The sequence below is a fragment of the Geobacillus sp. FSL K6-3411 genome (assembly GCF_037965715.1).
GTDB lineage: Bacteria > Bacillota > Bacilli > Bacillales > Anoxybacillaceae > Geobacillus > Geobacillus thermodenitrificans.
Genome location: NZ_CP150187.1, coordinates 3,372,336 through 3,430,006 on the forward strand (window position 1 = coordinate 3,372,336; position 57,671 = coordinate 3,430,006).

Consider the following 57,671-nt stretch of genomic DNA (forward strand, 5'->3'; position numbering starts at 1 on the left):
AACGAAAACTTCCCATCCGCACGGTCGATGGACGGAAACACCAAAAAGCAAAAGCACGACATCAAAGAAACCGCGTCGCTCCAAAACCGCCTATCAGTTAAAAATATCCTTAAACGGCATCCGTCCGCCGATTTGGCGGCGCGTCCTTGTTCCCGGACATGCAACATTTCACGATCTTCATCTCATCATCCAAGAAGCAATGGGTTGGGAACAAGCTCATTTATACGAGTTCGATCTCAGAAACGCGCTTGTAAGCATCCCGGACGATTGGGACTCGTTCCACTTTGGAAAAGAGCGGTTGGACGCCCGCCGCATTCAATTGCAGCAATGGCTGACGGAAGAAAAACAAAAGTTTCTGTACATTTACGATTTTGGCGACTACTGGCGCCATACCATCACCGTCGAAAAGATTGAAACACTCCCCAAACCGCTGGAACGCGCCACTTGCCTGAAAGGGAAACGGGCATGCCCTCCCGAGGATTGCGGCGGCGTCTATGGTTATTTGGAGCTGCTCGAATCAGCAGCAAACCAAGACTCCCTTACGGATCCGGAACTGCTTGAACGACTTGACTGGATGTATGACATGAAAGGCGAAGATTTTGATCCCGATGCGTTTAACATCGAGGAGGTGAACAAGCGGTTATCCTACATCCATCTGTAGCAAAGGGGGAGAAGGCGTCCAAAACAACGGCTGGGCACCTTCTCCCATGGATGCGCTGTATGTTCTTAACAAAACCCCCGCCCCGCAAATGTTTGCCAGACGAGCTCCTCGAGTTCTTCACGCAGTTCGGCTTCGTCGACTCCCTCAAGCAAACCGTCCTTTTTCCATGTTCGGATCGCTTTGTCGATCAAGCGATGGACTTGATCGGTGTCCCAACCTTCGTCGTCAAACAGTTCTTCGACTTCGTCAAGCCATTCGTCAATCGCGGCATCCAACTCATCGCCGTCTATCATGCCTTCTTCGAAATCCCACTCATCATCAAGCCATTCCTCATCGTCATCATCCCACTCGCCATCCTCATCGCGATCCAGCATCTCGACCGCGAACAAGATAAATTCCATGGAAGTTGATTCGACTTCCTCGGCCGCCACTCCGTAGCGTGCAGCCGCTTCCTCTGCATCCATGAACTCCTCTTCCGCCATCTGACCGGCAACATGGCGAAGCGCGGCTGCATACACGACCGGGTCATCGATGGCCGGTTCATCTTGTTCGCAATACATGCGCCAAAAGAACGCCGCATGGCTAAGCACCCGGGACGATGTCTTTTCTTCTCTCCGCTTCAGCTCGTGAAGAACCGCTTCTTCGTCAGGATCGTTCCACTCCAATTCAGCCGACAGCTGCCATAGCCATTCGTGAAGAGCCAGATCGAGCGCTTCTGGAAACGATGTTCGCCAAAACGCGTCTGCCGCTTTCCCCCTTCGTTTTCTCTCCGCCTCAATCGCATGGGCGAGCCGTGTTCTTCCGTTCTTTGGAAACGGCAGAGCGGCTATAAAGTACGTAAACTCTTCCCCATATGGAAGGAGGAAGCCAAGCAAAACGTCCCCTTCTTCAGCCGGCGGAACGGGCTCGGACGTTAAAAAACGGACGCGTTTTTCTTCCCCGCTCACAAGATCGCGCACCATGAGACGCCGCTCTTCGTCGAAACGGACGATCTCACCAAACGACGGAATTCCCTCCGTCCATCGCTCCAAATGCGCTTGCACCGCCGGCCGCCAACGGTTGCGGCGCCGGTCTTGCATGTACGCCGAAAAGATTGTTGTCCCCTTCTCATCCACCGGCCGGCAAAAAACAGCCCAATCCGTCAACAATAAATGAGCGCCCGCCTCTAACTCTTCCGGAAACCATTGAAACGAGCATTCCGCCATCGTTTCCACCAACACGTCCTCGTATCGCTCCGACGCAAACAAGACCACATCCTGCATGCATTCGACCAGCTCGCGCTCAATAATAGATGCAATCGATACCGCCTCTTGCTTTCCACAACAATGCTTGTACATTTTCCCACTGCCGCATGGACAAAGATTGTTTCGCGATGCCTTCGCCATATAGCTACCTACTTTCTTTGTATCATAGTCATTGAACGTTCTCCCCCTCTACGCTAACGCTCGGGCCAGCTAAACACCTTGGGGAGACATTCACGATCAACGTGTGATGGAACTGCTTTCAGCAACACATATCGCAAGCACTTTGGGACTTCCGCCGCTCATGTCGAGAACATCGATTCGCATTCCATTTTTTATGCCTAACCAAAATCCTGGTTCTTCACCAAAAGGTGCCCTTGGCTTTTTCAAAACATGCCATATTTCCTTCTCCAAGGAGAAAATCAGCCAATCCATGATTTTCATGCCGGTTGACACTCCGCACTCCTAAAGGTGTAGGATTCTTGGATCATTCGCGTCCTCATCCGTTTCTAGGTAAAACGAGAAAAACCCTGCTTCTCAAGCACACGTTATGGTGATGGACCAAAATCCTAAGAATATGAATGACTCTTACCATTGGTCTTGCCTGCATAATGGAGAATCATAGAGGCCGAGCCGAGAGAAACAAGCGCCCCGTCATTCATCGGGACGCCTACGGCCGGCGAAGCAAACGGGACAACGAGACAAGCAGGCGCTCTTGAAACGCAGCCCGTTCTTTCTCCACCTTGTCTGGCCACTCTTGCAACGCCTGAAGCCACGGCTCTACGTACGGAGAGAAAGACGGCGGATACACGCGGGCAAGATCGTCCAGCTTGCCGTTGCGATCGGTCGCGGCGACGATATACATGCCCGGCAACAGATGCGGCTCTGCCCGCTTCGGAATGTCCCATGTCACCGTTCGGTTATGGGCAAGCCAATCCAGCACCGCCTTCCCCTGTTCCACACGCTTGACGCGGAAAAACGAGAAACCGACGGAAAGGGGAATAGGCAAACCAAACAAACGAGCAAGCTGCCAAGCCATCAGTTCCTCATCCGCCTTTCCGTTCTCGCCCCTCCATTCATCCAGCAAAGCAAAGCAATGTTCCAATTCGCTTCTGACCTCTTCCAGCACGGCACAAACAACAGTTCGATGATTCGTTCCATAACGGCGGTCCAGCCAATCGGCCCACTCAAGCAACATATCGAGCGCTCGGCTCACCACTTCCCATGAAAACGAACTCCATCTTGACGGGATTTGCTCGACGATGCATTGTTTCCATTCTTCTTCTCCTACGTCCTCCCACGATGAAAACGTCCGCCCGGTCATATATTCACACACGAGCAAAACCACGGCCCAACACGCCTCTTTGGCCTCTTTTTCTCCGCTCACGATGACTTCGTTATAAAACGCCAATGCGTCATCGGTAAAATACATCCCTTCCCATTCCGCGCGGATCAACAATGTCTCGGTTCTTTCCGGCCCCATCCATTTCATTTTCCATAAGTCCGAAAGACGATGTGATGAGCTAAACGGAGATGGGGGCAATCCATAACGGGAGCGAATGGGATTCACTCCGATGAGCACCGGCAAATTGGCTCGTTCTTGCATGTTAAACAAATGGAATTCATACTCTTTCAGCCACTCATCCACTTCCTGCACACGCCCCTCGCGCGCCATTTCGTGAGGGGTTTTTCCATTCCATTTCTCAAGCGGGGTGTGAAGGGCTTTTTCCATTTGAACATCCAATCCGGCCATCGTTGCCACCCAAGGGGGAGAGTCTGGGTCTGAATCAATATGAAGCGAAACGTTTTCGATCCCTTTTCGGCGCAAAACGGCTTCTGTCCCCCGTTTTCGTTCTTTTGGGGAATACCCAAACGCCTGCAGCAGCGACACGAGCTGTTCGGCCGTCCCTTCCTCCTCGGTAGACAACACGAGACGCGACCGATGAGCGGATAATGACCCGCCTAATTCAAACACATGAATCGGCTTGGGGGAAATCACTCCGACATAATGGTACACATTGGTGCACCATGAACCTTCCACTTTCTCCCCATCGTCATGATCAATGTGAGCGCGTCCGATCGAAGCAAGCTTCCTCATCGCCTCAGCGGCTTCCTGGCATTCGTATTCATACGTCCATCGCGTGCGCTCCTCTTGCACATCGTCCGCCCTCGGAGGATAGCCTGCATCAACGATATCGAGAAAATGTTCAACGGCTACCTTTTCATACGGCCAATCGGTTTGCGTCAACAAGACGCGAATGTTCTCTTCCGCCCGTTCCACGCCCTTCGGATCCACAATCGATGATACACCGCAAACGTAATAGCCGCCGTCAAAGGGCTCCAAAAAGGCAAACATGCCGCCCCAAGGGCGCACAACCTCCAATGTCTCGCAATACGGCATGAGAAGTTTCTCGCCCGTCAACCGGTCGACCGCCACTCCTCCTTCATCATGCAAATCGACAAATTGCACAAGGCGCGGCACAAGTCGAACCCAGCGGTCCAACATTTCCTTGAGCTCCGGAGACAGACGACGCCCTTTTTCCTGTTGAAACCATTCAACGCCGCGCAATCCATTCGGATAACGATGGAGGAAAAAACGCCAAAGCGTCTCAAACACCTTCAACTCTTCACGATGATCCTTTTGTTCGATCATTCGGCGAAATGTACGGTTGACCGCTTCGCGTTCATCATAAGACAGCGATTCATCCAAAAACCGCTGCACCATTTGCGACAGCTCATATTTTTGGTCAAAAAAGCGGCGCTGCCGCACCCGCTTGATTTCACGCTCCTGCTGTTTGTTCATGCAGCACTTCTTATACTTTTTCCCGCTTCCGCACGGGCACGGGTCATTTCGGCCGATTGCCATGCAAAATCCTCCCTTCTAATCATTCCTTTCCAAAACGGCGACCAAGATATTAAAAACTGTCGGAATCGCGCACAAAGCCATTTTTCCCAATCCATTATGGATTCGGTCAAAACCGATCGTTCCCCGCCGCTTTTTTTGGAGTTTCACGAATGGAACGCATTCCATTCCCTGTTTCTACTTATAGAGGGCTTGGGTTGAGCCCAATGATGTTTGAATGAGAGAGCCCTTGTGGAACCGGCTTTCCTTTCTGACGAAATGCCGCTGACTTGCGCGCAGCGCCCGTTTTTCTGCCAGCTTCTAGATGAATCCCCGATCGGTGAAGATCTCCCACGCTACATCGCGGAGTTCTTTACGCAATTCTTTTTCATTCACTTCCTCAAGCAGGCCCTCATCCCTCCACGAACGGATGGCGCGGTCAATATGACGGTTGACTCGCTTCTCGTCCCATCCTTCACGCATCAACATCAGATCGATGTCATCGATCCATTCATTGATGCGCGCATCAAGCTCATCCCCTTCCTCTTCGAACCAGTCTTCCTCCCAGTCATCGAGCCATTGCTCGTCGTCTTCATCATCAACAGCCATCAGGAAAAAATCCAACGCCGCCGATCGCACATCTTCTGGCATCACGTCATACCGATCGGCGATGTCTTCCACCTCCGATCCTTCCGCCTTCATCAAATGCCCAGCCACATAGCGGAGCGCCGCCGCGTAGACGGGAACCGAATAAGGGAGGCGGGATGTTTTTCCGCAATAGATCGCCCATATGGCGAACGCTTGATTGAGCAGCGCCGCTGGCGCCTCCGGCTCGTTTTCATCGAGCTCGCGAATGACGGCCGCTTGTTTCGGATCATCCCATTTGAACTGTTTGGCGAACTGCCAAAGCCACTCCAAGAGCACATCGGAAAGCACAGCGACGAACCGATCGCGCATCCATAAAGCCGATGGCTGACCGCTCCACTCCCCTTCTTGTTGAATCGCCCGAAGCAATCGATCTTTCCCTGACGCCGGGAGCGGAAACACCGCTGTGAAACACGTGAACACGTCTTGGTACGGCACAAGGAAGCCGAACACCACATCTCCTGTTTCGATCACGCTCGGCCATTGATCGGAAGTCAATAAATGAACGATCTTTTCCTCTCCCGTCAACAAATCCCGGACAACGGGGCGATTGTCGTCATCATAGCCGATGAACTCGCCAAGCGACGGAACGGCTCCTTCCCACCTCTCGATGTGCGCCTGAACGGACGGGCGCCACCGCTCCCAATGACGGCTTTTCCGGTAAGCAGAAAAGATCGTTTGTCCTGTTTCATCAACCGGCCAACAAAACAACATCCAGTTCACCGCCATGATCTGCACGCCAAGCTCGAGTTCCTCCGGCATCTCATCAAGCGGGAACTGGTCTAAAAGCTCTTCCGCCTCCCTCTCATACCGCTGCAAAACAAACTGACGCATATCATTCATGCATTCGATCAACTCGCGGTCAATCAATGACGAAATCGAAACCGCCTCTTGCTTTCCACAACAATGCTTGTACTTTTTGCCGCTGCCGCACGGACAAAGGGCATTCCGCGACACCGTCATATCGTCACCCGCTTTCCTTCGATTCGGCCTTGCCGTTATGTTCATTGTATCATAACAGAGAGAAAATTAGGAATAAATCCCACGCCAAACAAACATAGCAACAGTACAATCCGCCATGCTATAATAAGTAGATATAAAGAATGAACGGAAAACGGGGGCTTTCTTCGGGAACCCATGATGCACAATGGACGGAAAGGACGGACTGATATGTTGCAGACCGCAATCTCCAAACCTCTGTTGCAAAAAGCCGCTGCCGACTTGCAGCGGGAATGGCCGTTTTCTCTCTTCCAACATGTCATCCAAAAAGGGCGGGAATTGTCACGGCAAGGGTTGGTGTATAACGTCATGGTCATAGACAGCGATTTTATCGAAGGAAAAGTCATCGACACCGCCATTCATGACGTGACGCTTGATTTGTCGGACATCTCCCTCCACAGCTGCCCATGCGGGGCGGAAGATCTTTGCCCGCACGTACTGGCGCTGTTCTTTTACGTGTACGGAAATGTATTTGACAACGGCGAGTTGTTGCGGCAATGGAAACAAGGAAAGAAAAAACCGAACCGGAAAGCGGCATCGGTCCAAACACCGTCTGAACCAAACACAGCGGAATCGGTCGCCCAATGGCGGAAGCAGTTCGCCGACCTATTGGACGAGTGGAGCGCCCGCCACCGCCGCCGCAATGATTGGCCGTACCGCTTGTCCCATCAACTGTTTCCGCAACTCGTCAAAAACAGCCCGAAACACAGCGCTGTCCGTTCGTTGCATCGCTTTCATGCGGCCTTGTTTTTGCTTGACCATTTGTTCGAATACGGACGCGAACGCGGTTGGGACCGTGGGCTGTTGTTCGGATCATACGAGCAGTTTTCGTGGCAACAAGACGTCGATTATATCGCCGACGAATGGTTCGAAACGTTGGAACGGTTTCCGTCCGAACTGCTGCCCCCGTCTGTTGAAACGCACATCGAACAGACGATCCCGTATGTACGGGAGTTGTTGCTGCGGTGGGGAAAGGCGTCCCCTTCACTCGTCTACAGCCTATACACAACCGCTTGGGAGCTGCTGTTCACGAAAGAAGCGCAGCGCCGGCAAGAGAAAGAAACGCTGATCCGCCTGGCAACGGAAAAACAGTCAACCACTCTGTTGCTAGCTGCCGCCCATCTCGCCTTTTTACTCGGCGAAGATGACGAAGCGCTCGCCATCTACCGCCAACATCCCAAGGAAGCGGCTCCGTTTTTTATCGATTGGATGGAGCGGTTCGCATCCTCGCATTCGCCGGAACGTTTCGCATCATTTTGGGCGAAAGGAAAGCAAGAGCTTGCCTTCTACATATCCGCTCTTCCAGAGATGGAGCGGTCGCCGTTTGTCAACGAAATCGGTCGGCTGTACGAATCATACGCTCGCCAACACAACAAATGGGACGACTATGAGAAGCTGTTGGCCGCATGCTTCCCATACAGCGCGAACCGCTACGTTCATTGGCTGCTCGGTCAAAGGCGCTACCATGATGTAGTCGACTTATACTTATGGGTGGACGCCACCGCCCATGACATTGATCCAACATTTCTCGCCATGCTGCAAAAACAAAACCCGGCGCTCGTCTTGCCATTGTATCACCGAGCGGTCATGCGTTTTGTCGAGGCGAAAAACCGCGCAAGCTATCGCGTCGCCGTGCAATATTTAAAAAAATTGCGTGCGTGCTACCGATCGTTGAAACGAATGAACGAATGGCAGATGTATCTTGAACAGCTGCTAGCCAAAACAGCGCGCATGCGCGCGTTTCATGAAGAAGTGGAGAAAGGAAAATTGCTTCTATGATGGAACAAGCGTTGCAGACGATCACCCTTTCATGTGAGTGGAGCGAAGAAGGACGATGCTTCTGGCTCAGCGGCCCGGACCGTGTTTCGAGCTGGGCGCCGCTTGTGTTCGCCTGGCATGAAGAAACCTTTTACGGCACCTTGCTTGATGTCGCGACCGTCCACGGACGCGACGCGGTGCGGCTGTCCCCGTGGCAGGCGCTCACGTTTTTCGCCTGGCGCCCGTCCAACCGTTTTCTTTCCATCAAATGGGGAGATGAGTTCACCGCCCAGCTTGAAACATGGGCGAAGCAAATCATCGACGATGTGCGCACACGCTGCTTCCGTCCCGATTTCTCGGCGTGGAAACAAGGGCAGCCGTCTGAATGGGCCGAAGCTGAGCGGACGCGTTGGCGCGGGCTCAAAGACGATCCGCACCCGCTTGTTGCGGCATGGCGGTCGCTGGCAATCGCCGACTGGCTGTCGCGCGACCCAGAGCTGCGCGGCATTTGGGGCGACATCGTTCGCGCTTATCCATTAATCGCCTCCCCCAGCGGCCAATGGATCGGAACGGAAGACGATTGGCTGGAACAAATCGGCTGGCTCGGCGACCGGCCGCCGTTTACGGTCGGGCTTCGCCTCGTCGAGCCGCCTGAGGACGGCGACGCATGGACGCTGGAAGCGGTGTTCATCGCCATCGACGACAGCGTCATCGCCTCTGCCCGTGATATTCCGCGCGCCTGGCGCCCATATGAATCATCGATCCAGCGCGCCATTCGCCGCATTTGCGCGATCGTGCCGTGGCTTGACGCCGGGGAGGGTCTGCGGACGGAACTGTCTAATGAAGAAGCGTGGCGTTTTTTGTCCGAAGACAGCTTAAAGCTCACCGAAGCGGGCGTACGCCTCTTGCTTCCCGACTGGTGGCACGACATCCGCCAGGCGCAGCTGTCGATCAAAGCGAAACTGTCGCCTTCCGTCAACGCCGAATCACTGTTCGGCCTTGAGCGGCTCGCTGATTTCGATTGGCGCGTCGCGACCAACGGGATTGAGCTGACGGAAGAGGAGTTTGCCGCTTTGGCGGAACAAAAGCGGCGCCTCATTCGCCTGCGCGGCCAATGGCTCATCCTTGACCCCGCCCTTGTCCGCCGCGCCCAGGCGCTCATGGAAAAGGCGAAAAAAGAAGGCGTGCCGATCCACGATATCGTGGCGCAAACGCTGCTTTCAGAAGCAGAGGAGCGCGAAGAGGCAACGGACGAATCGATCCCGATCCACATTGACGTCCATGATCAGTTCCGCGCGTTCATCCGCCAGCTCCAGCAGCTGGATGGATTGCCGAAAGCGAATGTGCCGCCGTCGTTTCGCGGCACGCTCCGCCCGTACCAGCAGCGCGGCGTCGACTGGCTCGTCTTTTTGCGCCGATTCGGCTTTGGCGCCTGCTTGGCCGATGACATGGGGCTAGGCAAAACGGTGCAGCTGCTTGCTTATTTGGCGCACGTCAAAGAAATCGAACGCCCGGACACGCCGGCGTTGCTCATCTGCCCGACAAGCGTGATCGGCAACTGGCAAAAGGAATGCGCCCGCTTCACCCCAGACTTGCGCGTCTACGTGCACCATGGACCGAACCGGGCGAAAAACGATGCGTTCGTGCAAACGGCAGGCGAGGCCGATCTCGTCATTACGTCTTACAACCTTGCCCATTTAGACCATGACGATTTAAAACAGATGCACTGGCACGTCATTTGCTTGGATGAAGCGCAAAACATTAAAAACGCGCAAACAAAACAAGCGCGCGCCATCCGCCGCTTGAGCGGAAAACATAAAATCGCCTTATCCGGCACGCCGGTTGAAAACCGTCTCGGCGAACTTTGGAGCATCTTCCACTTCCTCAACCCGGGCTACCTCGGCAGTGCGGCCGAGTTTGAACGCCGCTTTGCCGGACCGATCGAAAAAGAAGGCGATGCCCATAAAAAAGCGGCGCTGCAAACACTCATCCGTCCGTTTCTCTTGCGGCGGACGAAAACGGATGAAGCGGTTGCGCTCAACTTGCCGGATAAGCTCGAACAAAAAGAATACTGCCCGCTCACAGCTGAACAGGCGGCTTTGTACGAGCAGCTCGTCAACGACACACTCGAACGGGCAAAGGAAGCCAGTCCGTTTGCGCGGCGCGGCTTGATTTTGCAAATGCTAAACGGTGTGAAGCAAATTTGCGACCATCCGGCGCTGTATTTGAAAGAACGCCGCCCCCGCCAGCTCGTTGAACGGTCGCACAAGCTCGAAAAGCTCATCGAACTGATCGAGCAAATCCGCGCCAACGACGAATCGTGCCTCATCTTCACGCAATACGTGCGAATGGGCGAGATGATCCAACAGCTGCTTTCCGACTTGTTTGATGAGCCGGTGTTGTTTTTGCACGGAGGCGTCCCAAAACAAACGCGCGACCGGATGGTGGATGAGTTCCAAGCGAAAAAAGCGCCGATTTTCCTTTTGTCGCTCAAAGCAGGCGGCACCGGGCTCAACTTAACCGCCGCCAACCATGTCATCCATTTCGACCGTTGGTGGAACCCCGCCGTCGAAAACCAGGCGACTGACCGCGCCTACCGTATCGGGCAAACGAAATTCGTCCACGTCCATAAGCTGATCACGACCGGGACAATTGAAGAAAAAATTGACGAGATGCTCGAACAAAAGCAAGCGCTCGCTGATGTGATCACTGAAGGCGAAACGTGGATCACCGAGCTGTCTGACGATGAGCTGCGCGACTTGCTCGCCTTATCGGCCGCAGCGAAAGGAGGCGCTTGAGCATGGCGGAAGAAAAACGAAAGCGCAAGAAAAAAACGGCGGAAAACCCGTGGGAAAAGTTGCTGAAGCGGATGGAAGAAAAGTTGAAAGAGCGGGAAACACGACAGATGAGACGGTAAAAATCGATAACGCAGTATGACAAACGTGAGACGGGAAAACAAAACGTGGGCCACTTTGAAGTGCCCCTCCTGTCAAGTAGATACGAATAAAAAAGCACATGTAAGCAGCCTGAGTCCTCATTAACCCCCTAATGAATTTGGACACTCGATGAGGTGTTTTTATCATCGAAGTGACCAAATGAAGGGGGGCTTTTGATGTACATGAAACGAAGAAAACATTCGAAGGAAATTCAGCTACAAGTATTGAAAGAAGCAAGCGATGGGCTTACTACGTCCGCAGCGAGAGAAACGGATTGTATATCCGAAGAAACTCGATCGAAATCGCATGATTACCGGCTCGAATCAGTTATGGGAAATGGATGTGACAAGAGGAACGACAAGCGGGATCGGTGGATTTTCGAGCTTTCCCCTCCCCTTCATTGTTCATCAAATATATATCCACAGCTTTTCAACTTTACATCAAAGGTTTTTCGTGTTTTCCTCATAGAAAAATCCCCCTCCATAGTAGACAGATTCATGTGCTTTCTTTTTTCTGTCTACTATCAGGGGATCATATCACGTATTCCGACGCTGTTTTTTGCCTTCGAGCAGCGGAACGAACGATGTGAATTTTCGTCTAGACATCGAGCTGTGGGTGTCATCGTTCCTCATTAAGCGCATAGACGATCACGTCTTGTTTCATCGGATGGATGATCCACGACTCGTTGGCACCGCAAACGAATTGAATTTTATGTAAAGATCGTACGATTCGATGGTTTTGCAAATGGATACATCACGCCCGTTTAGGTCATTCCCATTCTACTATATTCCGATCATTGGACGAATTACAAATAGATGCCCATAAAAAAATGCCTATGTCATGAACTTCTCGCTACGGTTACCTTCGCCCAAACTTGTCTATCCTATGATTAGGTGATGGTCATGATCGAATATCTCGTTTTCTTCGGATTGATTGCAGCGGCTGTTGTCTTGTTTGTCCGGCACGAAATCTGGGAGAAACGCCATCCATCTCAGTCGCTGTCGTTTGATTGGGAATATGCTAAATGCGAAAGTCCCATCGAGCGAAAATTGTATGAGGCGCTAACGTGGAGCGGTTATAACGTGAAGGCGCAGTACGTCGTTCCACCGGCACGCTACCGGATTGATTTAGCGTTGCCGCAATACAAAATCGCCATCGAGTGCGACGGCAGGGCGTACCATTCGACACCGGAACAAAAGCGGCACGATCAGAAAAAAGACGCCTATTTACGACGCAAAGGCTGGAAAGTGCTCCGCTTTCCCGGCAGCGTAATTCACGCGAACGTCGGTGATGTGATTCAACAAATCGAAGAAGAAATCCGCCGGACAATATAGAAAAAGGATCGGCCGGAAACAGCCCCCATGAGGGTCTGTCCACCAATGCCGATCCTTTTTCTTCATCTTCCGTTTAGACAGAAGCATACATTCGATCAAGCTCTTGCGATTCATACTTCACAAACGGGTCGATCAGCGAAATTTTTTGCGCCTCGGCATCGCTCACACCAGCGTACAGCTCAGCCGTCCCGTCCCCTTTGCGGATGAGTCCGCCACTAAAGACAACGTTCGCTAAATCCGGCCGTTTCGCCGGCCCGTCTAAAAAGTGAGAGCGAAGCGCAAGCAATTCCAGTTCAGAGCGCTCCATCGTCTCTGGATTTAAGACGAACACCATCGGGTAGTAATGACGGTTGCCGTGCTCGTCAAAGCAGGCGATATGGCCGAGCGCACCGACAAGCCCGTTCGCCAACAAATGCGCCTCATTCACGCCGCCCCATTCCTCATCAGTGAATTGGGCGTCAAGAAGCGGAGCTGCTTCAATCACATCCGGCGTCAAGTCATCGAGCGAAAAAATGCGAGTAAAACCAATTTTCCCTCGGCCGCCCTTTTCTCCTTGCGGGCGAGTAAAGACGCCGATCGAGCCGTCTTTCAGTTCGACAAGGCGGATATCTTTCATCCCATCCGGCCCTTCCGCAAATTTTTTCAACCCACGGATGTTTGCGCCACGGTAAAAGACTGTCCGCCAGCTGAGCGCGCCATCAAACACCGGATGTGGAAACGTTTCCACCCCACCAAACACAAGTTGCCCGTGAATGCGCGCTACAAACGGATCTTGCAAAGCAAACACTGGCGCTCCTTCGCGCGGAACCCAGACGCCCTCGCGCTCAACGAAAAAGTACACTTCCGATTGCTCACTGTCGCGCGACTCAACGCGCCCAGCAATGACAAACTCACCGTCATCTTCAAACGGCGCGGAAATATTATAAACGTCCCGGTCCCCGACACCCGCAAAGCGCAATTTTTTCGGTTCAAACGGCTGCGGAGCCAGACGAAACTCGTCAACTAGCATTTCACATGTCTTTAAAGTTGGGAATTGAAATAACATGATTCATCCCTCCGGACGATGCCAAAAACGCCATAGACGGCATTTTTGGCCGTTTTTCCTGGTCGCGGTTCGAACAGGAAACACCAAACTTCCTTTTCACACCGGCTTCATCACTCAGACACCAACGACGATGCCACCTCCCGTTAGCCGGATCAGGAAGTGAAAGAAACTTTTTTGTGTTTTATATTATAATATGATATGGTGAATCACGAAACGTGTTATTCTTTGCCAAAAAAAAGAAGGGCCGAGCGTTGTCAAGGCCCTTTTTCTTCCTTATTTGTTTAACTAAACCTGCTGGATAAACGACTCATCGATATCGACCACGACAAACTCCACATCCATCACAGGCTCAAGCACCTCACGAAACAGCTTTGCCACTTTCCCTTTATCCAGCCCACCAACTCCTGTTCCTAAAGCTGGAAGCGCCACGTGCTTAATCCCGTGCTCCCGACAATATGTGATCAGCCGCTCAAGGCATTGGCGGACGATCGCATACGATGTCTGCCCTGCGGGCTGCTTCATCGTCACGAGATGAATGACACCACGAAACGGCAACGTCCCTGCTCCAGTCACATACAAATCCCCTGGTTGTGGATCTTGCGCTTGGCAGATGCGGATTGCTTCCTCTTCAATGGCGCGGCCGCCTGCCCGACGGATCGCCGCCGCCACTCCGCCGCCCATCGGTCCAATGCCGTTGGCGGCATTGCAAATGTACTCGACCCCTTCCACCTTCGTCAAATCACCGACGATCGCGCGAATCATCGCTTATCCCTCCTCGTCGTTCGCTCGTTCTCAGCCCATTCGGCGCAAAAACTCGCAAAGAACAACGGCATGATTATGTCGCTCATCTTTGGCCGCGTAAAGCAACGTCACCGTCCCGGAAAGCGAAAGCAGCTCGCCCACAAGCGCCCGCTTCGTTTCATCGGTGGACAACTCCCACTCGTACTTTCTGGCAAACTCGGCAAACCGCTCCGGCCGATGGCCGAACCATTGCCGCAACTCGGGACTCGGGGCGATCTCCTTCAGCCAACCGTCGAGGCGCGCCGCGCTTTTCGCCACCCCGCGCGGCCAAAGGCGGTCAACAAGAATGCGGGTGCCATCGGAATCGTCGTATTGTTCATAAATTCTTTTTACTTGGAAACGGCCATTCTGCTTTGATTCGTTCGCCATTGTTCATCCGTCCCCCTGCTGTTTCGCGTGCGCCACTTGCTGTGCCAACGTTCATCGACACAGAAAAAGCCAGTGAACACCGCGGTTTCTGCATACTAGTGACTTTAGAGAACGCTACACATCAATGGTTATCTATTAGAAAAACATTTTTTACGCTTTGTTGTTGATGGCATCATTCCTCTGATATTGAACACTTCTCCCTGCGCTCACGCTAGGAAGTAGCGGGCCTCTCGGCTTAGGATAAAGCTCAAGACCAAGAGATTTCGCGGTTTGAAACTCCCTCTAACCGCCCGACTCTTGATCGTTGCTAGCAGAGGCGTGCGGCGAATCGTTCACTCAGCCGATCCTTTCGCCTCTGTCACCATCCGCTCTAAAAACGAAAGCAAATCGTCGCGCAGCTCCTTGTTTTGCAAGGCAAACTCGATCGTCGTTTCGATAAAGCCGAGCTTCTCCCCGACATCGTACCGTTTCCCTTCGAACTCATAGGCGAAGACACGCTGAATTTCATTGAGCCGCCCGATCGCATCGGTCAGCTGAATCTCCCCACCCGCACCGACTTCTTGCTTCTCTAAAAACAAGAAAATCTCCGGCGTCAATACATAACGGCCAACGATCGCCAAATTGGACGGCGCCGTGCCTGGAGCCGGTTTTTCGACAAAACGACGCACTTGGTAGCGGCGGCCCCGCTGCTCGAGCGGATCGATGATCCCGTAACGGTGCGTCTCTTCCTCCGGCACACGCTTGACGCCGATCACCGAGCTGAATGTTTGCTCGTATTGATCAATGAGCTGCTTTAAGCACGGCGTTTCCGCTTGAACGATGTCGTCACCCAACAACACCGCAAACGGTTCATCCCCGATGAAACTGCGGGCGCACCACACCGCATGCCCTAATCCTTTCGGCTCTTTTTGGCGAATGTAGTGGATGTCTACTTTGGATGGCTCTTTCACTTTTTCCAACAAATCGAGCTTCCCTTTTTGCTTGAGCAGCTGCTCGAGCTCAAACGCATGGTCGAAATGGTCTTCAATCGCCCGCTTCCCTTTCCCGGTGACGATAATAATGTCTTCAATGCCTGATGCCATCGCCTCTTCCACAATATATTGAATCGTCGGCTTATCGACAATCGGAAGCATCTCCTTCGGCATCGCCTTTGTCGCCGGCAAAAATCGCGTCCCAAGCCCTGCCGCAGGAATGATCGCTTTGCGCACTTTTTTCATGATTCCTTCCCCCTATTCTAGCCGATAATGACCCGTTCTTTCGGGTAATGGTAGCTATCTTTCACCGCTCGGCCGCGGATCAGCCATAAAAATGAAATGATGCCGACCCGACCGATAAACATCAACATCACCAACACAAGCTTGCCAAACGGGCTAAGCTCGGGGGTAACACCGAGCGACAGCCCGGTCGTCCCAAATGCCGAACATATTTCAAACAAAAGCGTGACCACAGGGAGTGACGACTCCGAGACGGAAAGCGTAAGAACCGCCGCAAAACAAAGAAACAGCGCCGCAATAAAAACGACAAACGATTTTAAAATATCTTCCTCGTGAATTTCGCGCCCGAACACTTTGACTGCTGAGCGCCCTTTCGCATAATGCCAAACCGTTAACAAAATGACCGCCAACGTCGTCGTCCGAATCCCGCCACCGACGCTACTCGGAGAAGCACCGATGAACATCATCGCGCTCAAAAGCAATAACGTCGGGTGGGAAAACTCGTTCATATCCATCGTCGTCAGCCCACCGCTGCGCGATGACACGGACTGAAACAGCGCATAAAAGAGCGAACGATGCCACGACTCTCCAGCAAAAAAATGATTCCATTCAAGCGCATAAATCGCCACCGTGCCAAAAATGACAAGGGCAAAAAACGTTACGGTCGTCAATTTCGTAAATAGCGAAAACCGATAGCTTCCTCGGTTGCGCGCAAACAAAAACTCTTTCACCTCAATGAGCACCGGAAATCCGATCGATCCTAGAATGATGAGGAGCATATGGACGATTTGCACGAAATAATCGCCGGCGAACGGAATAAGCGACTTGCCGGTAATGTCAAACCCCGCATTCGTCGTCGCGCTGACCGACGCAAACACGGCCTGCAAAAACGCTTCTGGCCACGTCGGAAAATACCGCAAAAAATACACGCCCAAAACAAGCGCACCGACCGCTTCAATCGCGAGAATCAAGAAAAAGATTTCCCGCGCGAGCTTCACGAGCCCTGACAACGCGAGCCGGTTCTGGTCTGCCATGATCAGCTGCCGCTCACGAAATCCGATTTTTTTGCCAAACAACAGCCAAATGAACGTACTCAGCACCATCAACCCGATGCCGCCAACTTGCATCATCACAACTAAAACGACAACACCGAGCGTATTAAACGTCTCCGGAACCGATACGACCGTCAACCCGGTCACACTAATGGCGCTTGCCGCGGTAAACAGCGCGTCAATCCAGCGAAGCTCCACCCCCGGCCGGTGCATAACCGGCAACCATAGCAACAACGTCGACACCGCGACCGCCACCAAATAAAACAGAATGATCAATTGAATCGTTGACAGCTTCAACCATAATGAACGTTTGATTGCCACGTGGCCATTCACCCACCATTGCCTCGACCAGCGCAGGAACGGCTTCCTCACACTGATCCTGCTCAGTATTTATACGTACGATCAATCAATGTTGTTTTCCATTATATCAAATCTTCTTAGCCGAAAAGAAATTTGTTTCGATTCTTTTTAAACAGAAAGAGAGAGCAATACACCATTGTCACGATCAGCCCCACAAAAAAAGAAACGCCTAATCTGTTTAGGCGTTTCTGTCCATGCTCCAATGTGTGGGTTTTCTTTTTCATCCCTTACCAAGCGAAGCCAAAATCTCGCTAAGCCGCAGCTCAACACAAGCCATTGACGTATCCGCGGCGCCGTAATACATTTTCACGATGTCACCGTCAACGAGCGCTCCGCATGAGAATACGACGCGCCCGAAAAAGCCGTTCACTTCGTAATCCGCTTCCGGCTCGACAAGCGGCTGCTCCGAGCGGGCAATGACTTTCGATGGGTCATCTAAATCCAACAACACCGCCCCCATGCAATAGCGGTGGTCTTCTGACGCACCGTGGTACAACTCAAGCCAGCCGTGCTCCGTCTTGATTGGCACCGCACCGCCGCCGATGCGGGCGCTGTCCCATTTCCCTTCCCGCAAGCCGAACAAAAAGCGGTGATTTCCCCAGTAACGCAAATTGTCCGACTCAGCGATCCACACCTCAGGACGGCCGTTGCTTCTTGGCACCGGGCGGTGAAGCGCATAATACTTGCCGTTAATCTTCTCCGGAAAAATGAGCACGTCTTTATTCTCCGGTGCAAAAATCATCCCGTGATGCTCAACCGTCCGAAAATCGGTCGTCGACACCATCACCTCGCCGACCCCTTTGGGCGACACAGCGCTGAAATAAATGTAATACGTCCCGTCAATGTACGTAATGCGCGGGTCTTCCACTCCAAATGTCTCTAACTCATTCGAAGGATAGATCAACGGCCGATCGTCAATCGTAAAGCGCCGCCCGTCTTGACTGCGGGCAAGACGCAAATACGATAGTGACGTCAAATACAAAAATCGTTCCGTCCCTGCCTCTTTAATGACCCTTGGATCGGAAAAATCATAGCGCGGGTCGTCCTTGTGAAACTCATAAATATCGACCTTCCCTGTCTTTGAATTCCACACCGGCGCCTTCACCACGTTCGGGTCATCCGACACGGGACGTTCTGCCACCCGAAGCAACAACAACACATCCCCTTGAAACCTCGCCACCCCGGCGTTAAACGCACCGATCACTTCAAACCCATCATGATACGGCGGCACATCATTCGGCGTAATGAGCGGATTTTCTTCATAACGGTAAAGGTGCATCATCATCCCTGCCTCTCGTATTTCATAAATGGATCAACAATCGTTAACTTTTGTGCTTCGGCATCGCTTGTTCCAGCGTAAAAATCAGCTGTGCCATCCCCTTTGCGCACGAGTCCGCCGCTGAATACAACGTCTGCCAAATCGGGGCGTTTCGCCGGCCCATCGAGGAAATGAGACCTTGTGGCGATCAACTCCATTTCCGACGCTTCCCCAGTATCTGGATTGAACGCAAATACCATCGGATAATAATGACGGTTCCGTTCCTGATCGAAACAAGCGATATGACCAAGGACACCGACAAGTCCATTGGCAAGCAAATGCGCTTCATTCACGCCTCCCCATTCTTCATCGGTAAACTGACCGTGAATCAAAGGAGCGTCTTGAATCGCTTTGACCGTCAGTTCATCGAGCGAGCCGACGCGGGTGAACCCAATTTTTCCGCGACCACCTTTTTCACCTTGTGGGCGAGTGAACACACCGACAGATCCATCCCGCAATTCAACAAGCCGAATATCCTTCATTCCATCAGGTCCAGTAAAAAAGTGCATCAATTCATTCATCGTTTTTCCACGATAAAACACCGTCCGCCAATATAACTTCCCATGAAGCACAGGGTGCGGAAACGTCTCCACCCCACCAAACACGAGATGCCCGTGCACACGCGAAATAAACGGATCCTGCAACGCAAACACCGGGGCCCCTTCGCGCGGCACCCATGTTCCCTCACGTTCGACAAAAAAGTAAACTTCCGACTGCTCGCTATCCCTCTCTTCCACCCGTCCGGCAATCACCCACTCACCGTCATCTTCGAACGGCGCGGAAATGTTGTACACATCGCGACCTCCAACACCGGCAAATGCCAGCTTCTCCGCTCGAAACGGTCGTGGAGCACGCGCGAGCTCCTCAAGCAATGTTTTGCATGTTTTCATTGTCGGCATCCTCGTCTGCATAACGTCTCTCCCTGCTCTCTTTTCCATCGTGATGTTTCATTATTTTAATATGAACTGCATACCTTCTTTAAAATTCTTGCTAAACAAAATGAACAAAATCAAAATCGGCAGCGTGAGTAACACTGAGGCGGCATACATTGGCCCCGGATACCCCCCATACGGCCCAAACATTTGCGCCAACAATACATTTAATGTCAACATCTTTTCGTTATTGACGACCAGCATATCCCAAAGAAGTTCCACCCATCGTTCCATGAAAAGGAACAAGAAAATAATCGTTGTGATCGAGCGCGACATCGGCCAGATAATGCGGCGAATGATGGTGAGATGTCCTGCCCCATCCATCTTGGCCGCTTCGATCAATTCATCAGGAATGCTACGGAAAAAGTTCGTATACATAAAAATCGCCCACAAGTTGACGGCCTTCGGCAAGATCATCGCCCAATACGTGTTGTACCAGCCGAAATACCGGACGATCAAAAACAGCGGAATCAACAAAATGATCGACGGATAAAACATTTGAAACAAAATCGCGTTATTGACCCATTGTCTCCCCTTAAAGGTCACTTTCGACAACGCATATCCGACCATCACCGCCGTCACCAGCATAAGAAGCGTTGATGCCGATGTGACAAGCAAACTGTTGAAAAACGCCCGAAGCCACGGCCGCGGCACGACATCTTCACCGCCTTGAAACAGCCATTCATACGAGCGCAATGTCAATGACGACGGAATCAACTTTCGATCGACTTCATCCCATGGAGCAAGCGAGCCTAACACCATATACAAATACGGGAAAACCATGACGAACAAAACCGCAAACGCCAGCACATAAAGCAAGCCAACCTTCCATCGTTTACTCCCAACCATGTCTGCCACCCCATTTTTCCAACAGCTTGCGAAAGATGAAAATCGACGCAAAGGTGACGATCGAATTGATGATCGCGACCGCCGTTCCGTAACCTGCGTTTAATTTTTCAAAGGCCTGGTTGTAAATCTCTAGCTGCCACGTATGGGTCGCATACTCCGGCCCGCCGCCCGTCAACACATATGGCTCCGTGAAAATGCCAAACATCAAGCCGACTGCTAAAATCGTCACCGTATAAAACGAAGGGTACAGCATTGGAATAGTCACGTGCCAAACCCGCTTCCAGCCGACCGCACCGTCGATTTCAGCCGCCTCATAGACTTCTTTCGGAATACTTTCAAGACCCGATAAAAACAAGAGCGCATAGTAACCGACAAACTTCCACGCCATCATCAGCACGATCACTAGCGCCGCCAAGGTCGGAGACCCGAGCCAGTCAATATCGAGACCAATCACATCTCGCAAAAATTGATTGAACGGACTGTTATAAGAAATAACCCCTTTGACGACAATCGCCGATGCTACTCCTGACGCTAAGTACGGCAAAAAATACCCAACGGCAAAGAGCCCTTTCCACCGTGGCAGATGATGAATGATCAACGCCAAAATCAGCGAGCCAGCGATAACGATCGGCACAAACATCAGCATAAACTTGTACGTCACCCAAAACGCAGCCCGCACACTCGGACTGAACAACGCATCGATAAAATTTTGAACCCCTACTGTCTCATATTCTGGAGAAATCAAGTTCCAGTTCGTAAAGGCGAGATATAACGCCCAAAATAAAGGGATTAAAAAGAAAATAGCGGAATAGATAAGGTATGGGCTGGCGAGCAGCCAACCCACTTTTGCCGTGTGCTTATTCATGTTACTTTAACACCCCATCGATCGCTTTCTCCATATCCTTCCAAGCTTTTTCAGGGGTTTTCTCACCTTTAACAACGGGGTTCAACGCTTGTTTGCCGATCAATTCTTGAATTTCAACCATTTGGGCATTATCCATCGGCGGCAACGCATTCGGGATATTTTCCGCATACAGTTTCAACTGCGGATTTTCCTCAAAATAGGAGACAAACGCCTCGTTCGTTGACAAATCATCCCGCGCTGGCGGCAAATTCGTCTCTTTCAGCCATTCCAAATCGTTTTGTGGGTCAGAGTACACCCATTTGACGAAATCGAACGCGGCTTGTTGTTGCTCTTTCGTCGCTGAAGCGTAAATGACTAGCCCTTTTGTATCGGCAAACGTTTTTGCTTGCGCTGGATCCATTCCATCCGGCACCGGCGGCATGGATAAAACGTATGTTTCGTTAAATTTCATTTCCGGAAACTTCTCCGCCCAATAAGGGAACGTCCATGGTCCTAAATCGACCATCACCGACGTGCCGTTTTCAAACGGATCTTTCGTCTCCCTCGTCAGTACTAGTTGATTTTTACTTAAATCCGCAAAGAATTGAAGTGTTTTTACTCCTGCGTCGCGATCCGCGCTCAGTTTATTCCCATCAATAAAATGAGTTCCATTCGACGCGGCGTTATACAGCATAAAGAAGTCAAACCATCTTGCCCACCATGTCGGTTTGGCCAAATCGGCTCTCGCCCACAAAAACTTGTCTGGATATTTTTCTTTTAGCTTTTTGCCGACCTCAAGGACTTCGCTATATGTTTTCGGTGGCTCGTTATATCCTAACTCTTTCAATAGATCGATTCGCCAACCAAACAGCATGGCGTTCGAGTAAATCGGCAGTACATACTGATGTCCATCAGCAAATTTCCAAGTAGAAATCGTCGTTTCCATTTGCCGCTTGCGAAGTAAATCGTCAAATCCGTCAAATTGATCCATGGGCACAATCGCCCGGCTTTCCGCCAATTGCGCGGCAAAACCACGCGAGATGTTTTCCGAAAGGACCGGTGCGTTTCCTGCAGCAATGGCGGACTGAATGCCCGCCTCCGAAGAAGGGCTTTCCGGCATCGGCGATACTTTGATTTTCACATGTTTATGCTCTTCCATATAGCGGTCGGCCATCTTCTTCCAGAACGCTTGTTGCGTCGGGTTCGGCGCTGCCCAAAAATCAATCTGCACGGTTGAACTTTGCTTCCCCTCTCCTTGCTCATTTCCTGCTTGTCCTTGGCAGCCCGTTCCGATCACCACAGCGGCAAGTAACACCGAAACGAGCTTAAACCACTTGCGCTTTTTCATCGTTTATTCCCCCCTTATATGAATGAGCAGATGATTAAAACGCTTACACAAACAATTGATTTGGACAATGTCTCTCCTTTCCCTGACAGATCACTAAGGCAGACAATCTTGTCAACTAAAAAACAATCTCTGTAACTATATTTTTATACATTACAAACACATTATTTCACGATGAAACCGAATAGTCAACTTCTTTTTCGGAAAAAAGCAAAAAAATAATGATATTTTTCATGACTAACAAACTTGACAAATTCATTTTGTAACGTTACAATGACATCCTGTATATACTTTTCCGATGTTTTGAATACCGTTCAGTTTCACAAGGAGGTATAATGGAACGAAGAAAAAGCAAAAACGGAAATCGTTTTGGATATTCCGACCTATAATCAGGGATAGGAAAGCGATGACAATCGTCATCCTTATCGCACTTCAAATAGCCGAAAAGGCAAAAAGAGTGAACAGGTGGAGATAGCGAATGAAAAAACGTGTCACCATGCAAGACATCGCTGATCGGCTCAACATTTCTAAAAACTCCGTCTCTCAAGCGCTGCGAGGCAAAGAAGGGGTGAGCGAAGAAACGAGGCAGCTTGTAAAGCGTGTCGCGAAAGAAATGGGGTATGAATATCCCTCCTCTCGCTCGAAACATCGCGAGGAGCCGCCGAAGCAAATCGCCCTCATCGCTTCAGACCGCGCATTTTCGCTGAAATTTTTCGGCGAAATTTACTTGAGCATCGAACAGGAAGCGCTATCACATGGCATGAAGCTACACATTCAGTCGGTCAACGAGCAACAAAAACAACAACGTCTGTTGCCTTCGTTCATCGAGGAAAAGCTCGTTGACGGCGTCATCATTCTTTCCCATATCAGCACCGAATACATCCAAAAAGTGGTCTCAACCGGCATCCCGACCGTCCTTGTCGATCACCATCATCCGAACATTTCCGCTGATGCGGTGCTGACAAACAATCGATTCGGCGCCTACATCGCTGTCCAGCATTTGTTGGAGCTCAACCATACCGATATTGCGTTTGTCGGCGACATTCACTATTCACCGAGCTATCAAGAACGGTATGAAGGGTATTTATTGGCGTTGAAAGATTACGGGGTGAAACCGAACGAGGAATGGATATTTTGCCACGCACAAGAGGACGAAACAGCGATCGCCAACTACATACGAGAGCTAAAGCAGCAACCAACCGCCTGGTTTTGCGTCAATGACGGATTAGGCTTTTTCGTCAGCACCAGCCTCCAACAATACGGCCTGAACGTACCTGGCGATGTCTCCGTCTGTAGCTTTGATAACGGACAACTATCGCAAATCGCCACGCCGAAAATTACAACCGTCGACATCGATCTGAAGCGATACGGCAAACGAGCCGTGGAATTGTTACGGTGGCGGTGGGACAATCCGGACGAACCATTTCAGGAAGTGTTATTATCGACGAAACTCATCAAACGGGAATCGACAGCGGCGAAACCAAAGCGTTAGGGCGGGGCTCTCTTTGGCCCTGCCGGTTTGCCGAACGTTAGCGATTCACTCCTCTTCAGTTGCAGGCGTCGGATTTCATCCATTCACAGGCAATCCCGTCAATTCATGAATCGTTTGCTGCTCCTTTCATCACCATTTACCGTTTTTCTTATTCTGCACGTCCTCAAATGCATAAAATCGATATGCTCATGCGTATCTGGGCGAAAGAGAAACATAAATTCCGCAAAACGACTGATTGTGAGTGGCCACTATCGTATTTCCCCGTCGCTCTCATGAAGCCCCCTGCCTATGGCACAAAAAAGTCGCCCCCGTTCAAAAGGCGACAACCCCTTTTCTACTCCGTGACCCTCGCATCCATTCTTGTTCCTTTTCCCTCTGAACACATTACACCGAAGCGGGAGAACGTGCTACCACATCCCCGCCTTTCTCCCGCCTCTTGTCGCGACATTCGTACGGCGAAAGCGGGCGCTTACGTCATCCATTCCTCCGCTGCCGAGAACGACACCTGCCACGATCAGCACAAAGCCTAGCCCTTGCGCCCACGAAACGGGCTCGTCGAGCAACCAATGCGCCCCAAGCAGCGAAAAGAACGGATTGAGGTTGATAAACACCGCCGACTCAGCCGGACCGAGATGTTGAACGGCTTGGTTGTAAAACATATGGCCCAGCGCTGTCGCCACGACGGCCGAAGCGAGGAAAATCGTCCAAAGCAACGGTGTGCCCTCCTTCAAACTGGACAACCCACGGGGCTCAAGCACCAAACCTAGGACAAACAGCCAAAGCGACCCAAAGATAAGCATCCACCCCGTCATGACGCGCGCGTCGACCGTCGCCTTTTTGATCATAATAAAGCTAATCCCTTGCGCCAAGACGGCCAAAAACACGTATACATCGCCGACCGACAAATGACCAAGGCCGCCGTTGCCGTTCGCAACGACAAACATAACGCCAAAAAACCCGAGCGCGATGCCAAGGAGCCGAAACATCGTCGGGCGCTGGCCTAAAAACACCATCGCCAACAGCGCCGTGACAAGCGGCACCATCCCTAAAACTAGACCCGCATTGACCGCCGTCGTTCTCGTCAGCCCCACTGCAAGGAAAAAGTGGTGAGCAACGACACTAAACATAGCGGCCAAGCCGATCTGTTTCGCTTCTTTCCAGCCGACTTTTCCAAGCCGTCCAATCCCCCATAAAAACAAAAGCACGACTACACCAGCCGTGAAAATCCTTAGCGCCGTCAAGGTCACCGGGGAAAAGTGCTCAACAAGAATTTTCAACGCCGTCACGTTCAATCCCCAAGCGACCATGATCCCAACCAGCAGCGCATAAATGTATGATTTCCGCATCACCCTCGACCTCTCCTAGAGCTGTGTTCTCGGTGGAATGCCAAAGGAAAAACGGAGCCGATTTACGCTCCGTCTATCCACCCTCATGCTTGCGAACGCCCCCCTCGTCATAAGGGTGCGGACGCTTTTTGTTCCACCATTACTTCTTCCATTTATTTTACTACATCCGAATCGATTTTTTGACTAAAAATACAGCCGCAACTAACCAAACCGTTCCCCGCTTCTCCAAAAACAGCCAAACAACCCATATCCGCCGCCGACTCGGCATATGGTAATAGTAGAGAGGAGAGAAAACCGATGGTTCCACGCTACCGCCAAAAAACGATCTCCGCACGGACGGGAGTGACCATCCTTACCGCCGTCGCCTTGCTCGCTGTTGTGCTGTCATTGTTTCTATCCAACGAACGCCATGAAGCCAAACAAGTTGTTAAGGCATTTTACCGCTACGAACAGGCGGGGGACTTCGGCAGCTCGTGGGAACTGTTTCATCCACAAATGAAAAAGAAATTTCCAAAAGATGTTTACATCCAACGCCGCGCCCATGTCTTTATGCAAGACTTCGACGTCGAGACGTTTGAGTACCGCCTTGACGAGGCGGAACACTTGGCTTCGTGGTCGATGTCAGGTGAACACAAACCGTTACAAGATGTCTACCGTATCCGTGTCATCCAGACATTCCATAGCACTTTTGGCGTGTTTGAACTCCATCAAGACGTGTTTGTCGCCAAGGAGAACGGGAAATGGAGCATCTTATTCCCCTACGATTCGTCATGAGCTGTTACTCCGTACGGTCATGAAGGGAAGCCAGCATCGTTTTTTACCACCCAAAACATCCACATATACGAGCGGAGCGCATCACCGCCTGGTGATCGTTATCGCTCTCTTCATTCATTCGCTATGTTTCTTTTTGTTCAAGAACGATCGTTGGAAGGAAAAAAACGGATTTTCACCACTACTCTAGCGAAGAGAACGGTTTCCTCATTCGTTTGGCAACCTTTCTAGGATTTTCTCATACATTAATGTATCATGCACCCGAACGGGTTTCTCCGTCGAGCGAACAAAGGAGTGACAGCCCATGTACAAACATATTGTCAAACGCGGGGAAACGATCTCTTCCATCGCCAGAGACTACCGCACATCAGTGGAGGCGCTGCTTCGCGCCAACGGTCTCACCGCCTCATCCATCATCTTCCCTGGACAAGAGATCATCATCCCTCACCTTCCGGCAAAAGGATCGATTCCGTACACAATCCATATATCTATCAGCCGCCGACAACTCATATTGAAAGATAGAGGAAGAACGATCCGCACCTACCCCGTTGGTGTCGGCAAAATGGTTACCGCCACGCCTGTCGGTGATTTTGTCATCGTCAACCGCCAACCCAACCCGGGCGGTCCGTTCGGCGCGATGTGGCTCAGCTTATCTAAAATCCATTATGGCATTCACGGTACGAACGACCCGTCCTCCATCGGTAAATACGTATCGAGAGGGTGCATCCGCATGCACAACAAAGACGTGCTCGAACTCGCTTCCATCGTCCCAAACGGAACGGAAGTGTTCATCCGGCCGTGAGGGCAACCGAAAGCACCTAATCGCCTACGCGGGAAGTCTTCTTTTAACGAAGTTTCAATATTCATAAGGCCGCCATTCGTCTCTAGCGAACGGACCTCGTGTTTCTAATCGTGATAGCAGATGACAACCGATCCAGCAAGCGGTAGAAATTGAGACGATGGCGGTCGGGATTTTTGGTACCATACCAAAGACATTTTGCTCAAATCGCTCAGCGCATTGTGACAGAATCAAGAGCCCGATGTATACATTACGGACTTCCACTGATAAAACCACTGCTTCCAAACGACGCATCGACACCGTCGTATTTCTTCTCAAAGACCATTTGATTCTTCTCCTCAAATACCCGTCGCTGACTTGGTAAAAGAAATGGACAACGATCAACCACTCATCCAATAGCATCAAAGAGCCTATCACTTTTCCATCGAAGCTGGTACAAGAGAAAGCCAGGCAACAGCCAGTCTCAGTCGTTCGATTTTCACGGTGAACACCTGAACACTGCAAAACGCGTCAAAAGCGCGACTCCTCGCTCACCATTGATCGGAGGACTGCACCCTTCAATATCAACAATGACGAGCGATGTTCTCTATCCTCATCACGCTCCACTTTTTCTATCCATGAACGAAACCACAACTCTACCTTTCTCTGATTTTACAAACCAACCATTTTTCCTCAAACAATGTCCTGCTCTCCGCCTGCTTGTTCTACAAGCAGAAAGCAAACAAAAACACTTTTGTGAAGGTGCCCGCTATGAGCCAAACGAGCGAATGCCCCGACTAGGTGAATGGTTTGTTGGCACATTGATTCTAACCAAGGGCTTTGTGAAAACAGCAGGAAATATAACCAGGGAACTAGCCAATAAATGGTATCAAAATAACAATCTATATGATTTTGGACTTTGATACTATTTATGGTAATCATGAGTAGAGAGATGAGACAACATGCTGAGCGGATCCAAAGAAATGGAGGGCAAAGGAGCTGGCGAAGGAAGGCATTCGGCGGATGAACGGTGAGACCGCGACCATGAAGGAGCAGTGCAAGCAATGATTCAGTTGAAGCCAGATGAATTAGAAACGGTGGCGAAGCATATTCCTGATGCGGAAGACGCACGCGGACGACGCTGTCGTGGGAACTTTCTTCTCTCGCCATGAACCTTCCTGGCGTCAGCACTCCTGCCATCAAAGCGCTGCGGGACGAACTCGTTTATTGGCTGCAGCGTTATGAAGAAAGAGCTATTGTATCGCACCGCCGCAGCGATGCGTCAAGCAGACCAAACGTCGTCCGATAACATGAAGGAATTCCACTTAGACCTGATTGGTTGGTACGACTTGCAACACATATTCGGGGAGTACGACCCAGTCATTGGAGAGCGCCTATCGTTTGGTGATCGGCTGTTGGCAGGAGGAATATTGATTGCGTCGATTGCTCCTCCCGCAAAAGGAGTCGGCATGGCAGGAAAAGCAGCGACCAAGGGAGCGAAGGTGCTCGACACCACTTCTCCCCTGTCGAAAGTGAAACATGTCATGCGCGATGGTAAATCTTCCAAACGATTTACCATCAAGTCATCAAAGCACCGTTGACGGAAACCATCCGCCTGTTCAGGAAACAATGGAATGAGTTCGTGGAAAGTGTCGCATCCGTCGCATGGCAACCAGCGTATGCGGGAGTTAGCCGGACATCCAAGATAGGGATCAATGAAGGGAAAAATACATCTCTCCCTAAGATTAAGAAGGTTGGGGAGGAGATCATAGAAAAGGGTTCTCGTCATTTTGTTAAAGTTGATAAGACTAAAATCATAGAGACAACTACCGTGGATAGAAAAGGTGGGGAAACGGTAGTAGCCCATGCTTTGCAGAAACATGCAAGAAGATTTTAGGAAAAGTAAAAGAGGGACCTGAACAGATGAATCAAATGGCAATCAAACATCTTTAGGAAATACTAGATGCCCCAGGAGAATTTCATAGGGTAAACGAATTCCTAGAGAAAAAGCTTGCTGATGAACGGGGAGTGCGTTCAAATCTTGGCGGAACATTTAAAGGGTTTATTGTCCAATAAAGGGGGAAATGGTAATGGAGAATGTAGAAATTATATTATCCGATTTTTAAGAAAGAAAAACTTGAAGCTTTCATCTATGAAGAACTCCAGTTGACAAAACTCCACATTCAATCATCACATTTTTATGATCCAAATTTACAACGCGACATCGAATTTTCTGAAGTAAAAAACATAAAAGAGTTACTATCACCGAAAGGAATCGGTCATGTTGTTCTGGAACAACTGCCGTTAGGAATTTCGCTAAAAAATGTAGTCATCGTTTTTTCTTTTGACGAGGAATATGGTGATATTGTCTTTAACTTTCCTGAAAGTGAACTATTCGTCGCTGACAAAAATGAGGTGAAATTAAGATTTACAAAGTTAGTGGATTATTTAATGAATTTGAAGATGAAATACGATATTTCTAAAGTCATCATAGGTTATAAACCCGCTTACGATGAAGATACCATGTTAATCGAATGGGATGATGATCCCCCTCATTTGGAAGAGGTCCTCGATGCTCTATTCAATGCTTAGAGGGTGTCTCAAAAACAGCGAGACACCCTTTTACACTACATACCATATACACGCTCGACCGATTTCGCTCGTGGGAGGCTGATGATAAAGTTTCCTTGAAGCGATCAGTCAAACTCCGTAACGGGTCACTTTTTCTATAAGGAATCCAGTTCCCCCTCTTTCCAACCGACTGCGAGTAATCATCGATCCGCCTTGACCCATACGTATTGGTATGGCGACAAAGCGAGAGACTTGTACACTTTTTTCCCTGTGAATAAATCCTCCCCGCTGATATCTGCCTCGATGGTGACATCGTCGGGGGTCACATTGACGACACAATACACGACTTCCTTCGTCTTCTCATTCTCCCGTTTTAGCCCAAATACACGATCATCCAATTCAAGAACGGTTTGCGGGGCGTATGGAGAAAACGCTGATTGTTGGCGGCGAATCTCGACCATTTGTTTCAGCCCGTTAAAGATGGCGTTTCGCCGCTCATTGTTGGCCAATTCGTCGATAATTCGGGCATACGGAAGTTTTTCGCGGTTGATCCGACGGTGAATGCCTGACTCGGCAAGGCCGTGGTAATCGTTGCGAGAACCAAGCAACGAGTGATAATACAGAGCCGGAACCCCCATCATCGAGAATAAAATGGAATGCGCAGCTAACATTTTTTGAATTTGCTGCTGTTCGGTCACATCCACGTCCTTATTGATTAAGGCATCAAAGTACGTAATATTTAACTCGTACACCGACTGACTCCCGTCCGTGTTTGCTTTATAGGAGACCCTTCCCCCGTTTTGCAACACTTTTTGGACAAGCATCTCCTTCTCTTGTTCACTTAAAATCCCCTCAACGGGACGCATTCCAATGCCATCATGGCTTGCCAAGAAATTAAAGTACGTCGCTTGATCAGATATTTTTTCAATCGTCTTCGCCCACTCCGTTAATTTTGTCGCACAATGAACGGTAAACGTGTATAACACAAGCGGTGGAAGGGCGAACTGATACACCATATGGGCCTCGTTTGTCCCATCTCCAAAATAGCTAATGTTTTCATGATGTGGCACGTTTGTTTCGGTAATGATTTGCGTATTTGGTTTGAAATAATCGAGAAGCAGACGCCACAACTGAATGATGGCATGAGCCTGCGGTAAATGCATGCAAGTCGTCCCTGATTCCTTCCATATAAAACCGATCGCGTCTAAGCGAATGCTTGTCCCGTGTTTATATGCATACTCTAGCAAAATATCAGTCATCTCAAGCAAAACAGGAAAATGGCGATAATTGAGATCAATTTGGTCTTCGCTAAACGTTGTCCACACCGTCTTTGTATTGTTCGTTCCTGGATAGTCGTGAAACAGCGGTGTAGTACGCGGGCGGATGACCTGACTTGTATCAAATGATGGATCCCTCTGAATAAAATACCGTTCATAAGTTGGATCGCCTTGCAAATACTTTTGAAACCAATCGCTTGACTTCGAAATGTGGTTGGCTACAAAGTCAAACATCAATCTATAGTCTTCCGCCAATTGTTCAATGTGCTCCCAGTCGCCAAGCCGCGGATGAATGCGACGGTAATCGACCACAGAAAAACCATCATCTGACGTATATGGAAACATGGGGAGTAAATGGACATCTGTAATCCAGTCCCCGACTTGTGTCTTTAAAAATGTATGCAATGTTTCTAGCGTTGGCGTTCCGTCTTCGAAAATACTGTCTCCGTACGTGATCAAATATACATTTTCTTCGGAGAGCGGGGCACTGGTTGGCCATTGTTTGTTCTCCCATCGCTCAATGAGCGCTTGAAAAGCCATCAAATACTCGTCATTGTATTGCTCGCCATATATGGTTTTCAGCTTTTCCTCTAGCTGCGGCAATATAGTTTGTTTCCTCATGACATGTTCGTCCCCTTCAATTTCAATGTCATATACCCTTTTCCATCGACAACAAACGGCCCTTCCATCGTCCGAATGGTTTCTTCAGCTAAATTAGTTTCTTCGATTTCTTTTATGTGGTTGCTTTTTACCATCACCGTCTTTCTTTCGCATGTCGGGTTAAAGAAACGAACGATAATGGACGAATCATCGTGTGCCTGTTTGCACACACTCATAAACACATCTTCCCGATCCACTTCTAGCAAAGAAAACGATTCCGGTGCTTGCTCGATCGGGTACGGGATCTCGAACCGTTCCAACCGCTCTTCAAATGTATTGAGCTGCTGTCTTTGATAAGAGGCAAAATGGCCCCGATACCGGTCAATATGCGCAAAAATTTTCGCTGGGTTCAGCGTCTCGTTGGCCATGTATATCGCATATTCAAAATCCATCTTCTTTTTCATTTGCGCATCAGGCGTATACACGACTTTGTTATTAATGCCTGAGGCACGGCCCGGACGCCAAAGCAAATCATCTTTGCCAAGCACACCGACACTGCGGAATAATGTGAGCGCTAGCTCGTTTGTTTCCGTCAGTACTTCATACTCTTTCATCCCTTTGGTCAACGCCGCAAACACGAAGCGATCATCATAAAGCCCAGCCGCATTCTCAAGTGGATAAATCGGCACAGGGGCTTCAGCAAATCGTTTCTCACGCCAATTGGTTAAATACTTACTCTCCACAGGGCGCTCTACTAAACTGAAAGCTTGATCCGCAAATGATGTCTTAGCACCGGCCACCGGAGCGGTTAACAACACGCGAAGCCGATGATCTTCCGCTTGATTCTCTAGCTGGTGACAAACACGGATGATTTCTTCCCCTTTTCTCAATTCAAAAGAGGTGATGATTTCCAGTTTACTTGAACACTCCCCTTTCTCCCGCTCCGATAAACAAGAAGGGATCACTCCAATGTGCCGAACAACCATCTTTTCTGTCAAAGGCCCTTTTTCGACAGAGAGAAGCTCCGCTTTTTCCATATAAATCGGTTTATCTCCTTCAAGCGGAGAGTAGTCGTATGAATCACCCGCATCCCCTGTATTTTCAAAACGGATAAAATTCGTCACCGTCTCACCGGATGGTTGATGGTGCAACCGCAATGTCCCTTGTTCATAGGACAGTGCCAAATATTCGTTTTCAATCCGAGTCTCTTGATCGAGGATTCGCTTTTCACGACCTCCCGTTCCCTCAATCACCTGGTATGTGCAATAGCCCAGCGCTGGCACATGGTCAACTTGCAGACGCACAACCGTTCGATAGTACCCTTGTACGTCGATCTCTTTTTCTCCCTCTGCGGTCACCACAATTTGTTTTCCGCCCGGCAAATAGTGTTGCTCAACGATTTCCGCCGGAACGCCTTTCCCATCGTTGGTCACCAGTTGGAAGTGTGGGTCTTTTGTAAATATCACGCCATCAATCAGTCCGGAAAACGGACGTGGCAACAGATTAAAAGCAACGTAAATATTTTCGTTCCCCGTCTGGCGGCTAATCGCATAAGTGATTCGTTTTTTCAATAGATTCACAAGACCGTCTGCCATTCGTTCTAATTTCTCAAGGCGGTGAACAATATCTCGATTCGTTTCGTCCGAGTTGCAGCCGCCAATGCTGTCATGGGCGTGAACGTCAAACAACTGCTTCCACATTTGATCGAGCCATCTTTTCGGATACGGCAACCCTAACGCTTGTCCAATCACCGCAAGTGGTTCAAGCACATGTAAAAGCTTATGTTCAATGATGGCATTTTTCTGCTTAATATCGTACCGTTGCGAACGAATCGTATGGTGGATGCGTGAGCGTTGCGATGCCAGCAATTCTCCCTCAATCACATTTGGAAACGGCTCGCCCGCCCAAGCCTCCTTCATAAACGTCTCGTAATCGGATAACACGTATTCCCGCTTTGGATCGATACGATTTAACTGAGCGACGGTCTCGGGAAAATGCTCGCGCACAAGTACCTGATCCCCACCGGCAGGCAATAACAAATGATCACAGTGCTCGTTCACTTCCTCTAACTTTTCAATGATCGGAATCAGTCGATTCTCTACATACTCCTGATCAGATGATAAAAATTTTCCCGGGCCGTAGCCGAAATAAAGGTGATTGGCCTTCACCGACTGCCCATCAGGAGATTTCCAAATAAAATTGACATCCCCATTTAACTGCTCTGTGTAAACTCCTCGTTGCAAAATGCTAAATTCAAGCCCAAAGCCGCGAAAAATGGAAGGCAAATAGCCGTTTTGTCCAAAGATATCTGGTAAATAACCGATTTCCATGCTATGACCCATGCTTTGGGCTATTTTCGTTCCGTAAAGCAAGTTTCGAATCATTGACTCTTTGTGGACAAGAAGCGAATCCGTCTGCGTATACCAAGGCCCGATAAAAAGCCTCCGCTGCTCAATCAGTTTTTTCATCCGCTCCCGGTTCTCTGGGCGAATGTTCAAATACTCTTCCACGATGGAAGACTGTCCGTCAAACACATAGGCAGAATACGTTTCATCCCGTTCCAACACATTGAGAAGATGATCGATATTTTCAACAAGCAAAATATTCGAATCTTCGATGGAAAAATACCACTCTCGATCCCAATGGGAATGAGGCACGACATGCACGCGTTTGTTCTTCACCTTGTTGACGCCTCCTTATCAAAATCCAAGCTCACCAACTGTTTTCTTGATCTACCACTTCTCCAATAAGAGGATGAAAAAGCATAAGGCTATGGGCATGTCACCCCATAACCTTATGCTGTTGTCAACCTTGTTTTATTGCCCTGTTCTTTTCAATAACGCCAATCGGATAAAGATATTGACGAGAGCGATAAACAATGCCCCTACAGCCAATCCCGTCAAATAAGCCCATAAATTCTCAACAAACGGCCAGCCCCAAAACGCCGGAAGCGGCAACCATTGAACCGCGCCTAAATAGACGGCTGTACATGCTCCTAAAATCGAACCGACAATATTGACTGGAATCGTAATGAGCGGGTTCCGAAGCATAAACGGAATCGCGCCCTCACTAATCGCGATAAATCCAAGAACTAATGCCGTGTTCCCAGCAATGCGCAAATTCTCATCGAACACACGGCGGCCGACGATATATTTATCAAGAACCGTCGCCAATCCTAAGCCGATCGGCGGGATCACAATCGCCAACACCCGCGGCGTAAGAGGGAAAATTTGATCTGCCGCCAAACCAATGGCAATCGCCCCAGCTGCTTTATTAATCGGTCCGCCTAAATCAAATGCCGTCGCCGCTGCAATGATGGCGGACAGAGTGAGCTCACCTGAGTCTTGGGCGGACTCAATGAGCTGACGCAGCCACGCGTTTAACCCACCAAACACAGGATCGACAATATAAAAGTTCAGGAAGAAAACAGACAACACACTGATGGCCGGAATGATCAGCATCGGCTTCACTGCTTGGAAATTTTTATTTAACCGAATATGGTTATTGAGGAATCGAGAAACATATCCAGCCGCCAATCCGAGAATCAAGGCACCAAAAAATCCAGACGGGATCCCGTTTTCCACTCCCCAAAACGTGTAATGCAATCCAGCCGCAAACGCACCACCAATGAATCCAGATACCAATCCGACACGGTCAGCAATCGCATAAGCGACGAACGCAGCGAATACGGGATACATGAACTTGAAGATCATTCCGCCAAACTTATCTAAATGATGCAAAATGACAAACCACTCATTCGAATGGGTCGCATACTTCACATCGTTAATTTCGTTGACTAAACCAAACGGCATCGAGCCTAGCTTCGCAATGCCAATCATTAAACCAGCCGCGACAATGACCGGAAGCATATACGAGATGCCGGTTAACACCGCCTGTGCCATTTCTGACAAGAGCCCGGCTTTTTTCCCATTGCCTGTTTGCATCGTTTCCTCCTCAGAAGCGGTGACAATCCCATCCGGCTGGTGAAGCACTTTATGGATGATCTGTTTTGCATGCTTTAACGGTTCCGCTACCCTCGTTTGCACGTACGGCTTCCCAGCGAAACGCTCCTTGCGTTTCGGCGCAATATCCGTGGCAAAAATGACCCCATCGGCTTGTGCAATGACATCTGCCGTCAGCTCGTCTTGAATTCCGTTAGCTCCTTGCTTTTCTGTCAATACACGGACTCCGAGCTCACGCCCAGCTTTCTCCAACGCCTCGGCTGCCATATACGTATGCGCAATCCCAGTAGCACAGGCTGTAATGGCCAAAACTGTTTTTTGATACGTGACATTTTGGTCTCCCCCGCTTGTCCCTGTCTCATCTAGCGCCAGAAGCAATTCCTCAGCGCTTTTGGCCTCCATCAAGCGCCGCAGGTAACCCTCATCCATCAAACGCAAGCTTAATTCCGATAATACATTTAAGTGCGTCGTCCCCGCCTCTGCTTCCGGAATCGCAAGCAAGAACACAAGTTGTACTTCATTATGAGGATCAATGCTTTCCCAATCCTTAATAGGGGAAGATAAGCGCGCAATGGCAAAGGCCGCTCGATTGACCGCTTTTGATTTTCCGTGCGGAATCGCCAGCCCTTTTTCCAGTCCGGTTGGAGAAATTGCCTCCCTTTCCATGACGGCCTGAAGGAACGCCTCTTTCGAAGATAAGACACCGTTTTCAAAAAGAACATCGACAAGAGCGCGAATCACTGCTTCTTTCGTCGAGAGACCGACATCAAATAAGATGAGCCGTTCACTCGTCATTTGTGTTAATTCCAACGTATGTCCCCCCGATATCATCCATAATCATAAACCGCTTTCAATTTTGTTTTATCATACTGTTCTCCTTCATAGTTGTACATCCGACGAACAATTATACTTCTTTCTCCTCAAAACTGACGGGGGTTTTCCCTCGAACGGCCTATAGCATGTGTTATAATATTGTTAAAATAGCGACGATAAGCAAAGGAGTCTCCATATGGGAAAACTTCTGGATCGATTTTCAAACTATATCGGCCAACTCACCCATGCAGAAAAACACGTTTTGTACTATATCGATGGACATGTGGAACAAGCGAAACAATTATCGCTAACTGCTATGGCGGAAAAAAACAACGTCAGCACCACCACCATCATCCGTATGTGTCATAAACTGGGCTTAGAAGGTTTCTCAGAGTTGAAATATATTCTGAAAACGATCGACGACCAAGCCATTCCGGTTGGAGAAAATACGATTGAACGGTACAAAGTCGATATGAATCAGACACTCGATTCATTGGAGCGAAAACATGTGGAAGAAATTAGCCAGTTGATTTTTGAGGCCAATCGGGTGTTGATTGTGGCGGTTGGTCTATCCAAAATGATCGGGGAATATTTTAGCAAACTTCTCATCCAAGTAAACAAACCGAGCTCGTATGTGTATGAATCACATATTATTGACCTTTTACCCAACATGGTTCAACCAAAAGATATGGTCATTTTCATTTCATCCAGCGGAGAGACAAAAACCATTGTGCAAGCGGCAGAGAAACTTCGCTTTAAAAACATCGAAACGGTAGCGATCACGAACAGCGCCGATAGTACATTAGCCAAGCTTGTACGAAAACATATCAGCGCCTACGTGCAACGTGTCCAGTTTGCGGGTTATGACCTATCTGCCCGTTCGACCCTCGTTGTTCTGATTGACATTTTATTTGAATTTTTCATGAAAAACTATAAAGCATAACCAACGGCATCGAAACTGCCTTTAAGCCACGTTCACTTCATTCGCTGCAACAATTGATTAACCGCCTTTCCACCTGAATGGAGACTCGTAAAGGACGAGAAACAACTGTTTCTTGCCACACAATGTTCTCAAGAGCCATCGAGAGGAACATCAAATCGTTTTTCCAACTACATCACCATCCTTATTCATGCCATGAAGCACATAAAATGGCCCTTGTCTATTCGACAAGGGCCATTCAGCTTGTCGACAAAGTCGACAAGCTGTTTTATTATGAAGGTAAGACGAGGGAGAAATGGAGGAAAGGAACGATGCTTCGGCCACACCAAGAAGATGGGCGCTATACCGAAACCACGGTGAAACTGGATGATCTGGTTCCAGAGGATCACTTGGTAAGAAAGCTGGATGCGGCCATTGATTTTTCTTTTATCTATGATGTGGTGAAAGATCTCTACTCTCCTGATCATGGACGTCCGAGCATTGATCCAGTGATGTTGTTTAAAATGTATTTGATTCAGTATGTATTTGGGATTCGCTCCATGCGTGAAACCGTCGAACAAATCCGAACCAACGTCGCCTACCGTTGGTTTTTAGGACTTAGTCTTCATGATCCCGTTCCTCATCACTCGACGCCAAGTAAAAACTATGCGCGTCGTTTCGCTGGAACGGATGTATTCCATCAAATTTTTTCACGGATTTTAAAAGAAGCCTTTGAACACGGATTGGTAGATTCGAGTGTCTTGTACGTAGACTCCACTCATGTCAAAGCAAGCGCCAATAAAAAGAAGTTTACAACGGAAATGGCAGAAGTCGAAGCCAAAGCCTACCAACAGGAACTCGAAAAAGAAATCGAACGGGATCGGATCGCTCATGGAAAATCGCCGTTGCCATCTGAGAAAAAAAAAAAACGGGAAGTAAAAGTAAGCAAAACGGATCCGGAGAGCGGACTGTTGGTGAAAAATGAACGGGAGCGAGTGTTTGCCTATTCGTATCATACAGCTTGTGATCGCAACGGATGGATTCTACAGACCTACGTGACGGCAGCCAACGTCCATGACAGTCAAGCGTTTTTTGTGCTGTTCGAACGAGTGAAACGGGAAATCCAATCATGTCCGGAAGCCGTGTGTGTAGACGCAGGATATAAAACTCCTGCCATTGCCAAGTATTTACTCGAACAAGGGGTAAAGCCGATTTGGCCGTACACTCGCCCGAAAACAAAAGATGGATTCTTTCGGAAATCAGATTTTGTGTATGACGAATATTTTGATTGTTATCTATGCCCCAATGATCAAGTTCTATCTTACTCTACTACGAATCGGGAAGGGTACCGGGAATACAAATCGGACCCGGCGGTGTGCCGAAGCTGTCCGTATCTTCATCAGTGCACGCAAAGCAAGAGCTACACCAAAGTAGTCACTCGCCACGTATGGCAGGACTACTATGAAGAAGCAGAGCATTTGCGGTATGTTCCGGAATACCGGGAACTCTATGCCCTCCGAAAAGAGACGATTGAACGGGATTTCGCCGATATGAAAGAGAAGCATGGTCTGCGCTGGACGCATTACCGGGGATTGGAAAAAAATGAGGCGCAGGCGATGCTTGTTTGTGCTGCCATGAATTTAAAAAAACTGGCGAATTACCTATGGAAGGCGAAGCACCGCCCTTTCTTTTCCTTTGCATGGCTTCCCATCCTACCCACTTTTTTTGAAAACATAGTCTATTTATGGAACAAAATGGGTTTCAGACATTCGTCTGAAACCCATTTTGTCAACAGTCTGAATGGCCCTTGTCTATTCGACAAGGGCCATTGTCATGATCAAATACTTTTTCGTTCACTTCATTTGGCGCATGGTTGATCGTGTATCTTCTTGAAAAAACGAAATCTTTTCGCATCGCGAGAAAAGGAATGCTTGATACATAGTGACGTCAGCCGGGAAAGAATCTTAAACCATTTCACAGCTTTTTCTCGGATCGCCTACCAAACTGTGGTTCTCTCCCATTCATCATTTCAAATGACCAGGCACTGATTTCGTCAGCCGCCCAGAATGGGACAACGCAACAGGCGATGCGGCAGGACGCAAAATACGCATATTCTCACCTCCCTTTCCCTTCATCTCGTACGAATGACTGCGCATCAATCAGCCGGAGCACTTCTTTGATTTTTCGCTTTTCGTGAGGGCAAGGACGATCCCCTGTTCGCAGGCGGTACAACGGGCAATGATTTCCTTGACACGCCGGCCGGAAAAAGCAAGCTTGGCACTGTTCATCCGTTTCCTCGCCTGACGTTACCCATAGAGCGAGCTTATCCATATCGACATCCATCGTTCCATCGGCATGCAGACGGCCGATACGGTTATATTCCTCGTCAAAGGCGCATGTGCATTTATACACTTGGCCGTCGGCCCCGATGACGAAGGAATGTGGCTTCGCCGCATAACAAACCGCCCCAGAAGGCATCAACATCGACTCCACCATCGAGCTCATCGAAAGTCCTTTCTTGATTCCGTATTCCGTCAACTCCCATATTTTCACCTCTGCCGTCCGATGGTCACAAACCGGCAACCGCTCATCATTCGCCCCGCCCCATCTCCCAACGGGACGGCAAAACAGCTGAAAACGCCGGTCCCCGGCAAAGTAACAAGCCAGCTCGTCTAAAAACAGCGGAATCCGGTCAAGGTTGTCTTCATCAAAATTGACCCGGATGTCCACTTCAAATGATTCGTCAAGCGTCTGAATATCACGCAAATGGCCAAGAATCGTCTCGTACGTCGGTCCCCGATTCGCCAGCACCCGCCGCACATCATGCACGTCTTTGCTTCCATCAAGCGTCACCATAAAACGGGTCACTTCACACCGCAACAAACGCCGCATCGTTTCTTTCGACAAACCGTAGCCGTTCGTTGACATGTCCGCTTGATACGCAACGCCATACCGTTTCGTTTGTTCGATGATCACCGTGCTAATCTCTTCAATCACATCGAGCGCCAACAGCGGTTCGCCGCCAAACCAGCTGACCGTCAAATGGGTGAGACGCGGAATCGTCTTCGTCAAAAAACGTTTCAACCCGTCAATGACCTCACGTTTCATCTGTCCGCGCAAAAACTCTTGATAACAATAGACACAACGGAAATTACACGCCTCCGTCGGCAAGATCACGAGATGCATCACATCCGTCCGGTGCAACGATTGATGCAAAAACTGCGCCCGTCGCTTCTCATCGACGTTCTCAGCGACAAGAAACCCACACTCCACGAGCGTTTGTTCCACCGGTGACAGTTCGCGGTCAATCCTGGTTCTCTTGAGCGCCTTAAGCACGGCGGCTTTCTCACCTTCCGCCACCGCGCCAATCGCCCCTGTATAGCTATTGTAGAGAATCAATTCACCTTGCTTCGTTTGCGCCATCGCGTTAAATCGGGACGGAATCCACTTCATGTCTCCAACACCTTTTTGTTTACCATCCTATCAATCCGTGCCGTTTTCCGCTGTTAAATCGGTCACATTGGCGCTCCTAGACAACCTCATTCATCAAGCTGCGGCACAGGCTAGACCGGCCATCGCCAACGCGGCAAAGGCAATGGACAAATAGGCAACGCTAAAGAGCCGCACAGTCAGCCGCGGCTCTTTGCCTAAGCTAGCTCCCGTTTCTTTTTTCTTCATAAAAGCTCTTTGATGGGAGGAAATGCTCGTTTTCCGATCCTCATGTCCTCCTCTCCCCCCTTTTCCTTTCATGGAATGTATCTGTAGTTTGTGGATCATACGCTCAGTGCTTCCCAAACATCATGAGTATTTCCAAGGTGCTTGATGGAATCGATGACGAGTATCGGTTAAGCCCCTCATGTACGCTCACAGATCTTAAACGAAACAGATTGTGTTAATTGTTAAAATTTTTATCATTATATATTGACAAAATCGAACAAAAATAAATAAAATATTGTTACAAATAAACATATTAATGTTAAATTCAAACAAAACAATCAAAGGATGAACACATATGTTACCTAAAGAACGACGGGAATGGATTGAAAAACAATTAATCACCCAAGGTAAAGTTGACATTGAAGAGCTGTCGCAGCAATTAAATGTATCTACAATGACCATTCGACGAGACTTGGCTCTTTTGGAAAGAGAGGGGAAGATCGTCCGAACACACGGTGGAGCCATTCACCCACGGGCACTTATTCAAGAAACGCCTTACTCAACAAAAAAAGAAAAGAATATTAAGTGGAAACAAGCCATTGCCCGTAAAGCGGTTGAGTTCATCCCTGAAAATGCCAATATCATCTTGGACTCCGGGACCACCACTTTTGAAGTCGCTAAGCTCATCAAAGATCGAGAAGACTTAACAGTAGTCACCAATGATATTAAAATTGCGGCTGAACTGATGGAAAGTCAATTAAAGGTGATCGTCACTGGTGGGGAACTTCAAAACCAAGTCGGTACATTGTACGGATGGCCAACCCAAGAACTACTTAAAAACATTCGGGCAGACCTCTTCTTTCTAGGAGCCCACGCAGTCGATGTCATCTCAGGCGTCACAGCACCTACATTTGAAAAATCGCTAATCAAAAAAATGATGATACAGGCAGCTGAAGTAACTTGGTTGCTTGCTGACTCAAGCAAGTTCAATCAAAAAGCATTTTCCCTCGTTTGTCCGCTCTCGGAATTGGAAGGGATTATTACTGATGATGGATTGAACCAAGAAGACCAACATCAATATAGCGAGCATACCAACCTTATCATCGTTCACGCATAGTAAATTTCAATAGCACGTATTTATCCACCGCCCTAGGGTAACAGGAAATGCTTGAGGAGGTGATCCAACCAGTTGCAACATCAACGACTTCCGTAGACAGGGGGAGACAATCGTCATGAAAATCGGGGTTATTGCCGATGATCTGACCGGTGCTAATGCAACAGGCGTCAGATTGGCCAAACAAGGATTCAAAACGGCGACCTTTGTCAGAAATGCCTCATTAACCGGCATCGAAAAGTACGATGCTGTCTGCATTGACACCGATAGCCGCTATTCTCCACGAGAAATTGCTGAAGCTCGCGTGCGTCAAGCAGTCAACTACTTCAAACAATGGAACGTTGAGGTCGTTTGTAAACGGATCGACAGTACTGTCCGCGGCAATATCGGTATCGAAATTGACACCGTTTTGCGCGAACTTGGTGATCATTCCGTAGCCGTTGTCGTCCCTTCTTTTCCTGATTCGGGAAGGATGACAACCGGTGGATATTTGCTCGTTGACGGCGTACCCGTTCAAGAAACAGACGTAGCTAAAGATCCATTGATCCCTGTTCATCAGTCATTTATTCCTGCCCTCATTCAGCAACAAAGTATACACTCCGTCGCATTGATAGGGCTCGACGCAGTTCTCCACGGCGCAGAATGCATCGCTCAGCGGCTCAGGGAGGAAATCCAACACGGAAACCGGATTATCGTCATCGATGCGGTCAATGACGAACATATTGAAACAATTGCCTTTGCGATGACAAAAATCAAAGACAAAATCATCGTTCCAGTTGATCCTGGCCCTTTAACAGCGTACTATGCAAGGTTATATTTTCACCAACAACTTCATGCCGATAAAATACTAATGGTCATCGGAAGCGTGACTTCCTTGACCGGTCGTCAACTTCATTATCTCTTAGCCAAAACAAATGCTAACCCAGTATACGTCAATCCAGAAAAACTGGCAAGCTTCTCAAACAGTTGGAACGAAGAAGTAGAACGCGCAACAGCAGTTAGCCTAGAGCGACTCGAAACGGAAAATATCTTGATCGTTACGACCCATCACCCAGCTAACAGTCTAATCAATTTAAAAGCGCTGTCTGCAATTGAGCAAGTATCCGAAGATGCTCTGGCCAAACGAATCACAGACGGCCTTGCCGTCATCGGCCGAAAAATAATCGAAAATTCCAAACACCCAATTTGTGGATGCTTCACAAGCGGTGGGGATGTTACAGCATCTCTTTGCGCCGTAGGAAGGGCTAACGGTATTGAAATTGAAGACGAAGTACTTCCGCTGACCTCATTCGGATATTTTTCCGGTGGATACCTCAATGGACTCCCTGTAGTCACAAAAGGAGGAATGGTCGGCGATCAACGTTCCATCTACAAAAGCCTGCGCTTTTTACAAATGAAGATTAATAGCCAAAGGAGAGGGAAACATGTCAACACAAACTAAACCCATTATTGCCATCCCAATGGGGGACCCGGCAGGAATCGGACCAGAGATTGTCGTAAAAGCCCTGAGCAATCAAAAAATATATGATGTTTGTCAGCCTCTTGTTATCGGTCACAGTGAAGTGTTGAAAAGAGCAATGGATATCACTCATATCTCATTGAACATAAATGAAATCAAAGACCCTTCTGAGGGCAAATACAAACATGGAACGATCGATATTGTTTCGTTAAACAACGTAGACATAGACACTCTTGAAATCGGGAAAGTCCAAGCACAATGCGGCAAAGCGGCCTATGAGTATATTGAAACAGCTGTTGGTCTGGCGTTAGACAGAAAAGTATCAGCCTTGGCAACAACGCCGATCAATAAAGAATCGTTGAAAGCAGCCAATGTTCCATTTATCGGACATACAGAAATCTTAGCTGCTTTGACCAATACCAACGATCCGCTGACGATGTTTGAAGTAAGAAATATGCGCATTTTCTTCTTAACGAGACATCTGTCCTTGAAAGACGCCATCGCCGCAATGACGAAAGAAAGAGTTTGTGACTACTTAATCCGTTGTGACCAAGCCCTGCAACGTCTCGGAGTGGAAAATCGTAAAATCGCTGTTGCGGCATTAAACCCACATGGTGGAGAAAACGGACTGTTTGGAAGAGAAGAAATCGACGAGATTCTCCCAGGCATCCAAATGGCACAAGAGAAAGGAATTAATGCGGTTGGCCCTGTCCCTGCTGATTCGGTGTTTCATCATGCTTTAAATGGCCGTTACGCTGCTGTATTGTCCCTTTACCATGATCAAGGACATATCGCCGCGAAGATGGCGGATTTTGAAAGAACCATTTCAATTACAAACGGTCTACCCTTTTTACGTACATCTGTTGACCATGGAACCGCCTTTGACATCGCTGGAAAAGGAATGGCAAGCAGCGTGAGCATGGAGGAAGCCATCATACTCGCTGCTAAATATGCTCCAAAATTTCAGCCTTCATGGGCATAACCCCTCGATCATCTAGAGACAAAAGGGGTACAAAAAAGAGGGGGGAGAGATATTGGAAGTATCAGGCGCTCAAATGATATTCGGACTTGTATTAGGGGTAGCCATTCTGATTTTCTTGGTACTTAAGACAAAGATTCATGCATTTCTAGCTTTAATCATAGCAGCTTCCATTACAGGATTAGTCGGGGGCATGTCTGCTCCCGACGTTGTCAACACCATCACTGCAGGATTCGGATCCACTTTAGGATCGATAGGCATTGTTATTGGATTCGGCGTGATGATGGGACGTATTTTAGAGGTATCCGGTGCAGCTGAAAAAATGGCATATACTCTTGTGAAATGGGTTGGAAAACGAAAAGAAGAGTGGGCCATGGCAATCACAGGATACATCGTTTCCATCCCAATCTTTGTAGACTCAGCTTTTGTGATTTTAACCCCATTGGTGAAAGCCCTTTCTAAAAAGACCGGAAAATCTGTTCTCACCATTGGCGTAGCTCTGGGAGCGGGACTCGTTGCTACTCATCATGCAGTGCCACCGACCCCTGGTCCTTTAGGAGTTGCAGGAATTTTTGGCGTTGACGTCGGATTAATGATCGCTTGGGGGCTAGTTTTTGCTATCCCTGTTATCATCGTAGGTGTCCTGTACGCTAAGTGGCTTGGAACGAAAATCTATCAAATTCCTGATGAAACAGGCTTAAACTATATACGGCCAGTCCAACCGGTCACCCTTCAAGAATTTCTTGAATCTAAGGAGAAAAAGGATCTTCCTTCTTTAACACGATCAGTACTTCCTATTTTTGTTCCGATTCTATTAATCTTCGCCAATACAACAATCAGTGCCCTTGAATTAAAAGGAGGAATTTATGATTATATCACATTTATCGGTTCACCTGTCATCGCAGTCGGGATTGGTCTAATCTTCTCTATATACGGGTTATATAACCATGTAAAGCGCTCCGAGGCGCTTGATCACATGGAAGAGGGGATCAAAACGTCTGGGATCATTCTTCTTGTCACCGGTGCTGGTGGAGCACTTGGAAACGTTCTAAGGGAAAGCGGCAGTGGAGACTATATTGCCCAACAAGTCGCACAATGGCATCTTCCTGCTATCCTCATTCCTTTCATTATTGCTACGATTGTGAGACTCATTCAAGGAAGCGGAACCGTAGCCATGATTACCGCCGCCTCTATTTCGGCACCTATTTTGCAACAGCTAGACGTCAATATGGCATTAGCGGCACAGGCAGCCGCCCTAGGAGCTATGATCTTCTCGTATTTTAACGATAGCCTATTCTGGGTCATTAACCGTATGCTTGGAATAAAAGAAGTGAAAGAACAAATTTTAACATGGTCAATCCCAACAACTCTTGCATGGGCTGTATCCTTAATCATGCTACTAATCGTTAATGCATTTTTTGGATAATATATAAATAGTCTCTTGCTTTGTTTCTCTAAAAATTCATCCTAAAATCACCTGCAAAATCATGGCCTTTTCCCATTACTTATTAGGGAAAAGGCCGATTGGTTTGCATTTAGGAACAGATAATGAACTCCCCTTTTCAAGAAAATCTTGTAATTGAATATCGGTCAATCGGAATAGATGTTTCTCCGTCTACAATTAACTCGGTCATGATCGTCCCTATTAAAGGGGAAAGTGTTATACCACTATGTGTAGCCGCTACGTAAAGATTCTCAACATCAGGAACTCTTCCAATAATCGGTAAACCATCCTTCGGCATAGCGCGAATTCCTGAAAAAGTACGCACAATTTTCGCTTTTCTCAACGAAGGAACGTAATGGACAGCCATATTGGCAGTTTCTTGAATAACGTCAAGTGTAGTGGATCGGTCAAAACCCGCCTGCTCCATAGAATAACCTATCAATACTTCACCATTATTGGTTTGCCTTAATCCACTTATCGTATAGTTTAAAAAAGGCTTTAATGGTTCTGAAACAAGAATTTGTCCTCTCACTTGATTAACAGGTATATCGACACCTACCATTCTCCCCAGTTCCCTTGACCAAGGGCCACCTGCGAGAATAAGGTTTTTTGTAACATACGTTGTTTTTTCAGAAATAACAACGAACTGACCGTTCTGTTTTTGAATGTCTATTACTCGATTATAAGTGGAATAGTGAACACCATTTTTTTTAGCCGCCCTCATATACATGTCAATTAACCGGAATGGATTAACGTTCCCGTCAATTCGACTAAAGGTTGCCCCCACAACTTTAGGATTAATAAAAGGTTCCTTTTCTAATACCTCTTCCCGTGATAAAACTTTAATTTTTATTCCAATTTTTTCATAAGAATCAGCAAGCCGCTTAGCCTTTTCCAAATCTCTCACAGTGAAAAAAGGAGATAATCCTCCTGTTCGTCTATACTCAACATCCCCAATTTTTTTTGATAGATATGAATAAAGCTCTGCACTATACATACTAAATTCTGCATACCAAGCAGGAGTTTTATTATGCACCCATACCCAGGCTTGTGTAGCTCCTGAAGTCCCTGACATTGGGAACTTCTTATCAATTACTAATATTCCCCCTTTATACCGCTCCGAGAGATGATAAGCAATACTATTACCAATAACCCCGCCACCAATAATTATCGTTTCGTAGTTCGTTTCCATTTATTCTATCTCCTCTCCTCTAACTCCAACTCATCCAAAACGGATTTTACTGCATAAAACGAAGTGCTATTAGTGGCTAACGTTTCAAGCTTTATAGGAGACAACGGCATTCTCAATCGGGGCAAAGGAATATCTTGAAATGGGAGACCTGTTAACTCATGAATAACTTTGTTAACTAAATGCATGCAAATCTTTGTTTGACAAGGACCCATTCCGCAACGCGTCAACCTTTTAATATCGTCAAATGTCCTTGCACCATGAGAAATTACCTCTTCAATTTCCTCGTACGTGATTTCTTCACATCGACAAATAATTGTTGACTTTTCCAAATGAACCACCAACCTTTTCTAAAAAAATCACAGAATAAACTGATTTTTTAGCAGAGGATACTTAAAACTTTTAATATGATTGATTCTAGCCTGCCATACATCAGGATAGAGAGACGACTCTATATTTTCCAACTCTCTCCACAGAGAAATTCTTATTTTTTCAGCTTCCCTATTGTCTATAATCCTCAATGACTCGCAAACACTAACACCTGCTATCATCCCTGTTACAATCACCGCTCCTTGAGAACTAACCCCCGCCGCGTTTCCGGCTAAAAAAACATCCTCACGATCCGTTTGGAAAAACTCATTATATTGTGGAATCCATCCCCCAAGTTCACCCTGATACCCAAAAGAACACCCCAACTGATAAAAGGCATCTAAGATAGGACTTCTTCCCCCATCTACACACACTAAATCAACCTTTTCTGTAATCCTCTTATTCGGCAGTTGAATGTCGATCTCACTAACTTCATCTTTCCCTCTTGCTTCCACTATAGAGGAGTTTAAGTAGAAAGAAATCCCGCTTTTCTTTACTCGCTTTACCTTTTCCTTGTCCCTTGCTAAAACATCCGATTGGGCCTCGATAATAGCCTTAACATTAACACCGACGTCTAAAAGCTGCAAAGCAACGTCCATTGCAAAATCACTAGAACCAACTATTACACTGTTCTTGCCTGGAATTACAAAATCTCGGTTGATTAGTGTTTGGGCTGCGCCAATCGTTATAATCCCAGGAAGCGTCCACTTTGGAAAAGGGATCGCATTTTCGGCCGCTCCCGTGGCAATAACTAGTTTTTTAAACTTGATAGGAAAAACGTCTACTTCATTGGTGATGCCAACACTTCCATCTCGGTATAAACCGATCAACCGATGTTTGAGCAAATACCTAACAGAGAAGTCTTCCAATTGGTTCGTTAACAGCTTTGCCAACTCAAATCCACGCATAGGTTGGAAAATAGAGGGCAATGCTCTGATAATTTGAGTTTGTTGGCACAGTTGCCCCCCTTTGACAGTCGATTCATCTACAATAGTCACATCTAATCCCCTAGAGGCAGTCTCAAATGCAGCTGCAAGTCCGGCTGGTCCAGCTCCAATAACAAGCACTTCAGTCTCCAACTCAATCCCCCCTTATCTCTGGATCTTCTAGATTTGGATATACCCTCATTCCCTCTTCAACTTTTATCATGCAAGTACGCACATGATCTTCCCCATTAACAGTCATATAGCAACTGCAGCATCTCCCTCGCGCACAAAACATCCCCCTTGGCTGAACTAATTTCCGACTCAGCCCGAACATTCTAATACCGTTCGCTATCAGAGCGGCTGCAACGGTTTGTTGTTTATAAGCCGTATAAGGCTGATCATTAAAATAAAATGTCACAGGCTCCTGAAGACAGCTGCCCAATATAGGATGATTTTTAATATGCATGAAAACAACTCCTTATTAATTTTTCGACATAAAAACTTTTCCAACACCTAACACCTTTTCGATGATCACCATTAGTACAACGGTAAATAAAATTATGATGCTTGATACTGATGTAATAATTGGATCGTACTGGTATTGCATATAGGTAAAGATTCGTACTGGAAGAGTGACAACATCGGTGCTTACAATAAACAATGCTACGGTTAGATCATCAAATGAGGTAATGAATGAAAAGATGGCTCCAGCAATCACACCGGATTTGATTATCGGAAGAGTAATCTGGAAGAATACTTTAAAAGCCCCTGCCCCTAAACTCCTCGCGGCCTGTTCTATAGATCGATCAAAACCGACTAAACTAGCAACGACTAATCGTACAACAAATGGTACCGTCAAAATAATATGGCCAATAATTAAAGCCATAGGGCTTGTAGCTAAACCTATCCAAGAATAAAACTGTAGCAACGCTACGCCAAATACGACGGACGGAATTAAAAGAGGGGAGCCAACTAACTGCACAATAGTTGCTTTTCCTTTAAACTGATATCTAACAATGGCAATAGAAGCAAGTGTTCCAATAAAGGTAGAAAAAAGTGACGTGCCTAGAGCGACAATGACACTTAACACAAAAGACTGTGTAAACTCAGGGTGGTTGACTAATTCAATATACCATTTCAATGTAATCCCCTTTGGCGGAAAAACAATATATTCAGTCGTTGTCAATGAAGATAGTAAAACTACAATAATTGGTGCTAACAAAAAAACATATACGACAAAGCAAAACGAATGAAATATAAAATTATATAGTCTTTTCTTCATTGAATCGCCACTCCTTTTTCGGAACGGGCAAGAATTCTGCTATATACGATAATCGTAACAGTTGCCATAAAAATTAATACAAACCCAATGGCAGACCCATAAGGCCAATTTAATATCACTGCAACTTGTTCGTAAGTTAGATAGGACATAACTTTTACCTGTGGACCGCCGAGAATAGCAGGAGTCACAAATGAGCTTACACTTAAACTAAACACCATAACTGAACCGGCAAATACCCCAGGTAATGTCAGAGGTAATATTATGGAAAAGAATGTTCTAATCAAACCTGCTCCTAGACTTTGTGAAGCCCTGATAATAGAAGGATCGATCCTTTCTAAGGATCCCATGATGCTTAATACCATATACGGAAATAGTACATGCACCATTCCAATCACAACGCTTAATTCTGTATACAATAACGTAAGCGGTTTATCAATCCATCCGAGATTGATCAAAGTGCGATTAACAACACCATTATTCGATAACAAAATAACCCACCCATAGCATCTGATGACCATACTTATCAATAATGGTGATAACACTATCAATGTTAAATAATTTTTAACCTTCCCACTGGCTCTAGAAATATGAAAAGCGACTGGATAAGAAATGATAACTGTTAATAATGTAGTTAACAATCCAATCTTTATCGTTCTCCAAATAACTCCTAGGTAAAAGGGGTCTGAAAGAAACTTCACGTAATTTTCCAATGTCCATTTATCCCCAATTCCACTGTTTGGATCAAATGTCTTAAAACTCGTGATAAATAAAGAAAGTAAAGGAAATAGGAAGAAAAAGATAAAAATCATAAGAGTAGGAAACAATAGTAGCCAAGACTCCAACTGCTTTTTATCTAATTTCCTTTTCTTTTGTTTTTGTATCTCCTGATTTTGGTATGTTTTTATTTCGACCTGCATCTAGTTAACTCACCTCACTTTTTAGAGAGGAATAAATCTTTTGGATCCCAAAAAATCGATACTTTTTCCCCTTCCTGAATTTGGTCAGGGCTTAAAACTGTATTGGGGACATCTGCTATGATCTGTTTATTATTAGATATTTTTAAGATATATCTCGTTTTAGCACCAAGGAATATTTTCCTTTCAACTTTTGTTTGGCAATCGCCATTTGCTTGGGTATACCGATCTAAAGAGATCTGTACTTTTTCGGGTCTAATGTAAAAATCAACTTCAGCACCTTTAGTTGATTGGATCTCAACTATTTGTTCATTCCCGTAAAAAGATAACTTACATTTCTTACTTCCATACACCTCAACAACTCTACCGCGAATATGATTCACTTCGCCGATAAACTTAGAAACAAAATCTGTCTTCGGTTGGTTATAAATCATAACCGGGCTATCTACCTGTTCAATTTGCCCCTCGTTCATCACTGCTATTCGGTCGGAGATCGCAAGTGCCTCCTCTTGATCATGTGTGACAAATATAGTTGTGATTCCAAGCGTTTTTTGTATTCCTACTATTTCCTCCCGCATTTCTTGACGGAGTTTGGCATCAAGGTTACTTAGTGGTTCATCAAGAAGAAGAACTTTCGGTTTAATAACCAAGGCTCTCGCTAACGAAACGCGCTGCTGCTGACCACCGGAAAGTTCCCGAGGATAGTAGTTTTCATAACCTGATAACTTTACCATTTCCAATGCCTCTGACACTCGCTTTTTAATCTCATTCCTACTAATCTTACGTAGCTTCAATCCATACGCCACATTTTCAAATACAGTCATGTGGGGAAACAAAGCATAGTTTTGGAACACCATCCCCATATCTCTTTTATTGGGAGGGAGGTGGTGAATAGGCTTCCCGCCAACAATGATTTCCCCACTATCCACCTTCAAAAAACCAGCAATCATATTTAATGTTGTTGTTTTCCCACATCCGGATGGCCCAAGAAAGGACATAAGCTCCCCTTGATGAATTTCTAGATTCAAATTTTTTACCACTTCTGTTTTATCAAATCGCTTAACAACATTCTCGAGACACAAATAACCCATTTACCTTCCCTCCCTCTTTAGCGGGTTACTTCAATTTCCTTGTTTGCTCTTTCCGTCCATTCAGCTCTTTTTTGATTTACGTATTCCCAATCCACTTTGATTAACTTTTTAACCTGCTCTTCCCCATAAACCACTTTTTTAGCAATATCTCCATCTAGTTTTACATTTTTATTAACAGGACCATCAAACAAAGAATGGGCGAATTCCTTTTGTACTTCCTCACTCAAAATAAAATTGACAAATTTCTGTGCAAGTTCCGCATTTGGTGCATTTTTCACCACATTTGCTGTTGCCATTAAAGCAGGAGCACCTTCTCTTGGAATGACAAATTCAATTGGAAATCCTGAATCTTGCAGTGTATAGACTCTGCTGCTTCCCCATGCACTGGCTACTGTTTGACCTTGCAAAAAGTAATTGGACACGTCAGCAGTTTTATCAAATGTTACAGCGTTTTCAGCAATCTTCTTTAGCTTTTCAAATCCAGGTTCAATATTTTTCTCGTTCCCACCATTCGCAAAAGCAGCCATTAGAAGCAGATGAACTCCATAAGTGTTTGAGATAGATGGTAATACGAGTTTTCCTTTAAACTTAGGATCCTCCAGATCATTCCAAGATGTTAACGGTTTCCAACCATTCTGCGCAAAATAATCTTTGTTATAGGCTAATCCTGTCACAACAATACCAAAGCCAACTCCAATATTCTCCTTATCTTTTGCAATGTCGTATACATTATTTAGGTTGGTGACTATTTTTTCATCTAACGGGGCAAGTAATCCAAAAGCTTTTGCCTGTGCTTGAGGTCCGTCGTCTAAAAAGGCTACATCAATTTGAGGATTATCTTTTTGGGCCTGAAGTTTTGATAATGTGTCGATGGAGCTCCCAGTTATATACTTAACCTTAACCCCAAACTCTTTCTCAAACTTAGGAATGATCGTTTCCTTCATCTTTTTTTCATAACTTCCACCATAGGCAGCCAAAACTAACGTCTTTTCTCCCCCACTTTTCGAACTTTGATTCGGTGAGCTAGCAGTTTGGTTACCACATCCCACAATCATAGTAAATAGCAAACAGATCAACACAGTTAAAACTGTTTTACTTTTCAACATCATTTTCTCCCCACCCCGATATCATTTTTTCAGATAGCCTTAACACCGCCGATTAATTCACTAATTTTAGGATGATTTTTTAATCACCTCCCTATAGGAATCTTGATGTATCAGAGCCTCTCATATTTTTAATAAACACTAAAATTTTGTAATTTTCAGACCTTAATTGCTAAAAAATATAATATTATAACTTTTAGTTTCGAAATAGATACTACTATAATGCATGAAAAGGTAATAATCACTATAGGAATAAGCGAACAATTATGCTGACTAACTTTTGCAGCATTCCTCACTCCCTTAATAAATGTATACCCCTTGATCAGGGGTTAACCTTTTAGGGGATACATCTATAACTCATTGGTAAAAACTCCAATATATAGAATAGTAAAAGATTTAAAAATAAACCTCCGTATAATATGCTTCTTTATCTTGGCGTACGTAAAACTTTGAATACTCGATAACCTCTTCTTGTTTTGTATAGGTAAACCTCTCCCATTCAAAAACTGGACTCCCAGGTTCGACTTGTAGTAATGTTGCTTTTTCGTCTGTAGCAATGTAAGGCTTTATAAATAGTTTGGCTCTTCCTAAGGCGATACGAAACTTCTTCTTAAGGATATTGTAAATAAGCTCGTTATTTATATCATCTGGTGTAAGACCGCAACATTTGTCATAAGGAAGATAGGTATATTCCAGCGCCATTGGCTCATTGCCTTCGATTTTTAAACGTTTAATCTTGATCACCGTCATATCATTCTCAATACCCAACTTATTGGTAATCTCTCTGTCAGCCCTGCCAACAGAAAAACTGACCAACCTATGCGGATGTTTCTCATCTTCAGTGGTTAAAGAAAAGAAAACATTTAAATTTTGTTCTTTTATTGGCCTCGATACAAAAGTTCCTTTTCCCCTTTGCCTATATAAATAACCCTTGTTTACAAGTTCTAGAATAGCTCTTTTTACTGTAATCGTACTAACATCAAAAAGATCGGCTAACTCCTGCTCAGTTGGCAATTGATGTCCAATTGGCCATTCATCTGATTTTATTTTTTCTTCTAATACTCGCTCTACTTGTCGATAAAGGGGAATATGTAGTTTCTTATCTATGTACATTGATATCCTCCTCAATTGCAATGCAAAATTATAAGTTTATAAAATTATAATTTTTCGACTCACTCCATCTTTTGTGTTCCAAAAGATAAACAATTGTGTATGAATAAGAGGATATGCAGTGAAGGGATAAAATAAAAAATTCGTCAATCATAGAGTTTAGCCAAAGCTTATATACCTCGAATTAATTATACTGAATATCATCAAAAAGACCGATCTGATTTAATTATTATACTAGCTATAGCTGTTTGTCAATAATATTTTGAATTTTATATAAAGTTATATGAAATAGAGAGAATCGCTCTTTGTCATGTGCAAAATCGAAAGCTGCAGGAAAGAACCATCCTTGTCTTCGTAACCACTGACACCAAAGACCTTTGAATATGTTTTTTCAAGCCTGAATATTTTGAATACCTATGCACCTATTCATCCATCGTCCTCATTAGGTATAACCTCAAATAGTAGTCTGGGCTTCCACGTTTTCCAGTTTAGTCCCATCCCCTAGTCGATCACTCTCTCGGCCATACCTATACAGGGGAAATGAATGTGTTCATATATGTCACATCTAGCTAAAGATTGGGCTATAATGAATGGGAACGAAAGACCAGAACAAAACAGGTGATGAATGGATATGAACATAAAAACATTATTGATTGCCCCGTACCCTGGACTGAAAGAACTGGCCTCCACGTTAGCCAAAGAACAACAGGAACTCGATCTGACCGTTGTGCAAGGCGACTTGCAAGAGGCCATTCCGATTGTGAAACAGTACGAAAAAGAAGGGTTCGATCTAGTTATTAGCCGCGGTGGCACGGCACAACTGTTACGCCAATATACTTCATTGCCCGTTATTGAGATTCAAGTGTCGGGTTACGATATTTTACGTATATTGACACTGGTGAAAGACTATCACGCCCATCATTGGATTATCGGATTCACGAACATTTGCCAAGGATTTGTTTCTGTATCCAACCTTTTAGATATCCAGATCCCTTACACCATTATCCATGACCAAAAAGAAGTTGACGAAGCGGTAAAAGAGGCAAAGGCAGCAGGCGCTCAAACAATTATCGGGGATACAGTCACTTGCAGGACAGCGGAAGCGCACGGACTGCAAAGCATTCTTATTACTTCCGGCAAAGAATCGGTCATCGAAGCGTTTGAACAGGCAAAGCAAACATATCAAATGCTCAAAAATACAGCCAAAGAAGTCAAACGATATAAACAACTATTGCACCAAAGCCGTGTCGCCATTGCGGTTTACAATGAGCAGGGCACCATCGAGTATGCCAGCCCGGCTTTTCAAAACCGATTCAATTGGATGAAAAACAACTCCAACGAATCATCCATTTATGCCTGTTTCCCCTTTCTTGACCATGAATATAACGAGCTATGCCGAGCGATCGCACCTGTGGAAATTCAATCCACCTGTATCGTCAATGATAAACGGATGCATTTGCGGCAAGGATGTTTAAACAAAGATCCGCTTGAACCTCACTATTACATACGCTTGGCTGAAAGCACTGAGCTCCAAGAAGAACATGACTTAACCGTTTCTGCTGTACAGCCTACGATGCGTTCGTTTTCTCAAATCATCGGCAACAGCGAATCGATTCATCGAGTGATTGAGCAAGGCAAAAGGGCAGCGATGCATCGCGAACCAGTGGCGCTATATGGTGAACAAGGAAGCGGCAAAAAAACGCTGGCGGGAATCATCCATTGCGAGGGCAAGCAAACAGGGGGTATGTTGTTGCACGTCCGCATAACAGCTGATGACGACCAGCTGATTGACCACCTCCACTCTATTTTCACCTATAGGGAAGGTGGAACATGTGTATTGCAAGGAGTCGAACTGCTGCCGTTACTGCGGCAAGATGAGATTTCCCAACTCATTGCTACGGCAGTGGTGAGGATCATCTTTTTATTTGAGAACGACCCGGCTCATTTAGCCCGACAAAAACAGCTATCTCATCATCTGTTCAAACAGTTTAAGGCCAATCAAATTCGTTTGCCATCGTTAAGCGAGTACACGGAAGACTTAGAAAAATATGCGCGAAAATTCATCGCCCAATACAATGTAAAGTACGGAAAACAAGTGGTCGGCATCGACGAAGCGGCTCTCAAATGGCTGCACCGCCATCATTGGAAAGGCAATTTGCAAGAATTAAACAAGGTGATGGAGCAAGCCATCCAAATAGCCCGCCATGAATATATCCAGGTCGAAGACTTAAAAACTATCGGTTTCCTTGACAGCGGAAACGATTTATGTTTGGATTTGCACAAGCCGTTGGCCGAGATTGAAAAAGAGATCATTTGGAAGGTACTTGAAGAAGAAAACATGAACCAAACGAGAGCAGCGAAACGACTTGGCATTAACCGAAGCACCTTATGGAGAAAGCTGAAATAATGTTGCAAAACGCAACATTATTTCAGTTTTTATTTATTTTAACAAAAATGTGTTGATAAATAAAACAAAACGAACTACAATTTAATTGCAAGCGATTTCACATAAATTAAATGTTTCATTTTTCAACACTTCAAGAAGGGGGAAAGGGAGAAATGAAAATCAAAGCGACATTGGATCGTATTCCTGGCGGGATGATGGTCGTGCCATTACTATTAGCCGCAACTATTAACACGGTTGTTCCTGATTTACTTCGGATTGGAAACTTTACTGAGGCATTATTTGTAAATAGCGCAAGTGCTTTAATTGCTCTTTTTTTGCTTTGCGCTGGGGCACAAATCAACTTACGCAGCGCGGGGGTTGCTCTTGGAAAAGGTTTTACTTTGCTTTTCATAAAATGGCTAGTTGGAGCGGTTGTTGGGCTAATCGCCTACCTTTTTGCTGGTGCGGACGGTTTGTTTCTAGGGTTAGTTCCTCTTGCCATTATTGCCGCCATGACCAACAGTAACGGAGGGCTGTACATGGCAATTGTCGGCCAATATGGTAAAGAAGATGACAAGGCAGCCTATTCTCTATTAGCATTAAATGATGGGCCATTTTTAACCATGGTTGCCTTATCGATTTTCGGAGCAATGGGGTTCGTTGACGGAATGTTTTCAGTTATCTCATTTATCTCCGTCTTACTTCCCATTGTCATCGGAATGATCCTTGGCAACTTGGATAGTGACATGAGAGAGTTCTTAGCTAAAGGCAGTGATATGTTAATCCCATTTTTCGCCTTTTCCTTAGGAATGGGAATTGATTTCGGGGCTATTGTCAAAGGCGGATTAAGCGGTGTATTGCTTGGGGTAGCCACCGTATTTCTTACCGGCACAGCCGGGTATTTTGTCTTTAAAATTCTGGGATGGAATCCGATCGTCGGGGCAGCTGAAGGTTCCACTGCAGGCAACGCAGTAGCCACCCCTGCCGCCATCGCAGCTGCCAATGCTTCTTTCGCTAATGTTGTCGATTTGGCGACCGTCCAAGTAGCAGCCAGTACAGTTACAACTGCAATTTTGTTGCCCCTTTATATTGCATTTCTGTCCAAAAAATTAGAAAAGAAGAATAACAGCAAGAACACCGTCAAGTATCAAATGGGTTCATAAATTGGCACTTCCCTTACCTTAAGGAAGGAGATACACACCATGAAAATCGCAATCATTGCAGATGACTTAACGGGTGCAAATGACAGCGGCGCACAATTTGCTTACCACGGATTAAATACATCCGTTCTGTTTCAACCTGATCCGAACGCTTGGCATTTATCTAATGCGGTTGTCATTGATACTGATACCCGTTCCTTACCTAAAGAAAAAGCATACGAGAAGGTAAAAAGTGTGTCTGAAACAATTAAAAAGTATGCTACACTGGTTTACAAAAAAATTGATTCCACCTTGCGAGGGAATATCGGCGCAGAAATCGATGCCATTTACGACACCTTGCAGCCGACATTTATGATGATCGCACCGGCTTATCCGCAAAATGGACGAACGGTTTATCAAGGATACCACTTTTTG

48 protein-coding genes and 1 pseudogene (2 of these 49 cut by a window edge) are annotated in these 57,671 nt (G+C 47.0%); 20 read left to right on the forward strand and 29 right to left on the reverse strand.

Going from position 1 to position 57,671, the window contains the following annotated elements:
* A protein-coding gene (locus tag NSQ22_RS17240) for a plasmid pRiA4b ORF-3 family protein (protein ID WP_081157300.1) crosses the window boundary here: on the forward strand, positions 1–661 show its 3' portion. The gene continues 56 nt to the left of window position 1, outside the view; the window shows 661 of its 717 coding nt (coding positions 57–717); the start codon falls outside the window, past its left edge; the stop codon is at positions 659–661.
* A 65-nt stretch (positions 662–726) separates the two neighbouring features.
* On the opposite strand, the gene NSQ22_RS17245 is transcribed toward NSQ22_RS17240, so the two are convergent.
* From NSQ22_RS17245 to NSQ22_RS17260, 4 genes are all read right to left on the reverse strand, one after another.
* A complete protein-coding gene (locus tag NSQ22_RS17245; protein ID WP_339263927.1) occupies positions 727–1,998 on the reverse strand; it encodes a hypothetical protein in 1,272 nt (423 codons plus the stop codon).
* A 144-nt stretch (positions 1,999–2,142) separates the two neighbouring features.
* Positions 2,143–2,358, reverse strand: a complete 216-nt coding sequence (locus tag NSQ22_RS17250; protein WP_050367909.1) for a hypothetical protein — start codon at positions 2,356–2,358, stop codon at positions 2,143–2,145.
* Positions 2,359–2,572: 214 nt separating this feature from the next.
* Complete coding sequence (locus tag NSQ22_RS17255) at positions 2,573–4,768, reverse strand: SEC-C domain-containing protein (protein WP_050367910.1); 2,196 nt, start codon at positions 4,766–4,768, stop codon at positions 2,573–2,575.
* A 297-nt stretch (positions 4,769–5,065) separates the two neighbouring features.
* Positions 5,066–6,352, reverse strand: a complete 1,287-nt coding sequence (locus NSQ22_RS17260; protein ID WP_087960277.1) for an SEC-C domain-containing protein — start codon at positions 6,350–6,352, stop codon at positions 5,066–5,068.
* A gap of 207 nt (positions 6,353–6,559) precedes the next feature.
* Here NSQ22_RS17260 and NSQ22_RS17265 point away from each other — a divergent pair, with 207 nt between their 5' ends.
* From NSQ22_RS17265 to NSQ22_RS17280, 4 genes are all read left to right on the forward strand, one after another.
* Complete coding sequence (locus NSQ22_RS17265) at positions 6,560–8,167, forward strand: hypothetical protein (RefSeq protein ID WP_060476277.1); 1,608 nt, start codon at positions 6,560–6,562, stop codon at positions 8,165–8,167.
* Entirely contained in the window at positions 8,164–10,944 is a 2,781-nt protein-coding gene (locus NSQ22_RS17270; RefSeq protein ID WP_339263929.1) for a DEAD/DEAH box helicase, read from the forward strand. The genes NSQ22_RS17265 and NSQ22_RS17270 overlap by 4 nt, the downstream gene beginning before the upstream one ends.
* A 723-nt stretch (positions 10,945–11,667) precedes the next feature.
* Positions 11,668–11,799 carry a hypothetical protein gene (locus NSQ22_RS17275; protein ID WP_339263930.1) on the forward strand — a complete coding sequence of 44 codons (132 nt, stop codon included), beginning with the start codon at positions 11,668–11,670 and terminating at the stop codon, positions 11,797–11,799.
* A gap of 179 nt (positions 11,800–11,978) precedes the next feature.
* Positions 11,979–12,416, forward strand: a complete 438-nt coding sequence (locus NSQ22_RS17280) for a DUF559 domain-containing protein (RefSeq protein ID WP_087960280.1) — start codon at positions 11,979–11,981, stop codon at positions 12,414–12,416.
* Positions 12,417–12,489: 73 nt separating this feature from the next.
* Here NSQ22_RS17280 and NSQ22_RS17285 read toward each other — a convergent pair whose 3' ends face one another.
* The 10 genes from NSQ22_RS17285 to NSQ22_RS17330 form a co-directional block, all read right to left on the reverse strand.
* Positions 12,490–13,461 (reverse strand): DUF1861 family protein, encoded by a 972-nt coding sequence (locus NSQ22_RS17285; protein ID WP_008881344.1) that lies wholly within the window; start codon positions 13,459–13,461, stop codon positions 12,490–12,492.
* Between the two features lie 285 nt (positions 13,462–13,746).
* Positions 13,747–14,223, reverse strand: a complete 477-nt coding sequence (locus tag NSQ22_RS17290) for a macro domain-containing protein (protein WP_029761195.1) — start codon at positions 14,221–14,223, stop codon at positions 13,747–13,749.
* Positions 14,224–14,253: 30 nt separating this feature from the next.
* Entirely contained in the window at positions 14,254–14,631 is a 378-nt protein-coding gene (locus tag NSQ22_RS17295; RefSeq protein ID WP_011888315.1) for a DUF488 domain-containing protein, read from the reverse strand.
* Between the two features lie 332 nt (positions 14,632–14,963).
* Positions 14,964–15,848: a UTP--glucose-1-phosphate uridylyltransferase GalU gene (galU, locus tag NSQ22_RS17300; RefSeq protein ID WP_008881347.1), complete on the reverse strand. Its 885-nt coding sequence runs from the start codon at positions 15,846–15,848 to the stop codon at positions 14,964–14,966.
* Positions 15,849–15,865: 17 nt separating this feature from the next.
* Positions 15,866–17,218, reverse strand: a complete 1,353-nt coding sequence (locus NSQ22_RS17305) for a TrkH family potassium uptake protein (RefSeq protein ID WP_029761193.1) — start codon at positions 17,216–17,218, stop codon at positions 15,866–15,868.
* A gap of 259 nt (positions 17,219–17,477) precedes the next feature.
* On the reverse strand, positions 17,478–18,536 hold the full coding sequence (locus NSQ22_RS17310) for a glycoside hydrolase family 130 protein (RefSeq protein WP_339264657.1): 1,059 nt from the start codon (positions 18,534–18,536) through the stop codon (positions 17,478–17,480).
* Positions 18,537–18,538: 2 nt separating this feature from the next.
* Complete coding sequence (locus tag NSQ22_RS17315) at positions 18,539–19,486, reverse strand: DUF1861 family protein (RefSeq protein ID WP_029761191.1); 948 nt, start codon at positions 19,484–19,486, stop codon at positions 18,539–18,541.
* A gap of 39 nt (positions 19,487–19,525) precedes the next feature.
* Positions 19,526–20,356, reverse strand: a complete 831-nt coding sequence (locus tag NSQ22_RS17320) for a carbohydrate ABC transporter permease (protein WP_008881351.1) — start codon at positions 20,354–20,356, stop codon at positions 19,526–19,528.
* Complete coding sequence (locus NSQ22_RS17325; RefSeq protein ID WP_171355518.1) at positions 20,343–21,221, reverse strand: sugar ABC transporter permease; 879 nt, start codon at positions 21,219–21,221, stop codon at positions 20,343–20,345. Before NSQ22_RS17325 ends, NSQ22_RS17320 begins: the two co-directional genes overlap by 14 nt.
* 1 nt (position 21,222) lies before the next feature.
* Positions 21,223–22,548, reverse strand: coding sequence for an extracellular solute-binding protein (locus NSQ22_RS17330; protein WP_029761190.1), 1,326 nt, complete (start codon positions 22,546–22,548; stop codon positions 21,223–21,225).
* A 475-nt stretch (positions 22,549–23,023) separates the two neighbouring features.
* On the opposite strand from NSQ22_RS17330, the gene NSQ22_RS17335 reads away from it, so the two are divergent.
* Positions 23,024–24,037 carry a LacI family DNA-binding transcriptional regulator gene (locus NSQ22_RS17335; RefSeq protein WP_008881354.1) on the forward strand — a complete coding sequence of 338 codons (1,014 nt, stop codon included), beginning with the start codon at positions 23,024–23,026 and terminating at the stop codon, positions 24,035–24,037.
* Positions 24,038–24,444: 407 nt separating this feature from the next.
* On the opposite strand, the gene NSQ22_RS17340 is transcribed toward NSQ22_RS17335, so the two are convergent.
* Positions 24,445–25,383, reverse strand: a complete 939-nt coding sequence (locus NSQ22_RS17340) for a DMT family transporter (RefSeq protein WP_008881355.1) — start codon at positions 25,381–25,383, stop codon at positions 24,445–24,447.
* 297 nt (positions 25,384–25,680) lie between these two features.
* On the opposite strand from NSQ22_RS17340, the gene NSQ22_RS17345 reads away from it, so the two are divergent.
* The 5 genes and pseudogenes from NSQ22_RS17345 to NSQ22_RS17365 all read left to right on the forward strand — a co-directional run bounded on the left by NSQ22_RS17345 (position 25,681) and on the right by NSQ22_RS17365 (position 29,524).
* Entirely contained in the window at positions 25,681–26,157 is a 477-nt protein-coding gene (locus NSQ22_RS17345; RefSeq protein WP_011888321.1) for a hypothetical protein, read from the forward strand.
* 301 nt (positions 26,158–26,458) lie between these two features.
* On the forward strand, positions 26,459–26,956 hold the full coding sequence (locus tag NSQ22_RS17350; RefSeq protein ID WP_008881357.1) for a L,D-transpeptidase family protein: 498 nt from the start codon (positions 26,459–26,461) through the stop codon (positions 26,954–26,956).
* A gap of 614 nt (positions 26,957–27,570) precedes the next feature.
* A complete protein-coding gene (locus tag NSQ22_RS17355) occupies positions 27,571–27,855 on the forward strand; it encodes a hypothetical protein (RefSeq protein WP_339263933.1) in 285 nt (94 codons plus the stop codon).
* Positions 27,856–27,996: 141 nt separating this feature from the next.
* Positions 27,997–28,715 (forward strand): annotated as a pseudogene (locus NSQ22_RS17360) (pre-toxin TG domain-containing protein); the annotation flags it as partial.
* A 383-nt stretch (positions 28,716–29,098) separates the two neighbouring features.
* Complete coding sequence (locus NSQ22_RS17365; RefSeq protein ID WP_327987297.1) at positions 29,099–29,524, forward strand: hypothetical protein; 426 nt, start codon at positions 29,099–29,101, stop codon at positions 29,522–29,524.
* A 179-nt stretch (positions 29,525–29,703) separates the two neighbouring features.
* Here the strand turns inward: NSQ22_RS17365 and NSQ22_RS17370 are convergent, their stop codons facing one another.
* The 3 genes from NSQ22_RS17370 to NSQ22_RS17380 all read right to left on the reverse strand — a co-directional run bounded on the left by NSQ22_RS17370 (position 29,704) and on the right by NSQ22_RS17380 (position 36,152).
* On the reverse strand, positions 29,704–31,401 hold the full coding sequence (locus tag NSQ22_RS17370) for an alpha-amylase family glycosyl hydrolase (protein ID WP_339263935.1): 1,698 nt from the start codon (positions 31,399–31,401) through the stop codon (positions 29,704–29,706).
* Complete coding sequence (locus tag NSQ22_RS17375; RefSeq protein WP_339263937.1) at positions 31,398–34,061, reverse strand: glycoside hydrolase family 38 C-terminal domain-containing protein; 2,664 nt, start codon at positions 34,059–34,061, stop codon at positions 31,398–31,400. Before NSQ22_RS17375 ends, NSQ22_RS17370 begins: the two co-directional genes overlap by 4 nt.
* Before the next feature lie 135 nt (positions 34,062–34,196).
* Positions 34,197–36,152 carry a fructose-specific PTS transporter subunit EIIC gene (locus NSQ22_RS17380; protein ID WP_041264726.1) on the reverse strand — a complete coding sequence of 652 codons (1,956 nt, stop codon included), beginning with the start codon at positions 36,150–36,152 and terminating at the stop codon, positions 34,197–34,199.
* A gap of 199 nt (positions 36,153–36,351) precedes the next feature.
* Here NSQ22_RS17380 and NSQ22_RS17385 point away from each other — a divergent pair, with 199 nt between their 5' ends.
* Entirely contained in the window at positions 36,352–37,098 is a 747-nt protein-coding gene (locus tag NSQ22_RS17385) for a MurR/RpiR family transcriptional regulator (RefSeq protein ID WP_081157604.1), read from the forward strand.
* Between the two features lie 308 nt (positions 37,099–37,406).
* Positions 37,407–38,951 carry an IS1182 family transposase gene (locus tag NSQ22_RS17390; RefSeq protein ID WP_339263938.1) on the forward strand — a complete coding sequence of 515 codons (1,545 nt, stop codon included), beginning with the start codon at positions 37,407–37,409 and terminating at the stop codon, positions 38,949–38,951.
* A 238-nt stretch (positions 38,952–39,189) separates the two neighbouring features.
* On the opposite strand, the gene NSQ22_RS17395 is transcribed toward NSQ22_RS17390, so the two are convergent.
* A complete protein-coding gene (locus tag NSQ22_RS17395) occupies positions 39,190–40,527 on the reverse strand; it encodes a radical SAM protein (RefSeq protein ID WP_081157577.1) in 1,338 nt (445 codons plus the stop codon).
* 93 nt (positions 40,528–40,620) lie between these two features.
* Positions 40,621–40,752: a hypothetical protein gene (locus NSQ22_RS17400; protein WP_255396552.1), complete on the reverse strand. Its 132-nt coding sequence runs from the start codon at positions 40,750–40,752 to the stop codon at positions 40,621–40,623.
* Positions 40,753–41,086: 334 nt separating this feature from the next.
* On the opposite strand from NSQ22_RS17400, the gene NSQ22_RS17405 reads away from it, so the two are divergent.
* The 4 genes from NSQ22_RS17405 to NSQ22_RS17420 all read left to right on the forward strand — a co-directional run bounded on the left by NSQ22_RS17405 (position 41,087) and on the right by NSQ22_RS17420 (position 45,709).
* Positions 41,087–41,848, forward strand: a complete 762-nt coding sequence (locus tag NSQ22_RS17405) for a DeoR/GlpR family DNA-binding transcription regulator (protein WP_008881368.1) — start codon at positions 41,087–41,089, stop codon at positions 41,846–41,848.
* A 115-nt stretch (positions 41,849–41,963) separates the two neighbouring features.
* Complete coding sequence (locus NSQ22_RS17410; RefSeq protein WP_008881369.1) at positions 41,964–43,286, forward strand: four-carbon acid sugar kinase family protein; 1,323 nt, start codon at positions 41,964–41,966, stop codon at positions 43,284–43,286.
* Positions 43,270–44,286 carry a 4-hydroxythreonine-4-phosphate dehydrogenase PdxA gene (pdxA, locus tag NSQ22_RS17415; RefSeq protein ID WP_008881370.1) on the forward strand — a complete coding sequence of 339 codons (1,017 nt, stop codon included), beginning with the start codon at positions 43,270–43,272 and terminating at the stop codon, positions 44,284–44,286. The genes NSQ22_RS17410 and pdxA overlap by 17 nt, the downstream gene beginning before the upstream one ends.
* Positions 44,287–44,338: 52 nt before the next feature.
* Entirely contained in the window at positions 44,339–45,709 is a 1,371-nt protein-coding gene (locus tag NSQ22_RS17420) for a gluconate:H+ symporter (protein WP_081157578.1), read from the forward strand.
* 136 nt (positions 45,710–45,845) lie between these two features.
* Here the strand turns inward: NSQ22_RS17420 and NSQ22_RS17425 are convergent, their stop codons facing one another.
* The 9 genes from NSQ22_RS17425 to NSQ22_RS17465 all read right to left on the reverse strand — a co-directional run bounded on the left by NSQ22_RS17425 (position 45,846) and on the right by NSQ22_RS17465 (position 53,714).
* A complete protein-coding gene (locus tag NSQ22_RS17425) occupies positions 45,846–46,919 on the reverse strand; it encodes an FAD-dependent oxidoreductase (RefSeq protein WP_011888329.1) in 1,074 nt (357 codons plus the stop codon).
* A 5-nt stretch (positions 46,920–46,924) separates the two neighbouring features.
* Positions 46,925–47,257 carry a (2Fe-2S)-binding protein gene (locus NSQ22_RS17430; protein WP_223812943.1) on the reverse strand — a complete coding sequence of 111 codons (333 nt, stop codon included), beginning with the start codon at positions 47,255–47,257 and terminating at the stop codon, positions 46,925–46,927.
* An 18-nt stretch (positions 47,258–47,275) separates the two neighbouring features.
* On the reverse strand, positions 47,276–48,364 hold the full coding sequence (locus tag NSQ22_RS17435; RefSeq protein WP_041264728.1) for an FAD-dependent oxidoreductase: 1,089 nt from the start codon (positions 48,362–48,364) through the stop codon (positions 47,276–47,278).
* A gap of 1 nt (position 48,365) precedes the next feature.
* Positions 48,366–48,677 carry a (2Fe-2S)-binding protein gene (locus NSQ22_RS17440; RefSeq protein WP_015375979.1) on the reverse strand — a complete coding sequence of 104 codons (312 nt, stop codon included), beginning with the start codon at positions 48,675–48,677 and terminating at the stop codon, positions 48,366–48,368.
* A 15-nt stretch (positions 48,678–48,692) separates the two neighbouring features.
* Complete coding sequence (locus NSQ22_RS17445) at positions 48,693–49,493, reverse strand: ABC transporter permease (RefSeq protein WP_011888331.1); 801 nt, start codon at positions 49,491–49,493, stop codon at positions 48,693–48,695.
* Positions 49,490–50,410: an ABC transporter permease gene (locus NSQ22_RS17450; protein ID WP_011888332.1), complete on the reverse strand. Its 921-nt coding sequence runs from the start codon at positions 50,408–50,410 to the stop codon at positions 49,490–49,492. The genes NSQ22_RS17445 and NSQ22_RS17450 overlap by 4 nt, the downstream gene beginning before the upstream one ends.
* Positions 50,411–50,424: 14 nt before the next feature.
* Positions 50,425–51,498: an ABC transporter ATP-binding protein gene (locus NSQ22_RS17455; protein ID WP_011888333.1), complete on the reverse strand. Its 1,074-nt coding sequence runs from the start codon at positions 51,496–51,498 to the stop codon at positions 50,425–50,427.
* A gap of 17 nt (positions 51,499–51,515) precedes the next feature.
* A complete protein-coding gene (locus tag NSQ22_RS17460) occupies positions 51,516–52,604 on the reverse strand; it encodes an ABC transporter substrate-binding protein (protein WP_339263946.1) in 1,089 nt (362 codons plus the stop codon).
* A 393-nt stretch (positions 52,605–52,997) separates the two neighbouring features.
* Entirely contained in the window at positions 52,998–53,714 is a 717-nt protein-coding gene (locus tag NSQ22_RS17465) for a GntR family transcriptional regulator (RefSeq protein ID WP_011888335.1), read from the reverse strand.
* A gap of 628 nt (positions 53,715–54,342) precedes the next feature.
* Here NSQ22_RS17465 and NSQ22_RS17470 point away from each other — a divergent pair.
* The 3 genes from NSQ22_RS17470 to NSQ22_RS17480 all read left to right on the forward strand — a co-directional run.
* The gene (locus NSQ22_RS17470; RefSeq protein ID WP_041264733.1) at positions 54,343–56,118 is read left to right on the forward strand and encodes a PrpR N-terminal domain-containing protein; all 1,776 of its coding nucleotides are present in this window, start codon (positions 54,343–54,345) and stop codon (positions 56,116–56,118) included.
* Positions 56,119–56,270: 152 nt separating this feature from the next.
* Positions 56,271–57,260: a 2-keto-3-deoxygluconate permease gene (locus tag NSQ22_RS17475; RefSeq protein WP_041264735.1), complete on the forward strand. Its 990-nt coding sequence runs from the start codon at positions 56,271–56,273 to the stop codon at positions 57,258–57,260.
* A 39-nt stretch (positions 57,261–57,299) separates the two neighbouring features.
* Positions 57,300–57,671, forward strand: partial view of a four-carbon acid sugar kinase family protein gene (locus NSQ22_RS17480; protein WP_011888338.1) — the 5' portion only. It continues 921 nt past the right edge of the window; only the first 372 of its 1,293 coding nucleotides appear in the window; its start codon is at positions 57,300–57,302; its stop codon lies beyond the right edge, outside the window.

Excerpts from the sequence above, each read along its gene's own strand:
- NSQ22_RS17450 (WP_011888332.1), bottom strand. The coding sequence starts at position 50,410 with ATGCAGGTCGAAATAAAAACATACCAAAATCAGGAGATACAAAAACAA.
- NSQ22_RS17335 (WP_008881354.1), top strand. The coding sequence starts at position 23,024 with ATGAAAAAACGTGTCACCATGCAAGACATCGCTGATCGGCTCAACATT.
- NSQ22_RS17255 (WP_050367910.1), bottom strand. The coding sequence starts at position 4,768 with ATGGCAATCGGCCGAAATGACCCGTGCCCGTGCGGAAGCGGGAAAAAG.
- NSQ22_RS17265 (WP_060476277.1), top strand. The coding sequence starts at position 6,560 with ATGTTGCAGACCGCAATCTCCAAACCTCTGTTGCAAAAAGCCGCTGCC.
- NSQ22_RS17315 (WP_029761191.1), bottom strand. The coding sequence starts at position 19,486 with ATGCAGACGAGGATGCCGACAATGAAAACATGCAAAACATTGCTTGAG.
- NSQ22_RS17320 (WP_008881351.1), bottom strand. The coding sequence starts at position 20,356 with ATGGTTGGGAGTAAACGATGGAAGGTTGGCTTGCTTTATGTGCTGGCG.
- galU (WP_008881347.1), bottom strand. The coding sequence starts at position 15,848 with ATGAAAAAAGTGCGCAAAGCGATCATTCCTGCGGCAGGGCTTGGGACG.
- NSQ22_RS17410 (WP_008881369.1), top strand. The coding sequence starts at position 41,964 with ATGAAAATCGGGGTTATTGCCGATGATCTGACCGGTGCTAATGCAACA.
- NSQ22_RS17340 (WP_008881355.1), bottom strand. The coding sequence starts at position 25,383 with ATGCGGAAATCATACATTTATGCGCTGCTGGTTGGGATCATGGTCGCT.
- NSQ22_RS17245 (WP_339263927.1), bottom strand. The coding sequence starts at position 1,998 with ATGTACAAGCATTGTTGTGGAAAGCAAGAGGCGGTATCGATTGCATCT.
- NSQ22_RS17395 (WP_081157577.1), bottom strand. The coding sequence starts at position 40,527 with ATGAAGTGGATTCCGTCCCGATTTAACGCGATGGCGCAAACGAAGCAA.
- NSQ22_RS17310 (WP_339264657.1), bottom strand. The coding sequence starts at position 18,536 with ATGCACCTTTACCGTTATGAAGAAAATCCGCTCATTACGCCGAATGAT.
- NSQ22_RS17475 (WP_041264735.1), top strand. The coding sequence starts at position 56,271 with ATGAAAATCAAAGCGACATTGGATCGTATTCCTGGCGGGATGATGGTC.
- NSQ22_RS17345 (WP_011888321.1), top strand. The coding sequence starts at position 25,681 with ATGGTTCCACGCTACCGCCAAAAAACGATCTCCGCACGGACGGGAGTG.
- NSQ22_RS17290 (WP_029761195.1), bottom strand. The coding sequence starts at position 14,223 with ATGATTCGCGCGATCGTCGGTGATTTGACGAAGGTGGAAGGGGTCGAG.
- NSQ22_RS17390 (WP_339263938.1), top strand. The coding sequence starts at position 37,407 with ATGCTTCGGCCACACCAAGAAGATGGGCGCTATACCGAAACCACGGTG.
- NSQ22_RS17370 (WP_339263935.1), bottom strand. The coding sequence starts at position 31,401 with ATGAGGAAACAAACTATATTGCCGCAGCTAGAGGAAAAGCTGAAAACC.
- NSQ22_RS17355 (WP_339263933.1), top strand. The coding sequence starts at position 27,571 with ATGAACGAAACCACAACTCTACCTTTCTCTGATTTTACAAACCAACCA.
- NSQ22_RS17455 (WP_011888333.1), bottom strand. The coding sequence starts at position 51,498 with ATGGGTTATTTGTGTCTCGAGAATGTTGTTAAGCGATTTGATAAAACA.
- NSQ22_RS17470 (WP_041264733.1), top strand. The coding sequence starts at position 54,343 with ATGAACATAAAAACATTATTGATTGCCCCGTACCCTGGACTGAAAGAA.
- NSQ22_RS17465 (WP_011888335.1), bottom strand. The coding sequence starts at position 53,714 with ATGTACATAGATAAGAAACTACATATTCCCCTTTATCGACAAGTAGAG.
- pdxA (WP_008881370.1), top strand. The coding sequence starts at position 43,270 with ATGTCAACACAAACTAAACCCATTATTGCCATCCCAATGGGGGACCCG.
- NSQ22_RS17285 (WP_008881344.1), bottom strand. The coding sequence starts at position 13,461 with ATGTTATTTCAATTCCCAACTTTAAAGACATGTGAAATGCTAGTTGAC.
- NSQ22_RS17385 (WP_081157604.1), top strand. The coding sequence starts at position 36,352 with ATGGGAAAACTTCTGGATCGATTTTCAAACTATATCGGCCAACTCACC.
- NSQ22_RS17440 (WP_015375979.1), bottom strand. The coding sequence starts at position 48,677 with ATGCATATTAAAAATCATCCTATATTGGGCAGCTGTCTTCAGGAGCCT.
- NSQ22_RS17295 (WP_011888315.1), bottom strand. The coding sequence starts at position 14,631 with ATGGCGAACGAATCAAAGCAGAATGGCCGTTTCCAAGTAAAAAGAATT.
- NSQ22_RS17405 (WP_008881368.1), top strand. The coding sequence starts at position 41,087 with ATGTTACCTAAAGAACGACGGGAATGGATTGAAAAACAATTAATCACC.
- NSQ22_RS17280 (WP_087960280.1), top strand. The coding sequence starts at position 11,979 with ATGGTCATGATCGAATATCTCGTTTTCTTCGGATTGATTGCAGCGGCT.
- NSQ22_RS17445 (WP_011888331.1), bottom strand. The coding sequence starts at position 49,493 with ATGAAGAAAAGACTATATAATTTTATATTTCATTCGTTTTGCTTTGTC.
- NSQ22_RS17260 (WP_087960277.1), bottom strand. The coding sequence starts at position 6,352 with ATGACGGTGTCGCGGAATGCCCTTTGTCCGTGCGGCAGCGGCAAAAAG.
- NSQ22_RS17330 (WP_029761190.1), bottom strand. The coding sequence starts at position 22,548 with ATGAAAAAGCGCAAGTGGTTTAAGCTCGTTTCGGTGTTACTTGCCGCT.
- NSQ22_RS17400 (WP_255396552.1), bottom strand. The coding sequence starts at position 40,752 with ATGAAGAAAAAAGAAACGGGAGCTAGCTTAGGCAAAGAGCCGCGGCTG.
- NSQ22_RS17460 (WP_339263946.1), bottom strand. The coding sequence starts at position 52,604 with ATGTTGAAAAGTAAAACAGTTTTAACTGTGTTGATCTGTTTGCTATTT.
- NSQ22_RS17425 (WP_011888329.1), bottom strand. The coding sequence starts at position 46,919 with ATGGAAACGAACTACGAAACGATAATTATTGGTGGCGGGGTTATTGGT.
- NSQ22_RS17350 (WP_008881357.1), top strand. The coding sequence starts at position 26,459 with ATGTACAAACATATTGTCAAACGCGGGGAAACGATCTCTTCCATCGCC.
- NSQ22_RS17270 (WP_339263929.1), top strand. The coding sequence starts at position 8,164 with ATGATGGAACAAGCGTTGCAGACGATCACCCTTTCATGTGAGTGGAGC.
- NSQ22_RS17325 (WP_171355518.1), bottom strand. The coding sequence starts at position 21,221 with ATGAATAAGCACACGGCAAAAGTGGGTTGGCTGCTCGCCAGCCCATAC.